52 protein-coding genes (2 of these 52 cut by a window edge) are annotated in these 56,617 nt (G+C 65.1%); 24 read left to right on the forward strand and 28 right to left on the reverse strand.

Annotation, left to right across the window (positions count from 1 at the left end; translation table 11 throughout):
- Positions 1-679: the 5' portion of an alpha/beta hydrolase family protein gene (locus tag M1E07_RS20800; RefSeq protein ID WP_461188484.1), read on the reverse strand. Its footprint begins 677 nt before the window's first position; the window shows 679 of its 1,356 coding nt (coding positions 1-679); it begins with the start codon at positions 677-679; the stop codon falls past the left edge of the window.
- On the opposite strand from M1E07_RS20800, the gene M1E07_RS20805 reads away from it, so the two are divergent.
- Complete coding sequence (locus M1E07_RS20805; RefSeq protein ID WP_461188485.1) at positions 612-755, forward strand: hypothetical protein; 144 nt, start codon at positions 612-614, stop codon at positions 753-755. The two genes, M1E07_RS20800 and M1E07_RS20805, sit on opposite strands and share 68 nt — an antisense overlap.
- Positions 756-820: 65 nt before the next feature.
- Here M1E07_RS20805 and M1E07_RS20810 read toward each other — a convergent pair whose 3' ends face one another.
- Positions 821-1,294 carry a MarR family winged helix-turn-helix transcriptional regulator gene (locus M1E07_RS20810; RefSeq protein WP_461188486.1) on the reverse strand — a complete coding sequence of 158 codons (474 nt, stop codon included), beginning with the start codon at positions 1,292-1,294 and terminating at the stop codon, positions 821-823.
- 139 nt (positions 1,295-1,433) lie between these two features.
- Here M1E07_RS20810 and M1E07_RS20815 point away from each other — a divergent pair, with 139 nt between their 5' ends.
- From M1E07_RS20815 to M1E07_RS20845, 7 genes are all read left to right on the forward strand, one after another.
- Positions 1,434-2,372 carry an SDR family NAD(P)-dependent oxidoreductase gene (locus M1E07_RS20815; protein WP_461188487.1) on the forward strand — a complete coding sequence of 313 codons (939 nt, stop codon included), beginning with the start codon at positions 1,434-1,436 and terminating at the stop codon, positions 2,370-2,372.
- A gap of 20 nt (positions 2,373-2,392) precedes the next feature.
- Positions 2,393-3,277, forward strand: a complete 885-nt coding sequence (locus M1E07_RS20820; protein WP_461188488.1) for an amidohydrolase family protein — start codon at positions 2,393-2,395, stop codon at positions 3,275-3,277.
- Position 3,278: 1 nt separating this feature from the next.
- Entirely contained in the window at positions 3,279-4,520 is a 1,242-nt protein-coding gene (locus M1E07_RS20825; protein ID WP_461188489.1) for an acyl-CoA dehydrogenase family protein, read from the forward strand.
- 36 nt (positions 4,521-4,556) lie between these two features.
- Entirely contained in the window at positions 4,557-5,012 is a 456-nt protein-coding gene (locus M1E07_RS20830; protein ID WP_461188490.1) for a MaoC family dehydratase, read from the forward strand.
- Between the two features lie 126 nt (positions 5,013-5,138).
- Positions 5,139-6,464: an MFS transporter gene (locus M1E07_RS20835; RefSeq protein ID WP_461188491.1), complete on the forward strand. Its 1,326-nt coding sequence runs from the start codon at positions 5,139-5,141 to the stop codon at positions 6,462-6,464.
- Positions 6,465-6,474: 10 nt separating this feature from the next.
- Positions 6,475-8,019 carry an o-succinylbenzoate--CoA ligase gene (menE, locus tag M1E07_RS20840; protein ID WP_461188492.1) on the forward strand — a complete coding sequence of 515 codons (1,545 nt, stop codon included), beginning with the start codon at positions 6,475-6,477 and terminating at the stop codon, positions 8,017-8,019.
- Between the two features lie 178 nt (positions 8,020-8,197).
- Entirely contained in the window at positions 8,198-9,421 is a 1,224-nt protein-coding gene (locus M1E07_RS20845) for an MFS transporter (protein ID WP_461188493.1), read from the forward strand.
- A 43-nt stretch (positions 9,422-9,464) separates the two neighbouring features.
- Here M1E07_RS20845 and M1E07_RS20850 read toward each other — a convergent pair whose 3' ends face one another.
- Genes M1E07_RS20850 through M1E07_RS20900 form a run of 11 tightly spaced genes read right to left on the reverse strand, consistent with a single transcriptional unit; the run spans position 9,465 to position 21,119 of the window.
- Positions 9,465-10,460, reverse strand: coding sequence for a 3-hydroxyacyl-CoA dehydrogenase family protein (locus tag M1E07_RS20850; RefSeq protein ID WP_461188494.1), 996 nt, complete (start codon positions 10,458-10,460; stop codon positions 9,465-9,467).
- Positions 10,461-10,462: 2 nt separating this feature from the next.
- The gene (locus M1E07_RS20855) at positions 10,463-10,957 is read right to left on the reverse strand and encodes a ribose-5-phosphate isomerase (RefSeq protein WP_461188495.1); all 495 of its coding nucleotides are present in this window, start codon (positions 10,955-10,957) and stop codon (positions 10,463-10,465) included.
- Complete coding sequence (locus tag M1E07_RS20860) at positions 10,954-12,729, reverse strand: dihydroxyacetone kinase family protein (protein ID WP_461188496.1); 1,776 nt, start codon at positions 12,727-12,729, stop codon at positions 10,954-10,956. The genes M1E07_RS20855 and M1E07_RS20860 overlap by 4 nt, the downstream gene beginning before the upstream one ends.
- 53 nt (positions 12,730-12,782) lie before the next feature.
- Positions 12,783-13,784, reverse strand: a complete 1,002-nt coding sequence (locus M1E07_RS20865; protein ID WP_461188497.1) for a sugar phosphate isomerase/epimerase family protein — start codon at positions 13,782-13,784, stop codon at positions 12,783-12,785.
- A gap of 60 nt (positions 13,785-13,844) precedes the next feature.
- A complete protein-coding gene (locus M1E07_RS20870) occupies positions 13,845-14,957 on the reverse strand; it encodes a Gfo/Idh/MocA family protein (protein WP_461188498.1) in 1,113 nt (370 codons plus the stop codon).
- Positions 14,942-15,640: a ThuA domain-containing protein gene (locus M1E07_RS20875; RefSeq protein ID WP_461188499.1), complete on the reverse strand. Its 699-nt coding sequence runs from the start codon at positions 15,638-15,640 to the stop codon at positions 14,942-14,944. The genes M1E07_RS20870 and M1E07_RS20875 overlap by 16 nt, the downstream gene beginning before the upstream one ends.
- 51 nt (positions 15,641-15,691) lie before the next feature.
- Entirely contained in the window at positions 15,692-16,699 is a 1,008-nt protein-coding gene (locus tag M1E07_RS20880; protein ID WP_461188500.1) for a sugar phosphate isomerase/epimerase family protein, read from the reverse strand.
- 28 nt (positions 16,700-16,727) lie between these two features.
- Positions 16,728-17,921 (reverse strand): Gfo/Idh/MocA family protein, encoded by a 1,194-nt coding sequence (locus M1E07_RS20885; RefSeq protein ID WP_461188501.1) that lies wholly within the window; start codon positions 17,919-17,921, stop codon positions 16,728-16,730.
- 27 nt (positions 17,922-17,948) lie between these two features.
- Entirely contained in the window at positions 17,949-18,854 is a 906-nt protein-coding gene (locus M1E07_RS20890) for a carbohydrate ABC transporter permease (protein WP_461188502.1), read from the reverse strand.
- Position 18,855: 1 nt separating this feature from the next.
- Positions 18,856-19,794, reverse strand: a complete 939-nt coding sequence (locus M1E07_RS20895; protein WP_461188503.1) for a carbohydrate ABC transporter permease — start codon at positions 19,792-19,794, stop codon at positions 18,856-18,858.
- Positions 19,791-21,119 (reverse strand): extracellular solute-binding protein, encoded by a 1,329-nt coding sequence (locus tag M1E07_RS20900; protein ID WP_461188504.1) that lies wholly within the window; start codon positions 21,117-21,119, stop codon positions 19,791-19,793. The genes M1E07_RS20895 and M1E07_RS20900 overlap by 4 nt, the downstream gene beginning before the upstream one ends.
- Positions 21,120-21,352: 233 nt before the next feature.
- On the opposite strand from M1E07_RS20900, the gene M1E07_RS20905 reads away from it, so the two are divergent.
- Positions 21,353-22,408: a LacI family DNA-binding transcriptional regulator gene (locus M1E07_RS20905; protein WP_461188505.1), complete on the forward strand. Its 1,056-nt coding sequence runs from the start codon at positions 21,353-21,355 to the stop codon at positions 22,406-22,408.
- Between the two features lie 33 nt (positions 22,409-22,441).
- Here the strand turns inward: M1E07_RS20905 and M1E07_RS20910 are convergent, their stop codons facing one another.
- Genes M1E07_RS20910 through M1E07_RS20930 form a run of 5 tightly spaced genes read right to left on the reverse strand, consistent with a single transcriptional unit; the run spans position 22,442 to position 28,202 of the window.
- Positions 22,442-22,696: a hypothetical protein gene (locus M1E07_RS20910; protein ID WP_461188506.1), complete on the reverse strand. Its 255-nt coding sequence runs from the start codon at positions 22,694-22,696 to the stop codon at positions 22,442-22,444.
- A 60-nt stretch (positions 22,697-22,756) separates the two neighbouring features.
- Positions 22,757-25,120 (reverse strand): beta-xylosidase/alpha-l-arabinosidase, encoded by a 2,364-nt coding sequence (locus M1E07_RS20915; RefSeq protein ID WP_461188507.1) that lies wholly within the window; start codon positions 25,118-25,120, stop codon positions 22,757-22,759.
- Positions 25,121-25,122: 2 nt separating this feature from the next.
- Positions 25,123-25,941 (reverse strand): carbohydrate ABC transporter permease, encoded by an 819-nt coding sequence (locus M1E07_RS20920; protein WP_461188508.1) that lies wholly within the window; start codon positions 25,939-25,941, stop codon positions 25,123-25,125.
- A complete protein-coding gene (locus M1E07_RS20925) occupies positions 25,942-26,895 on the reverse strand; it encodes a carbohydrate ABC transporter permease (RefSeq protein ID WP_461188509.1) in 954 nt (317 codons plus the stop codon). It lies immediately after the preceding gene.
- An 8-nt stretch (positions 26,896-26,903) separates the two neighbouring features.
- Positions 26,904-28,202, reverse strand: a complete 1,299-nt coding sequence (locus tag M1E07_RS20930; protein ID WP_461188510.1) for an extracellular solute-binding protein — start codon at positions 28,200-28,202, stop codon at positions 26,904-26,906.
- Between the two features lie 140 nt (positions 28,203-28,342).
- Between M1E07_RS20930 and M1E07_RS20935 the strand changes: the two genes are divergently transcribed.
- Together M1E07_RS20935 and M1E07_RS20940 are read left to right on the forward strand one after the other, a co-directional pair.
- A complete protein-coding gene (locus M1E07_RS20935) occupies positions 28,343-29,365 on the forward strand; it encodes a LacI family DNA-binding transcriptional regulator (RefSeq protein ID WP_461188511.1) in 1,023 nt (340 codons plus the stop codon).
- Positions 29,366-29,395: 30 nt separating this feature from the next.
- Positions 29,396-30,304: an aldose-1-epimerase gene (locus M1E07_RS20940; protein ID WP_461188512.1), complete on the forward strand. Its 909-nt coding sequence runs from the start codon at positions 29,396-29,398 to the stop codon at positions 30,302-30,304.
- A 70-nt stretch (positions 30,305-30,374) separates the two neighbouring features.
- On the opposite strand, the gene M1E07_RS20945 is transcribed toward M1E07_RS20940, so the two are convergent.
- The gene (locus tag M1E07_RS20945) at positions 30,375-31,541 is read right to left on the reverse strand and encodes an endo-1,4-beta-xylanase (protein WP_461188513.1); all 1,167 of its coding nucleotides are present in this window, start codon (positions 31,539-31,541) and stop codon (positions 30,375-30,377) included.
- Between the two features lie 187 nt (positions 31,542-31,728).
- Between M1E07_RS20945 and M1E07_RS20950 the strand changes: the two genes are divergently transcribed.
- From M1E07_RS20950 to M1E07_RS20980, 7 genes are all read left to right on the forward strand, one after another.
- Positions 31,729-32,754, forward strand: coding sequence for a LacI family DNA-binding transcriptional regulator (locus M1E07_RS20950; protein WP_461188514.1), 1,026 nt, complete (start codon positions 31,729-31,731; stop codon positions 32,752-32,754).
- 116 nt (positions 32,755-32,870) lie between these two features.
- A complete protein-coding gene (locus tag M1E07_RS20955) occupies positions 32,871-33,602 on the forward strand; it encodes a polysaccharide deacetylase family protein (RefSeq protein ID WP_461188515.1) in 732 nt (243 codons plus the stop codon).
- 123 nt (positions 33,603-33,725) lie between these two features.
- The gene (xylA, locus tag M1E07_RS20960) at positions 33,726-34,913 is read left to right on the forward strand and encodes a xylose isomerase (protein ID WP_461188516.1); all 1,188 of its coding nucleotides are present in this window, start codon (positions 33,726-33,728) and stop codon (positions 34,911-34,913) included.
- Positions 34,914-35,129: 216 nt separating this feature from the next.
- Entirely contained in the window at positions 35,130-36,047 is a 918-nt protein-coding gene (locus M1E07_RS20965) for an alpha/beta hydrolase fold domain-containing protein (protein WP_461188517.1), read from the forward strand.
- 54 nt (positions 36,048-36,101) lie between these two features.
- Positions 36,102-36,974, forward strand: a complete 873-nt coding sequence (locus M1E07_RS20970) for a fumarylacetoacetate hydrolase family protein (protein ID WP_461188518.1) — start codon at positions 36,102-36,104, stop codon at positions 36,972-36,974.
- On the forward strand, positions 36,974-38,719 hold the full coding sequence (locus tag M1E07_RS20975; protein WP_461188519.1) for an FAD-dependent monooxygenase: 1,746 nt from the start codon (positions 36,974-36,976) through the stop codon (positions 38,717-38,719). Before M1E07_RS20970 ends, M1E07_RS20975 begins: the two co-directional genes overlap by 1 nt.
- The gene (locus M1E07_RS20980) at positions 38,697-39,938 is read left to right on the forward strand and encodes a DUF3500 domain-containing protein (protein ID WP_461188520.1); all 1,242 of its coding nucleotides are present in this window, start codon (positions 38,697-38,699) and stop codon (positions 39,936-39,938) included. The genes M1E07_RS20975 and M1E07_RS20980 overlap by 23 nt, the downstream gene beginning before the upstream one ends.
- Before the next feature lie 86 nt (positions 39,939-40,024).
- On the opposite strand, the gene M1E07_RS20985 is transcribed toward M1E07_RS20980, so the two are convergent.
- Complete coding sequence (locus M1E07_RS20985) at positions 40,025-41,095, reverse strand: quercetin 2,3-dioxygenase (RefSeq protein ID WP_461188521.1); 1,071 nt, start codon at positions 41,093-41,095, stop codon at positions 40,025-40,027.
- A gap of 419 nt (positions 41,096-41,514) precedes the next feature.
- Between M1E07_RS20985 and M1E07_RS20990 the strand changes: the two genes are divergently transcribed.
- Positions 41,515-42,798, forward strand: a complete 1,284-nt coding sequence (locus M1E07_RS20990) for a M20 family metallo-hydrolase (RefSeq protein WP_461188522.1) — start codon at positions 41,515-41,517, stop codon at positions 42,796-42,798.
- Between the two features lie 59 nt (positions 42,799-42,857).
- Here M1E07_RS20990 and M1E07_RS20995 read toward each other — a convergent pair whose 3' ends face one another.
- The 3 genes from M1E07_RS20995 to M1E07_RS21005 are packed head-to-tail and all read right to left on the reverse strand — an operon-like array spanning position 42,858 to position 47,163.
- Entirely contained in the window at positions 42,858-44,132 is a 1,275-nt protein-coding gene (locus tag M1E07_RS20995; protein WP_461188523.1) for an ArgE/DapE family deacylase, read from the reverse strand.
- 8 nt (positions 44,133-44,140) lie between these two features.
- Positions 44,141-45,466, reverse strand: a complete 1,326-nt coding sequence (locus M1E07_RS21000; RefSeq protein ID WP_461188524.1) for an MFS transporter — start codon at positions 45,464-45,466, stop codon at positions 44,141-44,143.
- Between the two features lie 2 nt (positions 45,467-45,468).
- Complete coding sequence (locus M1E07_RS21005; RefSeq protein ID WP_461188525.1) at positions 45,469-47,163, reverse strand: amidohydrolase; 1,695 nt, start codon at positions 47,161-47,163, stop codon at positions 45,469-45,471.
- Positions 47,164-47,287: 124 nt separating this feature from the next.
- Between M1E07_RS21005 and M1E07_RS21010 the strand changes: the two genes are divergently transcribed.
- The gene (locus M1E07_RS21010; protein WP_461188526.1) at positions 47,288-48,487 is read left to right on the forward strand and encodes a PucR family transcriptional regulator; all 1,200 of its coding nucleotides are present in this window, start codon (positions 47,288-47,290) and stop codon (positions 48,485-48,487) included.
- A 106-nt stretch (positions 48,488-48,593) separates the two neighbouring features.
- Here the strand turns inward: M1E07_RS21010 and M1E07_RS21015 are convergent, their stop codons facing one another.
- Genes M1E07_RS21015 through M1E07_RS21030 form a run of 4 tightly spaced genes read right to left on the reverse strand, consistent with a single transcriptional unit; the run spans position 48,594 to position 52,349 of the window.
- On the reverse strand, positions 48,594-49,700 hold the full coding sequence (locus tag M1E07_RS21015; RefSeq protein ID WP_461188527.1) for a GTP pyrophosphokinase: 1,107 nt from the start codon (positions 49,698-49,700) through the stop codon (positions 48,594-48,596).
- 49 nt (positions 49,701-49,749) lie between these two features.
- Positions 49,750-50,793 carry a LacI family DNA-binding transcriptional regulator gene (locus M1E07_RS21020; RefSeq protein ID WP_461188528.1) on the reverse strand — a complete coding sequence of 348 codons (1,044 nt, stop codon included), beginning with the start codon at positions 50,791-50,793 and terminating at the stop codon, positions 49,750-49,752.
- Positions 50,794-50,824: 31 nt separating this feature from the next.
- Positions 50,825-51,718 (reverse strand): EamA family transporter, encoded by an 894-nt coding sequence (locus M1E07_RS21025; protein WP_461188529.1) that lies wholly within the window; start codon positions 51,716-51,718, stop codon positions 50,825-50,827.
- 1 nt (position 51,719) lies between these two features.
- Positions 51,720-52,349, reverse strand: coding sequence for a helix-turn-helix domain-containing protein (locus M1E07_RS21030; protein ID WP_461188530.1), 630 nt, complete (start codon positions 52,347-52,349; stop codon positions 51,720-51,722).
- A 110-nt stretch (positions 52,350-52,459) separates the two neighbouring features.
- Here M1E07_RS21030 and M1E07_RS21035 point away from each other — a divergent pair, with 110 nt between their 5' ends.
- From M1E07_RS21035 to M1E07_RS21050, 4 genes are all read left to right on the forward strand, one after another.
- The gene (locus M1E07_RS21035) at positions 52,460-52,675 is read left to right on the forward strand and encodes a hypothetical protein (RefSeq protein WP_461188531.1); all 216 of its coding nucleotides are present in this window, start codon (positions 52,460-52,462) and stop codon (positions 52,673-52,675) included.
- A gap of 174 nt (positions 52,676-52,849) precedes the next feature.
- Positions 52,850-53,929, forward strand: a complete 1,080-nt coding sequence (gene uriH, locus M1E07_RS21040; RefSeq protein ID WP_461190457.1) for a uridine-preferring nucleoside hydrolase UriH — start codon at positions 52,850-52,852, stop codon at positions 53,927-53,929.
- Entirely contained in the window at positions 53,930-55,357 is a 1,428-nt protein-coding gene (gene uriT / locus M1E07_RS21045; RefSeq protein WP_461188532.1) for a uridine transporter UriT, read from the forward strand.
- On the forward strand, positions 55,354-56,319 hold the full coding sequence (locus M1E07_RS21050) for a ribokinase (RefSeq protein ID WP_461188533.1): 966 nt from the start codon (positions 55,354-55,356) through the stop codon (positions 56,317-56,319). The genes uriT and M1E07_RS21050 overlap by 4 nt, the downstream gene beginning before the upstream one ends.
- A gap of 90 nt (positions 56,320-56,409) precedes the next feature.
- Here the strand turns inward: M1E07_RS21050 and M1E07_RS21055 are convergent, their stop codons facing one another.
- Positions 56,410-56,617: the 3' end of a succinic semialdehyde dehydrogenase gene (locus M1E07_RS21055; protein ID WP_461188534.1), read on the reverse strand. 1,367 nt of this gene lie beyond the right edge of the window; 208 of the gene's 1,575 nt are visible here — the last part of the coding sequence; its start codon lies off the right edge, out of view; it ends in the stop codon at positions 56,410-56,412.

The raw sequence follows: 56,617 nt of genomic DNA on the forward strand, positions 1-56,617 counted from the left end.
GGGCAGCCACGAGCGCGATCCTGGCCCGGCCTTCATCCGACGCAGTCGCCTGCTGCAGGGCCGCCTTCAGGCTGGCAATGGTTGCTGCGGACTGTTCCGGGGTGGTGAAGCCGGTGAGGCGGATGTCCTGTCCGGGGAAGAGCAGTTCAGCGGCAGCATAGGCTGCGTCGAGCTGGTAGTTGTTCAGCGAAACACCGCCGCCCACGAGGCCGCAGGTGCTGACGGCACCGTCGATGCCGGATCCTGGGATTTCGGCCATCATGCTGGTCACGAGGCCTCCCATGGAGCGGCCGACGGCGATGACTCGCCCGGGCTCGCCGAAGCGTGCTTCAAAAGCTGCGAGGGTGTCGAGCTGGTCCTGCGCTGCCGTGCTGAAGGCCCAGCCGGTGGTGGCGTAGGACGATGAAGCGACGGCGTACCCGCGGCGGATCAGCTCGCTGGCGGTGGGGGCAAACCCGTTGTCCCAGGCCGGATTGGCCGGTCCGGGGCGGAAGCCGTGCGCGAAGAGCACCAGCTTCCCGTTCCAGTTCGCAGGCACTTCAGCCCGCCACGCGGCTCCGTTCTGAAGGGTTCCCTCTGCGGTGACCGGCAGGGCGCTTTGGGCTGGGGCATTGACTGAAGGGCCGGTCGCCGCGGGGGCGGCTGCGGCGCCAGGGGATATGGCGGCTGCCGCAAGCACGGCAGTAAGGGCCGATGTTGAAACAATGGTGCGGCAGCGTCGACGCAGGGTACGGGTCATTCGGAAACCTCACTAAAATCGTTGAAGAAGACAACTAATAATTATCTTAACGATTCAAGGTGTCAACGTTTTTTCGATCGCTTACGCCTTTGCCCCCGCACCCCACAAGGCCTTCCGCAGCAGCTCCCGAAGCTGGTCCGCCTCGGCCTCGTTGAGTGTGGAGAGCTGCTCCTGCTCGCAGGCATCCAGGGCGGCACGTGCCTTGGCGTGCATCTTTCCGCCTTCCTTGGTGGAGGTGATGATCTTGGCGCGCCTGTCCTGCTTGCCCTGCGTGCGCTCCACAAGCCCGCGCCGTTCGAGGTCGTCCACGAGGCTGACCACCTGGCTCGGGTCGAGGCTGAGGAAATCAGCCAGTTCCCGCTGGGTGGGCTCCAGCCCGCTGCAGGCAAGGGTCAATACCGAGAAGGAGCGCTCCCGCAGCCCGAAGTCCGCCAGCGCCCGGTTGTTCAGCAGTGAGCCCGCTGCGTGCAGCTTCGCCAGCAGCAGGCCGATGTCATTGCCGATCCGGGATGCTGCCAACCGCGGCGTCTCGACTTCAGTCCTCTGCGTAGCCATGCGAACTCCAGTAGTAGTAAAAAAAGATCATTGACAATTTCAACGATCTACCTTTTCATTGATCAGGACAAGGATCTCACGAGGCAGTGGGATCGCACTTACCGGCTTCGGCCGGACACTGCATGCGAAGGAGCACGCCATGAGCTTGAACGGCAAGGTTGCGATCGTCACCGGAAGCGGGCAGGGCCTGGGCCTGGCCTACGCAAGGGAACTCGCCCGCCAGGGTGCCGCCGTCGTGATTAATGACGTCAATGCCCGGACGGCAGCACAGGCTGTGGCCCAGATCGAGGCCGGCGGCGGCCGGGCCGCCGCCGTGGTTGTCCCCGTCGGAACCACGGACGCCGCCAAGGCGCTGGTTGCGGGAGCCGTGGAGAACTTCGGCCGCCTGGACATCCTGGTGACCAACGCCGGCATCCTGCGGGACAAGAGCCTGCTGAAGATGACGGACGAGGACTTCGATCTGGTGATCAACGTCCACCTGAAGGGAACCTTCACCTGCGTCCGCGAGGCCTTCGCCTACTTCAAGGAAAACAGCATCCCGGGCCGCATCATCACCATCGGTTCGCCCACCGGCCAGCGCGGCAACTTCGGCCAGACCAACTACGCCGCAGCCAAGGCCGGCATCGTGGGCATGGTGCGGACCTGGGCCTTGGAAATGAAGAAGGCCGGCGTGACCGTCAATACGGTCGTCCCGGTCGCGGCCACGGCCATGACCAAAACGGTGCCGTACTTCCAGAAGGCCGTAGAGGCGGAGGAGCGCGGCGAGACCATGCCGTCCTTCTTCCGCCACGACCTCGGCTTTGGAACGGCCGACGACGTCGCCGGGCTGATTGCGTTCCTTGCCTCCGACGAAGCTTCCAACATCACCGGGCAGGCCATCGGCGCCGGCGGCGACCGCCTCCAGGTGTGGACCCACCCGACGGCGGCCACCACCGAATACCGCGACGGCGGCTGGACCTACGGGGCACTGCGCGCCCAAGCCGGCGAGCTTTTCAGCCCGGACACGCTCCAGGGCTACGGCGAGGAATTCCTGCCGCTGCCCGCCGAACTGCAGCCCGAACCGGCCCCCGCCCGCTAAGACCCGCGAAGGAATCCGACATGCGCTACGAACTGGGCATTGACGCCTCCAAGCTGGACGCGATCGACATGCACGTCCACCTCGAAGTGGACAGTTGCGGGCACGGCTCCCTGCCCGAGGCACTTACAGAGGCGTCCGCGAAGTACTTCAGGGCCGAGGACCGCACCCCGTCGCTGGACCGGATCGCCGAGGTGTACCGCGAACTGAACATGGCGGCCGTCGTCTTCACGGTCGACGCGCGGACCCAGCTCAAGCACGAACCCAACAGCATCCCCGAGTTGATCGCAGGAGCTGCAAGGAACAACGATGTGCTGATCCCGTTCGGCAGCGTTGATCCCCGCATGGGGGAGGATGCCATCGCCGGAGCCAAACACCAGGCTGTTGAACTCGGCGCGCGCGGCTTCAAGTTCCACCCGTCCCTGCAGGGCTTCGACCCGTCCAACGAGCGGTTCTACCCGCTCTGGGAAACACTTCAGGAACTCGGGCTGCCCGCCATCTTCCACACCGGCCAGAACGGCATGGGTGCCGGGCTGCCCGGCGGGTTCGGCATCAAGCTGGCGTACTCCAACCCGCTGCTGCTGGACGCGGTGGCCGCGGACTTCCCCGGGCTGCAGATCATTATGGCCCACCCCTCCGTGCCGTGGCAGGATGAGGCGAACTCGATTGCCACGCACAAGGCGAACGTGTTCATCGACCTCTCCGGGTGGTCGCCCAAGTACTTCCCGGAGTCGCTCGTGAAGGCCTCCGGCTCCTATCTGCAGGACAAGGTGCTGTTCGGCACGGACTTCCCGCTGATCACCCCGCAGAAATGGCTGGGCGCCTTCGCCGACCTGCCCTTTGCGGATGAGGTCCGCCCGAAGATCCTCAAGGGCAACGCCGTCCGGCTGCTCGGTTTGGCGAACTGAGATGAACACGACGACGGCGGAACTTGCCGCGGGTGCCCAGCCCACGGACGGCGGGACCAGACTCTACCGGCTTTCCGACTTCTACGACGCGGAGGCCCTCCTCACCCACGGCGAGCGGCAGGTCCTGGCCAGGCTCCGGGACTTCCTGGACCGGGACGCCAAACCGCTCCTGGCCGAGTACTGGGAACGGGGCGAGTTTCCCGAGCAGCTGGCGAAGCCCCTGATGGACCTTGACCTCATGGAACCCGCCGAACTCACGGCGTGCGGCCCCGCGCGCGGGATCTACCAGGGCTTCCGGATCTTCGAGCTCGCCCGCACGGACGCCTCCCTGGCTACCTGGTACACCGCCCAGGCGGGACTGTTCCGCACGGCCATCCGCGTGGGTTCCTCCGGGGAGCAGCAACGTCAATGGATGCCGAAAGTCATCGACTTCTCGCTCAAAGGCGTCTTCGCGTTGACGGAGCCGGAGTCAGGTTCGGACATCGCCGGCGGCCTGTCCACCACTGCCCGTTTCGAAGCGGACGAGGACGGCGGCACGTGGGTCCTTGACGGGGCCAAGCGCTGGATTGGTGGGGCCTCAACCGCGGACGTGCTGGCCGTGTTCGCCCGGGACACCGCCGACGGCCAGGTCAAGGGCTTCCTCGTGGACCGGAAGGCTGCCGGGGTCAGCCTGGAGAAGATCCACGGCAAGACGTCGCTGCGGATGATGCAGAACGCCCACATCACCCTCGAGGGCGTCCGCGTCCCGGAGTCTGCGCGGCTTAACAACGTGAACTCATTCAAGGACGTCGCCGCCATGCTCCGGGCCATGCGCTCGGACGTCGCCTGGATCGCCACGGGAATCCAGGCCGGTGCCTTCGAGGCAGCACTTGCTTATGTGAACGGACGCCAGCAGTTCGGCCGCCCGCTGGGTTCGTTCCAGCTGGTGCAGGAGAAGCTGGCCCGCATGCTCGGGAACGTCACCTCTTCACTGGCGCTCGTTGTCCGGCTGACCGAACAGCAGGCCCGCGGCATCTACCGGGACCAGGACTCGGCCCTGGCCAAGATGCAGACCAGCCTGCTCATGCGCGAAACCGTAGCGCTGGCCCGCGAAGTGGCCGGCGGCAACGGCATCACCCTCGCCACCGACGTCGCGCGCTTCCACGCCGACGCGGAGGCCGTCTATTCCTACGAGGGCACGCACGACATCAACGCCCTCATCATCGGCCGCGCCCTTACGGGCGAAAGCGCCTTCACCCACTGACCCATCAATTCGTAAGCACAACCACAGGAGGCAAAGATGCCCAATCTCGTCGTCGACTTCGACAAACTGCTCACCATGACCGGTACCGACCTCGGCACCACCGATTACCGGGAGATCACCCAGGACCAGATCAACCTGTTCGCCGACGCCACCGACGACCAGCAGTGGATCCACACCGATCCGGAACGTGCCAAGGACGGCCCGTTCGGCGCTCCCATCGCGCACGGCTTCCTCACCCTGTCCCTCATCATCCCGTTCTGGGGTGAGCTGTTCGACGTGGACGGTGTCACCACCAAGGTGAACTATGGCCTGGACAAGGTCCGCTTCACCTCGCCCGTCAAGGTGGGCTCCAAAGTCCGCATGCAGGCGGGCATCGCCGAGGTCACCGAGGTCAAGGGCGGTGCCCAGATCAAGGTCAACGCCACCATCGAGATCGAAGGCCAGGAACGTCCCGCCGTCGTGGCCGAATTCCTGGCGCGCTTCTACCAGTAAAAGGCTTCCACAAGCAGCCGGTTCTCCAAGGACCACCCCTCAGCCCCCAGGCGGTTCCCGCACCGTGAACCGCCTGTGCAGGCAACCCCGAAACACCCCACCTTCCCTCCTTCCCAAGGAACAGCCATGTCAGGACAAACAACGCTCGCACCCGCGGGCACGGCCGCAAAGCGCAAAGAGGCGCGCACGGTCATCATGTCCAGCTATCTGGGCAGCACCATCGAGTTCTACGACTTCCTGCTCTATGCCACGGCAGCCGCCGTGGCCTTCCCGAAGGTCTTCTTCACCGGTGCCGACGAATGGGTGGGTGTTGTAGCCGCCTATGCCACGTTTGCGGCCGGCTATGTGGCGAGGCCCCTGGGCGGCGTGATCTTCGGCCACTTCGGTGACCGGGTGGGGCGCAAGGGCATGCTGATCATTTCCATGGCGATGATGGGCATCGCCTCCACCCTGATCGGACTGATCCCCGGCGCCAGCGTGATTGGCCCCTGGGGTGCGGTCATCCTGGTGTTCCTGCGCGTCTGCCAGGGAATCGCCGTCGGCGGTGAATGGGGCGGAGCAGCACTGATGGCGCTCGAACACTCCGATCCCAAGCGGCGCGGCTTCGCGGCCTCCTTCGTCAACGCCGGCGCCCCCACCGGTGCTGTGCTCGGAACCGTGGTCATGGGGCTCTTCTCGGCGCTGCCGCAGGACGCCTTCCTAGCCTGGGGATGGCGAGTGCCGTTCCTGCTGTCCTTCGTGCTCCTGATCGTGGGCATGTTCGTCCGGCTGCGGGTGGCTGAAAGCCCGATCTTCGCCGAGGCGGTGGCAAAGGAAGGCGCCCAGGGCGTCAAGCGCAAAATCCCGCTGCTGGAGGTGCTGCGCCGGCCCAAGGCACTGATCATGATCATGTTCGCCGGTGCTGCCGGCTTCGGCCTCCAGGTGGTGCTGCCCACTTTCTCCGTCACGTACGCTGTGTCCAAAGGCGCGCCCCAGCAGGGCGTCCTGTACGCATTCGCCGGTGCATCCGCCATCTCGATTCTGTTCGTCCTGCTTGGCGGCCGGCTGTCCGACCGGTTTGGACGCCGTCCGGTGATGATCGCCGGACTGGCACTCTTCATCGCCTATTTGTTCCCCATGTTCGGAATGCTCAGCTCCGGCAACATTGGCCTGATCTTCCTGGCCTTCACGGTGGCCCTTATCCTGCACTCATCCCTCTACGGGCCGCTTGCCGCGTTTGTGTCCGAGCAGTTCGGCACCACCAACCGGTACACCGGTGCCGCCGTCGGATACCAGCTGGCCACCCTGATCGGCGCCGGATTCACCCCGGGCATCGTCGCCGGGCTGTACAAGGATTCCGGCCAAAGCATCGTCCCCGTGGTGGTGTTCCTGTCCGCCATGGCTTTGGTCTCGATTGTTTTCATCCTGCTGACGCGGGAATCTAAGAACAACGACCTCACTACGGTCCGTTAGGAGAACCATCATGGACAACAACGGAGTTGGATCCTGGCTGCACCGCCGCCGCGCCAAGTCAGGGCCGAAGGCCGCACTCATCTCCGGGGCGGACACCGTGAGCTACGCCGAACTCGCAAACCGTACCGACCGCCTGGCCAATGCCCTTCGCAACAGGGGAGTCGCCAAGGGGGACAGGGTGGCCTACCTCGGCGAAAACCACCCTTCCTTTGTGGAGACCTTCTTCGCCTGCGGGCTGCTCGGCGCCATCTTTGTCCCCTTGAACACCCGGCTCGCGGCCCCGGAGCTGCAGTTCCAGCTGCAGGACTCCGGGGCGCGGCTCCTCATCAATGCCGGTGCCCTCGACGCGCTGGCTGCCTCCTCCGTTGAAGAGACTGCGGTGACGCACCGCCTGGTGGTGGCGCCCGACGGCGGCACACCGGCGTCCGCTGGTACGTCACCAGCCGCCGTCGCGCCCTATGACGCGGCGCTTCAAGCGGCAGCCGCAGCTCCCTTGGATTTACCGGTGGGCCTGGACGACGCTGCGATGATCCTCTACACCTCGGGCACCACGGGCAAGCCCAAGGGGGCCCTGCTGACGCACGGGAACATCACCTGGAACTGCATTAACACCGTGGTGGACATGGACCTGAGCCGGAACGACGTGGCGCTCATGATCTCGCCGCTGTTCCACGTGGCCTCGCTGGACATGGGCCTCCTGCCGATGCTGCTCAAGGGTGCCACCGTGGTGCTGGAAGCCAAGTTCGACGCCGGCCGGGTTCTTGAGCTGATCGAGCAGCATAGCGTCACCACGCTCAACGGCGTTCCCACCACGTTCCAGATGCTGTGCGACCACCCGGCCTGGCCGGCGGCGGACCTCAGCTCCCTGGACAAGCTCACCTGCGGCGGTTCGGCGGTTCCCCGCCGGGTGCTGGACGCCTACGAGGCGCGCGGCGTCGGCTTCACCAGCTGCTACGGCATGACCGAAACCGCGCCGGGCGCCACCATGCTGCCCGTGGAAAGGTCCAAGGACAAGGCGGGCTCGGCAGGCCTGCCCCACTTCTTCACTGACGTCCGCATCGCGGACCCCCTCGGCGGCCTTGCCGCCGGGGGCGAGGTGGGCGAAATCCAGATCTCCGGCCCCAACGTGATCAGCGGATACTGGAACCGTCCGGAAGCCACTGCGGCAAGCTACGCGGACTCCGCCTGGTTCCGCTCCGGCGACATGGGCTACCGGGACGATGAAGGCTTTATGTTTGTCTCGGACCGGCTCAAGGACATGATCATTTCCGGTGGGGAGAACATCTACCCGGCGGAAGTCGAAGCTGCCATCGCGGAACTGGAGGCGGTGCAAAGCGTCGCCGTCATCGGCGTCAGCGATGACACCTGGGGCGAGGTTCCACGCGCCGTGGTCACCCTGCGCGATGGTGCCACACTCAGCCAGGAGCAGCTCCGGAGCTACCTGGATGGGCGGCTGGCGCGCTACAAGATCCCGAAGTCCGTGGTGTTTGTCGATGAGATGCCCCGCACGGCGAGCGGCAAAATCCGCAAGGTGGAGCTCCGCAACCAAGTGTGAGGCGTCGGGCGCCGCTGGCGGCGGAACATCCCCTGTTCTGTTCGACTAACGAACTTTTGTACGATTAATGAACATCTATGTATCCTTGTTAGCTGAATGGCATGCCGTAGGTCACTTGTACTTGTGACACAACCCTCAGGGGTTGCTCCTATTTCCTGTCCCTAATCAATGAGGATTCATGACAACTTCTCCCTCCGCCTCCCCGTCCCGATGGCCAGTGTGGCTCTGCTGGCTGGCAATGGTCCTGGACGGCTTTGACCTGGTGGTGCTTGGCACCGTCATTCCAACACTGATCAAAACCGGCGAGCTCGGCTTTGACGCGGTGGGTGCCACTTTCGTGGCCACCATTTCCCTCGTCGGCGTGGGTTTGGGGGCACTCTTCATCGCCCCGCTGTCCGACCGCTTCGGGCGCCGCAAGCTGCTGGTTGCCTGCGTGCTGTGGTTCTCGATTTTCACCCTCGCGGTGGTCTGGGCTCCCAACGTGGCAGTGTTCGGCGTTTTCCGGCTCCTGGCCGGCGTTGGGCTTGGGGCATGCCTGCCGGCCGCCCTTGCCTACATGAATGACTACGCGCCGGCAGGGTCCGCCGGTAAGTCCACCACCCGAACGATGACCGGGTACCACGTCGGCGCGGTAGCTACCGCTTTCCTGGCATTGATGGTGATTCCCGATTGGCGCACCATGTTCGTAGTAGGAGGCGTTGCGGGACTGGTCCTCCTGCCGTTCCTGTGGTTCAAACTGCCGGAGACCTTGCCGGCGGCAGCATCGCAGCCCACCCGGACGGAGGAGCGGACCGGGTTCCGGGACCTGGTGCAGAAGCCCTACCCACTGGTCGCCGCGGCGATCGCCGGGGCGTCGTTCATGGGGCTGCTGCTGGTATACGGCTTGAACACCTGGCTTCCGCAGCTCATGGCGTCCGCCGGTTATCCCGTCAGCGCAGGACTTTCCCTGCTCCTGGTCCTGAACCTTGGCGCAGTTGCCGGCCTCATCATCGCCGGCATCCTGGCGGACAAGCACGGGACCAAACCCATCGTCCTGCTGTGGTTTGGCCTTTCGGCAGTGTTCCTTGCCCTCTTGAGCATCAAGGTGGACAACCCCATCCTGCTCAACGCCCTGGTCTTTGTCACCGGAGTGTTCGTCTTCAGCTCGCAGGTGCTCGTATACGCCTGGGTCAGCCAGTTGTTCCCGGCCCGCCTGCGCGCCACGGCCCTCGGATTCGCCGCAGGCGTCGGCCGTGTTGGCGCCATTACCGGACCCGCCGTGACAGGCGGACTGGTGGCGGCCGGGATCGCCTACCCCTGGGGGTTCTACGTCTTCGCTGCAGCCGGCGCCCTCGCCGTGGTAGCCCTGCTGGCGGTCCCTCACGCCATTGCCGCCACACGGACGGATGTCACCGCACCGTAGGCCCGGACCAGTTTTCCGCTGACGGCCCTGCCGTGGAGGTCATTCAGTCAATAGGCGCCGGGCCGAGGTCATCAAGCAGTTTCTGCATGGCTACGTACGCCTTGTTGCGGTAGGTGATCAGCTCGGGGATGCGCTCGGCCGGGACGTTGAGGAACCCTGCTCCGCTCTTGGTGCCGAGCTTTCCGGCCTCCACCAGGTCAGTGAGGATTTTCGGCGTGGCAAACCGCTCCGGGAAATCCTCCTGCAGCGAGTTGTAGCAAAAGTTGTACACGTCCAGCCCGGCCATGTCCGCAATGGCGAACGGGCCGAAGAACGGCAGCCGGAAGCCGAAGGTGGTGCGGACCAGGGTGTCGACGTCGTCCGCCGTCGCGATGCCCTGCTCCACCAGCTGCGCGGCCTCGTGGAACAGTGCGTACTGCAGGCGGTTCAGGACGAAGCCGGTGACGTCCTTGACGACGGCGGTCTGTTTGCCGGCTGCGTGGACCAGCTCGCGGACAGCCCCCACGGTGGCGGCAGATGTGCCGGCATGCGGGATGATCTCCACCCCTGGAATGAACGGCGACGGGTTTGAGAAGTGCACACCGAGGAACCGCTCCGGGTTGCTGACCGGCCCTGACAGTTCGGCAATGGAGATGGTGGAGGTGTTGGAGCCGATGATGGCGTCCGGCCGGGTCGCGGTGCTGATGCGTGCCAGCGTCTGGTGCTTGATGGCAATGACTTCGGGGACCGCTTCCTCGATGAAGTCCGCGTCCGCAACGGCTTCCTCGATGTCCTTCGCGGCCCAGAGGTTCTGCTTTAGGATCTCCGTGGAACCGGCGGGAAACAGTCCGTCGGCCACGTACTGTTCAGACTCCGCCAAGAGGCGGTCGTAATTGCTCTGGGCCACCTCCGCAGACACGTCGGAGAGTGCTACGTAGGCACCGCCGAGGGCCAGGACCTGCGCGATCCCGCCGCCCATGTAGCCGGAGCCGACGATGGCAATCTTCCTGGGGCCGGGGGCACCACTAGAGGTAGCTGGGTTGTCTGGTTTTTCCGTCATGATCAGACTGCTTTCGTTGATTGGGGTTCATAGGCGCAGATGGCATCCACCTTGGCGGCGGAGGCTGAGGTCTCGTCGAAGCGGTAGCCAAGCCAGTCGCCCACCAGTTTCTTGGCCAGTTCCAAGCCGATGACGCGCTGGCCCATGGTGAGTACCTGCGCGTTGTTGCTCAGCACGGATCGTTCAACCGAGTAGCCGTCGTGGGCGGTGACGGCACGGATGCCCGGGACCTTGTTGGCCGCAATGGCCACGCCCAGCCCCGTGCCGCAGATCAGCAGTGCCCTGTCGGCTTCCCCGTCGGCCACTTTGCGCGCGGCGTGGACGGCGACGTGCGGGTAGGCGGTGGAGTCGTCCGCGCCCACCCCCACATCCAGGACGGAGGCCACCCGGCTGTCCGCTTCGAGCAGGGCCTTCAGCGCTTCCTTGTATTCAACGCCTGCCTCGTCGTTGCCAATGACTATGCGCCATCCTGCTGCTGCGCCCTGGCCCGGGCTCATGCTTCGGCTCCATTTCCGGCCACGGAGGCGGCTGCCAGCCGCGAATCAACAAGGGAAGAATCAGATGGCCCGAGGTACTCGGCCACCCGGCCCGCGATCAGGGCAAAGGAAACCGCGCCGGGATCCGGATGGCCCAGGCTCTTTTCGGCCAGCGGGCGCGCCCGCCCCTTCCGCGGACGGAGGGAAGCAGTGGCGTCAGCTGCTTCCCGCGCGGCAGCCGCACCGGTGGCCAAAGCCCCCGCAACAGGAGCGCCGCCGTTGAACGCCGACTGGAAGGCGCCGCGGAAGGGAAGCAGCGCGTCCACCATGGTCTTGTCCCCGGGTACGGCCTTGCCCAAGGCAGTGATGGCGTCTGTAAAGGCGATCACGACGGCGGGTGCATCGGCACGTCGATACGAGACTTTATTGCCGAGGATCCTTCCGGCGGCCTGCACCGCGGATCCCCACAGCGCCCCGGAGGTCCCGCCAGCGCGTTCGCTCCAGGCTTCCCCGGCCGCGGTAAGCACCCGCTGCACGGAAGCACCGTCAGCCGAGGCGTCCCGGGCTGCTGCCGCTGCAGCCTCCACACCCCGGCGCATGCCGATGCCGTGGTCGCCATCCCCTGCAAACGAGTCCAGCTTGCCCAGTTCCTCAACGTGTTCGACGACGACGTCGTGCACCTGCGCAAGCACGGCGGCTGCCAGCCGGCCCAACTCAGCCGCTGCCGCCGTCGTCTCTTCCGCTTCGGCCGCCACGGCGTCCTCCGCTGCGGCCAGTTCCCGCCGCGCCCGCGGTGCCAGGTTGCCCTTCCGGAACCCGGGGGTGTCGGCCGGGGCCGCCCAGTAACGCTCGAGTTCGTCGTCAAGCCACAAAAGGGTGAGGGAGAGCCCGGACATGTCCAGGCTGGTGACCAGCTCGCCGCACTCCGGTTCCACCACGGTCAGGCCCGCGTCAGTGAGGAGCCTCTCGATCCTCCCGAACAACACGAACAGTTCCTCGTACTTCACCCTGCCCAGGCCGTTGAGGATGGCCACCACACGGCTCCCCGCGTCCTCAGGCCTGTCTGCGAGCAGCCGGGAGACGAGCAGCCGGGCAAGTTCAGGCGCCGTGGGCATGAGGTGATCGGAGATCCCCGGTTCGCCGTGGATGCCCAAACCGAGCGACATCTGGCCGGCCGGCACGTGGAACAGCGGTTCGGCAGCGCCCGGCAGGGTACAGCCCTCGAAGGCCACGCCAAGGGTACGGGTGCAGTAGTTGGCGCGGACAGCGAGCCGTTCGACGGCGTCGAGGTCCAGTCCCGCTTCGGCCGCGGCGCCCGCGATCTTGAAGACCGTCAGGTCACCGGCAATTCCGCGTCGTTTTTCGATCTGGTCCAGCGGGGCGCTCGCGATGTCGTCCGTAACGAGGACGGTCCGGGTGTCGATGGCTTCAGCGTTCAACCTCTGCTGTGCCTCCCCGAAGTGGATCACGTCGCCGGCGTAATTGCCGTAGCTGAGCAGCACGCCGCCGCCGGCGTTAGCCGCCTTCGCCACCCGGTAGACCTGCCCGGCCGATGGCGACGTGAAGATGTTGCCGCACGCGGCGCCTGTTGCCAGGCCGGGCCCCACCAGGCCGGCAAATGCCGGATAGTGGCCGGAACCGCCACCCACTACCAGGGCCACCTGGCCGGCGGGCACTTCGGTGGAGCGGACTACGCCGCCGTCCACCCGGGCAACATAGCGGCGGTTGGCCGCCACCAGGCCGTCCAGTGCCTCCTCCGCAAAGTCTGCGGGGTCGTCGAAGATCTGGGTCATGGTTTCCTCATTGAATCCTTGGTTGGGAAGGCCGTGTTTTAGGCCATAATCAGTTACACGCGGGCGAGCTTCGCCGCCCGCTGTTGCCGCCCCTGGGCCACCTGGCTTTTGCCCATGGCGTAGCCGTCCGTCTTAGGGAGCACATGCCGGCGGAGGTAGTCCTGGTTGCTGGCTGCCACGCTCAGGCCGTCTCCGCCGTAGTGCTCGGTGCAGAGGATGCCCTGGAAGCCGACGGACAGGGCCAGTTTGAAGGCCTCCCGGTAATTGATGAGGCCGCTTTCCATGGGAGCCGGCATGGTTACGTACATGTCCCGGGCCACGTCCTCGTCCCGGAAGTAGTTCTTCATATGCCAGTAGTTGGAGAACGGCAGGGTCTTGGCCACCAGCTCCCGCCAGTCCTCGACGGGCCGGTGGAGCCGGATCAGGTTACCGAGATCCGGGTTGAGGCCCACGTTTGGGAGTCCGATGTCCTGGACGAGGCGAACGGATGAGTCCGCAGTGCCCAGGTACGTGTCCTCATACATCTCGAGCGAGAGCAGGACGCCTGCTTCAGCCGCGTGCCGGCCGAGGTCGCGGAGACGGCTTACCGCCCTGCCCCAAGTCTCCTTGTCATCCGACGGGTCCTTGTGGCCTTCGACCGTCCAGAACCACAGCTGTTTTTGCTGCTCGGGCGTGATGGCCTGGTGGAGGCCGACGGAAACAACCTCGCAGCCCAGTTCCGCGGCCGCGTCAATGGTCCGGTGGCTGTACGCCAGGTTGGCTTCCCAGTTGGCTTCCTCAATGACGCTGCGGCGGATGGCGGAAATTGCCGGGATGCCGATGCCGACGTCCTGCGCAATCTGCTTGAACTCAGCGAGGCGGTCCCGGCTCAGGTCACCGGGGCGAAGCCAGCTGTCGGTCAGGTCGGCGTTCTCGAACCCGGCCTCCTTGACCTCGGTCAGTGCCTCAGCCCAAGCCGGGGAATCACCGTCATTGATATGGGTTCCCTGGGCGCTGGTGCCCGGGAACGGCAGCATGGCCGCGGTGATGGGCCAGTTTTCGGCTGTGTAGGCCATGAATACTCCAGTGTCAGTAGATGGATCTGCCCAAATCAGCAGCTCCCAGGAAGCGGCTTCCTATGCCTGCAGCACGTCCACATCGTTGGTCAGGACGGTTAATTCGACGCTCGCCGGCCGCTCAACCGTGCTGTTGATGCGTACCGTTGAGCCACTGCGGGCTGATTCGAGGACTGACTCCATGACTTCCAGGGCATGGTAGGCCAGGGCTCCGCCCGCCCGGGGCTCGGCGCCATCCGGGGTGGAAGCGAGGTCCGCGATGCCAAAGCCGCGTCCGGAGTCGACGTATCCGGCGGACACGGGGAGGGTTTCCCAGGCGTCAGCGCCCAGGGAGAACAGCCGCACCTCGCCATCAAAGTGGTTGGGGTCCGGCACCACCAGTGATCCGCGTTCACCGTGGATCTCGATGTTCGGTGACTTGGACTTTACGGCGTCGAAGCTCATGAACAGGGTGGAGAGCGCGCCGGAGGCGTGGACCAGGACGCCGGTGACGTGGGAGTCGATTGCAACGGGGACTTTTTCGCCCTGCCGCGGCCCGGAGCCGATGGTCCGTTCATTGCGGGTGTGGCTCGCGGCGCCCACCACCGAGACGACAGGGCCCAGCAGGGTTACCAGGGCGGTCACGTAGTAAGGACCCATGTCCAGGAGGGGGCCGCCGCCGGGCTGATAGTAGAAGTCCGGATTCGGGTGCCAGCGCTCGTGGCCTGGTGTCACCATGGTGGCGGAGGCGGAAATCGGGGCGCCAATCAGCCCGTCATCGATGGCCTTGCGGGCGGTCTGGATGCCGGTGCCAAGTACCGTATCTGGTGCGCAGCCGACGACGACACCTGCCTCACGCGCTGCCTCCAGCACCGCGCGTGCCTCGGCAGTTGTTGCGGCAAGGGGCTTCTCGCCGTAAACACTCTTGCCTGCGGCGATAGCCTTCAGCGCCACCTGGGCGTGTGCGGCCGGAATGGTCAGGTTCAGGACCAGTTCGACGTCGTCCGCTGCGAGGAGTTCGTCAACGGAAACGGCGCGGACGCCCTCGTATTGCTCGGCCACCGCCTGGGCACGTGCCGCATCGAGGTCCGCCACCGCCACCAGTTCGATGTCCTCCAGTTTCCGGAAATTCGTCAGGTACTGCGCGATGATGGCTCCACAGCCGACGATTCCCAGTTTCAACGGCTTGCCCACAGCATGCCCCTTTCGATGATGGTGCGGACGTTGGTGTCCTGGAGGATTTCGACGCGGTGGCCGGGAGTAGCGACGAAGATGCGCCCCTTGCCCCATTGGCGGGTCCAGATGGCCGGGGAGGTCACTTCGCGGTTCCAGGGATCCCACTCCCGGACCTTCTGGGTGGTGGTAGCGAGTACGTCGATGTAGTCGTCAGAAAGGACCCAGTACTGCTCGGTGACAAGGTCGAAGTCCGAAAGGCCCTTCGTGATGGGGTGCTCGGCGGCGGCGGGGAGCATGTTGACGGTGTAGGGCACGTAGTTGTCGGCCTGCTCGCCGGTACGTTCGTCCGGGTGCTTGCCGGGATGGCAGGCGAACTGGCCACCAATAAGGTGCAGGTAGTCGGAGTTGTTCCGGTAGGAATCGGCGATCCCGCCGTGCCAGCCGGCCAGGCCGGTGCCGTTTTCCACGGCCGCGCGCAGCCCGGCGAACTCGTCCTTTTCGATGGTGCTCATGGTCATGCACTGCAGGATCAGGTCCACCCCTGCCATATAGTCCGCGTCGGCGTACACCTTCGGGGATTCCTCGACGCGGACGTCGTAGCCGTTGTCCTGGAGGTAGGGGATGAAGAGCTCCGTGGTCTCGTAGGGCTGGTGGCCGTCCCAGCCGCCCCGGACCACCAGGGCACTTTTGCGTTCTGTCATTTTGGGTTCCTTTGTTTGGCTACCGGCAGGTTAGGGCCAGTGAAAGTCGGGTCAGCGGCTGGCGAAGGCGGCATCGAAGGCGGCTGCCGGCGGGGCGATCCTGGCGAGTTCCTGGACCATGGCCAGGGCCTGCGGGGCGCCGATAAGCCGGTCCATTCCGGCGTCCTCCCATTCAATGCTGGTGGGGCCGTCGTAGCCGATGGCGTTAAGGGTCCGGAAAATCCGGTTCCACTGAACGTCCCCGTGACCGGCGGTGACGAAGTCCCAGCCGCGCCGGGGATCTGCCCAGGCAAGGTGGGAACCCAGGCGTCCATTTCGGCCGTCCAACTGACGGACGGATTCCTTGACGTGGACGTGGAGAATGTGTTCGGCGAAATCCTGCAAAAACATCACCGGGTCCAGGTCCTGCCAGATGAAATGGGACGGGTCGAAGTTCAACCCGAAGCTCTTGCGGTGCCCGATGGCTTCCAGGGTGCGCTTGGCGGTCCAGTAGTCGTAGGCAATTTCGGAGGGGTGGACCTCCAGGGCGAAACGGACCCCCACCTCGTCAAAGATGTCCAGGATGGGGTTCCACCGGTCCGCGAAGTCCTGGTAGCCGGCGTCGATCATTGCCTCCGAGGCGGGTGGGAACATGGCCACGGCCTTCCAGATGGACGAGCCGGTGAACCCCGTGACGGTCTTCACGCCGAGCCGGGCAGCTGCCCGCGCGGTGTCCTTCATCGAATCGGCGGCCCGGCGGCGCACGCCTTCCGGTTCGCCGTTGCCCCAGATTTCCGCCGACAGGATGCCCTGGTGGCGTTCATCAATGGGGTCATCACACACGGCCTGACCGGTGAGGTGGTTGGCGATGGCGAAGACCTGCAGGTTGTTCTTCTCCAGGATGTCCAGCCGGCCCTGGAGGTAGTTGTCGTCCTCCGCCGCGCGGCGCGGGTCAAGGTGGTCGCCCCAGCAGGCGATCTCGAGCCCGTCAAAGCCCCACTCACCCGCGAGCCGGGCTACCTCTTCGAAGGGCAGGTCGGCCCACTGGCCGGTAAAGAGCGTGATTGGTCGTCGTGTCATTGTGGTTCCTTGTCCTGTAGTTACGTTCCTAGACCTTTTGCCACTGGCTGGAGTTGGCGGCACTGGCCTCCACGGCAGCGAGCACCCGCTGGACCTGCAGGGCGTCCGAGAAGGACGGTTCCGGCCGGCGGCCCTCGCCGATCGCCGTCACGAGGTCCACCACCTGGTGGGTGAAGCCGTGCTCGTAGCCCAGGCCGTGGCCGGTGGGCCACCAGTTGCCCACGTAGGGGTGCTCGGGCTCAGTAACGAAAATCCGGCGGAAGCCGGCGTTCGGAGACTCCGCTGCGTCATAAAAGGACAGGACGTTCATGTCCTCGTAGTCAAAGGCGAGGGAGCCTTTGGTGCCGTTCAGCTCCAGGCGCATCGCGTTCTTCCGGCCCAGCGCGTAACGGCTGGCTTCGAAGACGCCGATCGCGCCCGTGGAACCAGCGCCGCCGTCGAATTTTGCGCTAAAGACGGCGGCGTCATCCACGGTGACCGTTCCACGGGGTGCGTCGCTGCTGATGTCACCATGACCGCCCAGCCCCACAAGCTCACCGGCCAGGGGACGTTCCGGTACAAACGTTTCGAGCAGTGCCGAGACTCCGGTGATGTTCTGGCCAGTGACCCACTGGGCGGCGTCGATGCTGTGGGCCCCGATGTCGCCGAGGGAGCCGGACCCGGACTTGCTCTTGTCCAGCCGCCAGGTCATGGGGGCATTTTCATCCGAGAGCCAGTCCTGCAAATACTGGGCACGGACGTGCCGGAGGTCGCCCAGCCTGCCCTCGTCGACGAAACGTTTGGCCAGTGCCAAGGCCGGTGTCCGGCGGTAGCTGAAGCCGCACATCGAGAAGATGCCCTGTTTGGCGGCGGTCTCCGCAGCGAGAGTCATCCTTTCCGCTTCCTCCACGGAGTTCGCCAGGGGCTTTTCGCACAGCACATGCTTGCCGGCCTCCAGTGCCGCGATCGCGATTTCGGCATGGGTGTCACCGGGTGTGCAGATATCGATGAGGTCGATGTCATCGCGCTCGATCAGGCGGCGCCAGTCCGTCTCAACTGATTCCCAGCCAAGCTTGTCTGCCGCGGCCCGAACGCCGTCGGCATTCCGGCCGGCGACAGCGGTAAGCCGCGGCTGCAGCGGCAGGCCAAAGAACCGTGGCGCGGTACGCCAGGCGTGGGAGTGGGCTGCACCCATAAAGGCGTAGCCCACCATGCCGACGCGGAGGGGCTCTGCAGTGGTCATGGGAATGTCCTTTCGTAAAGATCCTGGTTACTTGCTGAAGCCGGCGGTGAGCCCGGCGAGCAATTGGCGCCGGCCGATCACGTAAAGCACCAGGATTGGCAGGGTGCTGAGCACCACCGAAGCGAGAACGGCAGGGATGTTGACGCTGTACTCGCCCTGGAATGTCCACAAAGCCAGGGGGAGGACGCGCAGGCCGGGACTCTGGGTGAGGACCAGCGGAAGCAGGAAGCCGTTCCAGACGTGCAGGCCGTTGTAGATGGCGACGGTCACGATCGCGGGGCGGGTCAGCGGCAGGGCAAGCCGCCACATGGTCTGCCATTCACTGCAGCCGTCCAGCCGCATCGACTCGAACAGCTCGTTCGGGACATCGCGGATGAAGTTGGACAGGATCAGTACTGTCAACGGGATGGCAAAGGCAATGGAGGGAAGCATGAGTGCCAGCAGGCTGTCGTACAGGTTGAGCCGGATGATCATCAAGTAAATGGGGATGATCGTCGCCTGCAACGGGATGGCCAGTCCCATCAAAAACATGCCATTGACCAGCTTCAGGAACCTGCCCTTGCCCCGCACGATGGCAAACGCGGCCATAAAGGAGATCAGAACCGTCGGGATAACTGCCCCGAGCGTGACGATCGTGCTGTTCATGAAGTACTTCGCGAAGTCGGCCTCAAGCACCAGCTGGTAATTTTCCAGGGTGGGTGATGCCGGCAAGGCTAGCGGATTCTGGCCGAAGTAGCCCTCCTGCGTCTTCAGGCTGGTGATGACGACGTAGTAGACCGGGATGATGATGATGGCGAGCCAGATCCAGCCTGCGAGGCCTGCCGGGATATTCAGCCGCCTCATCCGGGAACCAAACCCCCGCTGGACGGTGGTGGAGCTGGTTCGGGAACGCGTGGGAGTTTCCTCCGCGCTGCTTTTCAGGACGGTGCTCACCCTACATACCTTCCAATTGGCTGCCCTGCTTGTCCTTGCCTCCAAGGCGCTGGAGGAACAAGGCAAGAGCAAGGCCGATGAGTACGAGAATGACGGCGATGACGCTTGCCGGGCCCATCAGGTTGGCCCGGAAACCCCGCAGGTACATGTCCAGGGCCAGGATCCGCGTGGAGTTTCCCGGCCCCCCGCCCGTGAGGACGAAGATCAGGTCGAAGTACGTCAGCGATCCGACCACCATCAGGGTGGACGAGGTGATGATGGTGTACTTCAGTTGGGGGAGCGTGATGTGGAAGAACTGCTTGATCGTTCCCGCTCCGTCGATCTCTGCCGCTTCGTAGAGCGACTTGGGGATCTGCCGCACGCCGCCCTGGTAGATGAGCGTATGGAACGGCACGAATTGCCAGGCAATCACGAAGACCACCAAACCCAGGGCAAGGTGCGGGACGCCCAGCCAGTCCTGGGCCAGGAAGGGCAGGCCCAGGCCCGTGGCCAGGCCGAAGTTTGGGTCCAGCAGGGCCTTGAAGGCGATGGCCACTGCTGCCGATGAGAGCAGCAAAGGCAGGAAGTACAGCACCGCCAGGGCGGCACGGTAACGCTGGCTTCCGGCCGTGAAGACTCCCAGGAGGAGGCTGATCGGAGTCTGGACCAGCCAGGAGGCGATCATGATCAGGAAGGTCAGTCCCAAGGCGTTGTACAGCCCGGGGTCCGCCAGCACCGAGAACCAGTTGCTCATGCCCGCTGACCCGATGGCACCGATGCCGTCCCAGCTGGTGAAGCTCAGGATAAGGACACCGGCCAGCGGCACGACGGCGAAAACCAGGAAGAAGAACAAAGCCGGCAGTGTCAGCCATGCCAGGGCAGCATTACGCTGCCCGCTGTGCCCGGCGTCAGTTCTGGCGGGGACGGCAGTCCTGCGGGCGGTGGAGACGGCGTTACTCATTTTCCGAGCGTGCCGTTCATGTTCTCGGCGAACTGCTGCGGCGTGATGGACTTCAGGAACAGCTGGTCGATGTTGTTCAGCAGGGCTTCGGCGGCCGTGGGGCTCAGGGCCTGGTCCCACGACTGCTGGAAGCTCGGGGCGTTCTTGGCCAGGTCGTAGACGAAGTTCAGGAAGTCCTTGTCCGCAGACGTATTGAGCTTGTCCTCGATGCCGTTAACGATGGGAACGGATCCGGAATTGATGTAGGTATCAATGACTGTTTCGGTCAGGATGCCGTCTTTGAAGAACTTCTTCGCCGTTTCTTTTTCCTTGTCGGTGGCCTTGGAGGAGATCGACATGTACTGGGCAGGGTTGCCCACGCCGTTCTTCGGGTCGCCCTTGCCGCCGGCAACGGTGGGGAATTGGACGAAGCCCAGCTTGCCGTCCTGGACGAAGTTCTGGCCACCCTTCTTCATCGCACCGTAGGTCCATGAACCATGCAGCATCATGGCTGCCTTGCCGGTGAACAGCAGTGCCTGGTCTGCATTGGAGTCTGCGGCGATGGAGGAGAAACCCTTGATGAAACCGTCTGCCGAGACGAGCTCCTGGATCTTGGTGCCGGTCTCAATCACGGCGGGATCCAGCCAGGCATCGGGCTTGCCTTCGAAGATGGCGGTAAAGACCGCAGGGCCGCCGATGCGGTCCAGCAGGTATTCAAGCCACATCATGGACGTCCAGCGTGACTGTCCACCGAGGGAGAAGGGTGCCACTCCCATGCCGTTGAAGGTTTTGACCAGAGACATGACGTCGTCCCAGGTCTTGGGCGGCTGGACGCCCGCCTTTTCGAACAGTTCCTTGTTGTAGAACAGGACGATCGGGGCCACGTACTGGTTGGGCACCGCGTAGATCTTCCCGTTCACGGTTGCTGCACCGAAGGAGGCCGGGAAGAACTTGTCCTTCACGTCCGGGTTCTCATCGAACCAGCCGGTCAGGTCGTCTACCTGGTTGGCCTCGGCATAGGTCTTCAGGGTGCCGCCGCCCCAGCCGTAGATGATGGTTGGGGCCTGGCCGGCGCCGATCGCGGTTTTGATCTTGGTTTTGTATGCATCGTTCTGGAAGTAGGTCACTTCGATCTTGTTGTCCTGGTTTGCCGAAGTGAAGGTGTCCACCGCCTTCTGCATGGTGGTCTGGTTCGGTTCCCCGGACAGGTACCACATGCTGGCGCCGCCGCCGGCACTGGAGGTGCCGGGTCCCGACGTCCCACAGGCAGTGGCCGTCATGGCGGCGAAGGGAGTAAGGGCGGCAAGGGCGAGGAAAGAGCGGCGGGAGGTCTGGGGTTGCTTCATTGCTTCTCCATCTGAAATTGCTTCTTTGCAACGGTTAGGGTGTGAGGTCTGCCCGCAGTTTCGAAAGATTTCGAACGCGTGATTTAGGTCACGGTCTAAACTAAAGGCGCCAGCAGCTAGAGGTCAATAGCTCGCTCGAAGTTTTTTACCGGACGATTTTTCCCACCCTTGACCGCCCGCATCCTGCATGGGAACAATGAAACCTACGAAAACTTTCGAAAGGTTGCGAACTTATGGTCGTGAAGATGCCGGAGCGGGCCAAGCCGACACTCGCGTCTGTGGCGCGGCAGGCCGGCGTATCGGCGCCTACGGTCTCGAAGGTGGTCAACGGGCGTGAAGATGTAGCGCCGGAAACGCGGGCACGAATACTGGCTGCCCTGGAGCAGGCGGGGTACCAGTCCCCCCTGCAGCGCCGATCCGCTGCGGAGGCAGGGACCGTCGTTGAGGTGGTCATTGACGTGCTTGACTCCGCCTACATGATTGAGGTTCTCAACGGGGTACTGCAGTTCGCGGCGGGTGCCGATGTTGAGATCATGTTGAGCGTCACGGGTCCGGCACCTTCGAGCCCCCGAGGCCCGGAGCGCCGCGCCCAGCGAATGATGGACGAGGGCAGGGCGGGGATGATTGTGGTGACGTCTGCTTTCAGCGAGGCGCAACTGCATGCGTTCCGGCGCCGCCACATTCCCGTCGTCGTCATCGACCCACTCAATCCGCCCTCAGCCGATGTGGTCAGCGTAGGAGCGACCAACTGGGCCGGCGGCAAGGCCGCGACAGAACACCTTCTCGAGTTGGGGCATCGGCGCATCGCCTACATTGGCGGGATACCGGGGGCTGAATGCAACCAGGCACGGCTGCACGGGTATATGGCTGCTTTGATGGCCCAGGGCGTTCCCGTAGAGCCTCAGTACATTATTTCCGGCGGCAAATTCCGCCGCGAAAGTGGGATCACCGGGCTCAAGGCGCTGCTCCAGCTCGACCAGCGCCCTACGGCCATCTTTGCCGGAAGTGACAGCATCGCCCTGGGTGTTCTCGGCGAAGCAGGCCGTCACGGTATCCGGGTTCCGGAAGACATCAGCCTTATCGGCTTCGACGGAACAAAACAGGGCGAGGAGTCCGTCCCGGCGCTAAGTTCCGTAGCTCAGCCGCTGGAGGAGATGGGGCGGGCAGCGTTGCGGTCGCTCCTGCGCCAGGCACGGGGAGAGGTGCTCGATTCCCACCGTGTGGAACTCGCCACCCAGCTTATCGTCCGGGACTCGACAGCCCCGCTCACCGGCGCTTCCATGGGATGAGATTACGAAGGCCCTCTCCACTTATGGGCTTGTTCAGTTACCTTTCGCGGCTGGAGACGGGGCTTCACCATCAAGGGCTGTGAGCTGTACGGATTCCCACGTCTCCCCATAGGGCACCTGATCGTTCAGTTCGACAGTAAAGCGGCCCGGGCCGCGCCTGGTGACGAGGATGCCCCGCACGGGGTTTTCCTGAGCCAGGGCCCGAAGCTGTTGGATGGAGACGTTCAGCTTGTCATCAGCCTCGGATCTGGTGGTGGCAAGGACGGTCAGGCAGTGCGGCGTTCCCATGGAATTCCTTTCAGGGGTTGCAGGCGGCCGTGCGAAGGGCACGGCCGCCTGCGTCTTATCTCAGTTGCCTGGTTCCACCGTGACATCGCAGTGCAGCCTGCGGGTGTGGTCAACGATGCGTGTTTCACCTGTCAGCTGGAAGTTGGCCCGCAGGCGGATATCCCCGCTGGAAGCCCCGAACCGGAGTTCCAGGTCGCCAGCCTCGACGATCCGTTTGCCATCCCGGCCGGTGAACGACGCGACGTCGGCCGGCACCGTGAAGGAAACCCGCGCCGAAGCTTTCGCCTCAAGCGGCACGCGGGCATACCCCACCAGCTTCTGCACGGGGCGGACCACTGAGGCCACGGGATCGTGGAGGTACAGCTGGACGAGCTCGACGCCGGCACGGTCTCCGGTGTTCGTGACGGTGATGCCGGCCTTCACCGCACCATCCATCGCGACGGTCGAGGGCCCCTCCAGTGCCAGGCCGCTCCATTCAAAGGTGGTGTAGCTGAGGCCGTGGCCGAAGGGGTAGGCGGCGGCAGGATCGATGTTGGAAACACTGCTGGCCTGGGCCAGCGGGGAGGCCAGGTATGACGATGGCTGGGCTCCCGGCCGGGCGGGGATGCTTACGGGCAGCCGGCCGCTGGGGTTGACGCTGCCGCTGAGGATCTTCGCCACGGCCGGCCCGCCTTCCTCGCCGGGGAAAAATGCCTGTACGATTGCGGCGGCCTTTTCGGCAGCGGATCCCACGGCGTAGGGGCGGCCGGTGAGGAGTACCAGCACCACGGGGACGCCGGTTGCAATCAGCCGGTCCAGCAGCTGCTGCTGGACGCCCGGGAGCACCAGGGATTCCACGTCGCAGCCTTCACCGCTGGTTCCCCGGCCGAACAGGCCGGCGCGGTCGCCCATCACGGCGATGACCACGTCGGCGTCGCCGGCGGCAGCAACGGCGTCGTCAAATCCCTCGGTGGATGGGCCGTCGATGGAGCAGCCGGCCGCTACCGTGATGGGGCTGTCCGGGAATTCGGCCCGCAGGGCCTGCGCCACGGTGGGCAGTTCGATGCCAACCGGGACGTCCGGGTGCTGCCCGCCGACGTGTGCCGGGAAGGAGTAGCAGCCGAGGAACGCCCCGGTGTTGTCGGCGTTGGGCCCGACGACGGCGATGCGTCCGGGATTGCGCAGCGGCAAGATCCCGTTGTTGCTGGCCAGGACGATGGACTGTTCGGCAATCCGGGCAGCAAGCTTCCGGTTGGCCTCAGTGTCCAGGGTGATGCTGCCCTCCAGCCCCGCGGTGCTCTGCAAATCGGCGTTCTGCAGCGCAGGGGGAACAGCTGACCAGTCCTCATCCAGCAGGCCCAGTTCGATTTTCTGCACGAGCACCCGATGCAGGGCACGGTCAATGAGGCTGACGGGAACGGTTCCGGCTTCGACTTCGGCGATGAGGTGCTCACCGAAAGCGTGCACGGTGGGAAGTTCGACGTCGACCCCGGCGGCCAGGGCGGCTGCTGCAGCTTCGCCGAGGGACCCTGCAACGCCGTGCAGGTTTTTCAGGAAGGCGATGCCGAAGTAGTCGGCCACTACGGTGCCGCTGAAGCCCCACGTGTCGCGCAGAAGGCCAGTGAGGAGGGAAGCATCGGCGGCGGAAGGGACACCGTCCAGGTCGGTGTAGGCATGCATAACGGAGCGGACGCCGGATTCCCGGACGGCCATCTCGAACGGCGGAAGCAGGACGTCTGCCAATTCCCGGGCGCCAACGGAGACGGGGGCCAGGTTCCGGCCTGCCTTTGAGGCCGAGTAGCCCACAAAGTGCTTGAGTGTGGCAACGATACCGCTGCTTTCCAGGCCCTGAATGTATGCGGTGGCCAGGGTGCCGATCAGGTAAGGGTCCTCACCGATGGTTTCCTCGACACGGCCCCAGCGGGCATCCCGGACGACGTCGAGGACGGGGGCAAGGCCCTGATGCACGCCAACCGAGCGCATGTCGGCGCCAATCTTGGCGCCCATGCTACGGATGAGTTCGGCGTTGAAGGTGGCGCCCCACGCGAGCGGCACGGGGTAGGCGGTGGCCTGCCAGGTGGCGAAGCCGGCCAGGCATTCTTCATGGACCAGGGCCGGGATGCCGAAGCGGTTGGCGGCGGCAATGCGCTGCTGGGTCCGCTGGAGCGACAACGCACCCAGTGCCGGGTCTACGGGGGCGGTGCCGAACGGCCTGGTCAGCTGTCCCAGGCCGTTCGGCAGGATCTCGTCGAGGTCCACTGCCGGGTTCATTTCATTCTGGTGGGGGGCTACTTCCCCGCCCTCCGTTGAAGCACCTACCCAGATGCCGAAGAGCTGCGCGGTTTTCTCCCGAAGCGTCATGGCGGCAATCAGGCTGTCAGCGCGCTCCTGGGGGGTGGATGCGGTGTCGCGCCACGGCGCGCTGTGAGTTTTGGTTTCTGTCATGATTACTTTCCGCCAGCGCCCATGAGGCCCTGGACAAGCGCGCGGCGCGCGAAGAGGTAGGCGAGCAGTACCGGCACCATGGACAGGGTCACGGCCGCCAGAAGTCCGGGGATGTTGACGCCGAACTGCGTCTGGAAGTTGAACAGGCCGAGGGTGACCACACGGGTGGATTCAGACTGCGTCAGGATCAGCGGGAAGAGGAAGCCGTTCCAGGCCTGGAGTGCCGAGAACACGGCGATGGTGGACATGCCGCCTTTGGACAACGGCAGTACCAGACGCAGGAAGGAACGGGCGGGGGAAGCACCGTCCATGGCCATGGCCTCGTAAAGCTCCGGTGTGATGTCGCGCATGGTGCCGCTGAGGATGATGGTGCAGATCGGGAGTGCGAAGGCTGCCGTCGGAAGAATAACGCCGAGCAGGTTGTCGTAGAGGCCCACCGTGTTGATCAGGTAGAACACCGGAACGATGACAGCCTGGGCGGGAATCGCCAGGCCCAGCAGGAACAGGCGGAAGATGGCCGACGCGGCACGGCTCTGGCTGCGCACAATGGCATAGCTGAGCGGGGGCACCAGCAGCAGGACGAGGCCCACCACACCAAGGGTGACGATAACGGTGTTCAGGAAGTACCTGCCGAATCCGCTGCTGATGGCATCCACGTAGTTCTGCAGGGTAAAGCTGGTGGGGAAGGACAGCGGCCCGTTGTCGCCGAACTCGGCACGCGTCTGGAAGGTTGCAGACAGCATGACGTACAACGGAACAGCAACGATGGCCAGCCAGATGAAGGCGCCGATGCCGGCGAGGTAATTCGGACGCGTTTTCATTTAGAGCCCCTCCATGGAACTGCGCATCTTGTCGTACCCGGAAACGCGGACCACAGCGAAGGAGATCGCGGTGGAGATGACCACGAGCACCAGCGCAATCGCGCTGCCGGTGCCGAAATCGAACCTCCGGAAGGCTTCCTGGTACATGTGGAAAGCGGTGATGGTGGTGCCGGTTCCCGGTCCGCCGTTGGTCAGGATGAGGACTGTTTCGAAAGTCGTCAGGCCGCCGACCACCATGAGGATCACGGACGTGACGATGCTGTTCTTCAGCTGCGGCAGCGTGATGCTGAAAAACTGCCTGACGGTGCCGGCGCCGTCGATCGATGCAGCCTGGTACAGGACCGGCGGGATCTGGCGGGCGGCACCCTGGTAGATCAGTGTGTGGAACGGCGTGAACTGCCACATGCCCACGAAGATCAGCACCGCAATGGCACCGGTCTGGGTGCCCAGGACGTTGCCGTCCCCAAACAGCCAGGACATCTGGCCGGGGATACCGAAGTTGGGGTCAAGAAGGGCGCGCCACAGGACGGAAATCGCTGCGGAGGACAACAGCAGCGGAACGAAGTAGATGGCGCTGAGGATGGCGCGGTTTTTCTGATTGCCGGCTGCCCAAACGCCCAGCAGGATGCTCAGCGGAGTCTGGGTCACGATGCCGAGCACAATAAACAGCAGGCTGAGCCAGAGGCTCTGGAGCATAACCGGGTCCTGAAAAAGGGCTTCCCAGTTCTTGAGCCCCACGAATTTAGGATCGCCGAGACCGCTCCACGAAGTGAAGGACAGCACCGCCACCGCAACAAGCGGGACCAGCGCGAAAAGCCCAAAGAAAATGGTGGCAGGAAGGGCCCAGACAAAGCCGGGGCGACTCGAGGAGGAGCCGACCCGACGTGTCGGACGGCCCTTTTCAGGGCCGCCCGTACGTTCCGGGCGCCTGCGGTTTGCAAGCGTCGTCGTCATGATTTTTCCTAAAGGCTCTGCATGGCCTTGATGAAGCCGTCTTCGTCAATCTGTCCACTGAAGAACTGGGAGACGGCGGTGAGGATGGTGACAGTTGCTTCCGGCGGGTATGCCTGGTCCCAGGAGAGCTGGAACGACGGAGCTTCCTTCACCAGGTTGAACTGGTACTTGGCGTATTCAGGGTCTGCCGCCTTGTCGAGGAACTTTTCCGTGTTTGTGGTGGTGGGGAGGTTACCGATGGCTACCTGCTCCTGCACGAACTGATCTGAGTACATGAGCTTCAGGAAGTCGCGGGCGGCTTCCGGGTAGCGCGTGTTTTTGTGGATCGAGTAGAAGTTGTTTGTGTTGCCAACGAGGTTGTTCTCGTCGCCTTTTCCACCGTCGATCTTCGGGAACTCGCTGTAGCCGAGGACGTCCGCGGCGAACTTCGCATCATTGCTCTGCTGGGTGGAGTACTCCCACGACCCCATGAGCTCAAAACCGGCCTTGCCGCTGGCAAGAAGGGCGGGGGAACCGCCGTCGGTGAACTTCACTGAATCGAAGTTGGTGCCGAAGGCCCCTGCGTCAACCAGTTCGCGAAGCATGCCAAGGGCCTTGCGGCTTTCTTCCGATTCCCAGACGCTGGTGTCCCCTTCCAGCGCCTTCTGGAACAGACCCTCGCCTGCAACGCGGTCGTAAAGGTACTCAAACCACATCAGCGTGGGCCACCGGTCGCCGGCACCGAGGGCGATGGGGGTGATGCCCTTGTCCTTGAGGATCTTTACGTCCTCCAGCAGTTCATCCCACGTGGCCGGCGGGTTGCTGATCCCGGCGTCGGCCAGGACCTTGGAGTTGTTGAAAAGCATGACCGGCTGGGTGCCCCGCATAGGAACCCCGTATGCCTTGCCGTCGATAACCGCAGTCTCAAACACAGACGGCAGGAAGGCGTCCTTCAGCTGCGGATCTTCCTTAATGAAGTCGTCCAGTGGAAGCACCAGGTCGGCGTCCACAAAGCTCTTAATGCTGCCGCCGCCCCAGTTGAAGAAGATATCCGGTGCGGTGGGGGTGTCCATGATCGTCTGCAGCTTGGACTGGTACTCGCCACCCGGAATCTTGTCGAGGACAATCTTCACCTCAGAGGTAGCGTTAAAGGCGTCGATCATCTTCTGTTCAACTACGTTGCCTGCGTCGCCGTACATGGCGACGTGAAGTTCATTCTCCGGCCGGCTTGACGCGCCGGACTCGCCGGAGCAGCCTGCCATTGTCAGGCCAAGGGCAAGTGCCGCACCGCCTGCAATAGCGCGGGCGACCCATCCATGGTTGTTCATCTTCGAACGCCTCTCGAAAGTTTCGATACTTTGATCGAAAGTTATTTGACGTTTGCCAGTGTAAGTTGCGTTACACCGAAGGCGCAAGGTGCCAACATTTTTTAGTACCAACGGGCAAAACTCCGGCTAAGCTGGTCCTCATGTCCAGCCCAGTATCGTCCGACGCGCGCGTGACCCTCGCCCAATTGGCGGAGGAAGCCGGCGTATCGCTGTCCACTATTTCGAAGGTTCTCAACGGTCGTTCGGACGTTTCTCGTAAAACTCGTTCGAAAGTTGAGGAGCTCCTCGAGGAGCACGGCTATAAGCGGCGCAAGACCACTGCGTCCAAATCCGCACTCCTGGAACTTGTCTTCCATGAGCTTGAGAGTGCCTGGGCGCTGGAAATCATCAGAGGCGTAGAGAACGTCGCAAAGGCGAACGGCATGAGCGTCATCCTCACCGAGAGCGGCACGAGGCATGCTCCCGGAACGGATTGGATTGAGGGCGTAATGGCACGCCGGCCCGCCGGGGTGGTACTCGTCTTTTCCGATCTGCCGCAAGAGTACCGGCAGCAACTGGACGCCCGCTCCATCCCGTTCGTGATCATCGACCCGGCAGGTGACCCTGCCCCCGATGTGCCTTCGGTGGGATCGGCCAACTGGGCCGGAGGCATGATGGCCACCCGCCACCTCATCGAACTCGGCCATACGCGCATTGCCGCCATCTCCGGTCCGGAGGACATGATGTGCTCCCTGGCCCGGATCGACGGCTACAGCTCCGCCCTAAACACCGCGGGCATCCCCATGGACCGGGCCCTGATCAGATACGGTGACTTCCACGTGGACGGCGGCCGGAAGCATGCCCTTGAGCTGCTGCAAATGGAGCAGCGGCCTACTGCCATCTTCGCCGGCAGTGACCTGCAGGCCCTCGGCGTGCTGGACGCAGCCCGCCAGCTGGGAATTTCCGTCCCCGCCCAGCTGTCCATCGTGGGTTATGACGACCTTCAGGTGGCACGCTGGTCCAGCCCGGCGCTGACCACCGTGCACCAGCCCCTGATAGAAATGGCTGAAGAGGCGGCCCGGATGGTCCTGCGGCTCCGGGAAGGTGAGCGGCCCAACAACCTGCGCCTTGACCTGGCAACATCCCTTGTTGTCCGCCAAAGTACTGCAATCTGCCCCGACTAGTTGCGGGCAGTGTCTTCTGAAAGGAACACCATGTCCATTGCGGGGCCCAACGGAGAGCTGATCATCCTCGAGGCAGGGGACTATAAAGCCACTGTCGCCAGCGTAGGAGCCGGACTCGTAAGCCTGTCATTCCAGGGCCAGGACATTGTGCTGCCCTTTCCGGATGATGAACTGCCGCCCGCCTATGCGGGGAAGGTGCTAACGCCGTGGCCCAACCGGGTGGCCGGGGGCGCCTACACCTTCGCCGGCCAGCGCAATGAGCTGCCGGTAAACGAGGCTTCTACCGGCAGTGCCCTGCATGGGCTGGCGCTCTGGAATGCCTGGCAGGTGGAGCAACGCTCGAACAGTGAAGTGGTACTCACGCATCTGCTGCACGGAGAACCGGGCTACCCGTTCCAGCTCGCGCTCTCAGTGCGCTACGTGCTCGACGCCGGCAGGGGGCTTAAGGTCGAGCTTCACGCCGCCAACTGCGGCACGGCGGCTGCCCCCTATGGCTGCGGCTTCCACCCTTACATCACAGTGGGCGGCGAGATGGTCGACAACTGTGAATTGAGCTTCCGGGCCGGCAAAGTACTCCTGACGGACGAAAAACTCCAGCCCACTGACCTCCTCGACACCGCAGGTACGGACTTTGAATTCTCCGAGGCCCGGATGCTGGCTTCACAGTCCCTCGATCACGCCTTTACAGACCTCCCCGAGGGGAAATGGGACGTGATGCTGCGCAACCCCGCCCTGAAGCTTTCAGCAGTGGTGGAGGCCAGAGGAACCGACGCCCCGTGGCTGCAGCTCTACTCAGGAGAGCTGCGCGGCCGGAAGGGCCTGGCTGTTGAACCCATGACCTGTCCGCCCGATGCCTTTAATTCCGGCCAGGACCTTGCTGTCCTGGAACCCGGCCAGTCACACTCCCTGACGTTCCGGATCCACGCAGTCGAGGGTTAGCGGCAGTATGCAAAAAGCAGCCCGGAACCGTGTGGTTCCGGGCTGCTTGTCTGTATTGCTGCCGGTAGCGCTACTGCTGGTAGGCGGGGTGCTGGCTGGCGCGCTGCTCTCCGCCCGGGTTGGCCTTGAGGAGCGTGGACTGCAGTGCGTAGTACGACGGCTTGCGGGTGTAGTCCTCCCACATCACCGTTGCTTCGCCCTCGCCGCCGAAGAAGACAGGGACCCAGGAGTACTTGTCATTGAAGCCCCAAATGGTGAAGGACTTGCAGTCCTCGACGTTCAGGCAGGCTTCGAGTGCGCGCTGGTAGTAGCTGGCCTGCTTGGCCAGTTGCTCTTCGGTCGGCTTGGTCCCGGCAGCGATGTTCATGCGGACATCGATCTCCGTGACGGCGGTTTCCAGGCCGAGATCGTCGAAGCGCTGAAGGTTCGCCTGCAGGTCGCCGGGGAAGCCGTACTGGGTGCTGAGGTGGCCCTGCACGGCGAAGCCGTCCACCTTGACGCCCTGGGCCAGGAGCTTGGAGATGAGTCCGACGTAGGCCGTGCTCTTGGGGTTGATGCTTTCCACGCCGTAGTCGTTGAAGAAGAGCTTGGCCTTCGGATCGGCTTCGTGGGCCCACCGGAAGGCGTCAGCGATGATCTCCGGACCAAGTTCCCGGATCCAGATGTTGTCCGTGGTCCGGAGGGTTCCGTTGTCGTTGAAAATCTCGTTGGCAACATCCCACTGCTGGATCTTGCCCGCGTACCGGCCAACAACTGTGCTGATGTGGTCCTTCAGGATGGAACGAAGTTCGTCCTTGCTGAAGTTGCCCTGCTCAAGCCAGGCGGGGTTCTGGCTGTGCCAGAACAGCGTGTGGCCGCGGACCACCTGGCCGTTCTGCTGGGCGAACTCGACGATTGCGTCCATCTCGGCGAAGCGGTACTGACCGCGCTGCGGGTGGATGAACTCCCACTTCGCCTGGTTCTCGGGTGAAACGGAGCTGAACTCCGCAGCCAGGACCTCGCGGTACTGCTGGTCCGAAGTGAACGGGTTGGCATAGGGCATCGTCTCGTGATGGCCTCCGCCGGCAATTGCAGTGCCGATCCGGACGTCCTTCGGCGCGGCCCAGCGCAGGGTGTCCTGCTTGGCAAGGCCGGGGGGCTGCGGGTTGTCGTTCCCGGCGGCAACTGCAGGCAGTGCCGTGGGGAGGACAAACGCCGACGCCATAACGGCGGCAGCGACTATTCGTGCAACCTTCATTTAAAGCTCTCCTTTGAGTACGAGCCGATCGGCTTACAATTCCCGACCGGACCACTTCCGGAAACTTCCGGAACTTGGTTGTTGTAGATTAGGAGCGTTTCGGAGAGCACGTCAAGGGTTTTGCTGAAAAAGCCGCCACTGGTGATGCGCAGGACGGCCTATACTTGCAGCGGACCAGGAGGAATGCGTGCCCGAGACCCAGCGCCCGGCAGTCACGATTTCGGCTATTGCGGCCGAAGCGGGGGTATCAGTGCCAACTGTTTCCCGCGTGCTTAACGGCAGGGGCGATGTTTCCGCGCGGACCCGCGAGCGGGTCGAAGCCCTGCTGCGGGACCACGGCTACCAGCGGCGGGGGATCCGTCCGGATGTCCGGTCAGGCCTTATCGACCTCGTTTTCAACGACTTGGACAGCCCCTGGGCGGTGGAGATCATCCGCGGCGTGGAGGAAGCCGCCAACGAAGCGGGAGCGTCCACTGTCGTGTCGGCTATCCACCGCAAGACAAGCCCAACTTCCACCCGGCAGTGGCTGGATAATGTCAGCGCCAGGGCGAGTGACGGGGCCATCCTTGTCACCACGGACCTCGATTCCTTCCTGCGCGCGGAACTGCAGCGCCTGCAAGTCCCTGCGGTCGTAGTTGACCCTGCGGGTGTCCCGGACCTGGACGTCCCGACGATAGGCGCAACGAACTGGACCGGGGCTGTGGGTGCAACGGAGCATCTCACTGGAATTGGCCACCGGCGGATCGGGTTCGTTGCGGGCACACCTGGCCTGTGGTGCAGCAGGGCCCGGCTCGACGGCTACCGCGCCGGCCTTGATGCGGCCGGCGTCCCCTTTGATCCGGAGCTGGTGGTGGAGGGGGACTTCGACTACCAGTCCGGGTTCCGCGCCGGGTGCAGGTTGCTTGAGTTGGCCCAACCGCCGTCTGCCGTCTTCGCCGCAAGTGACCAAATGGCCCTCGGAGTGTATGAGGCGGTGCGAAAAAAGGGACTGCGCGTGCCCGAGGACGTCAGCGTCGTTGGGTTTGACGACCTTCCGGAAGCCCGCTGGGCGTCTCCTCCGCTGACCACTGTCCGGCAGCCGCTGGCCGAGATGGGCAAACTTGCCGCGCGCACCGTGCTTCGGATGCTGCAGGGCGAAGGCGTTGAAAGTCCCCGCGTGGAACTCTCCACCAGGCTTGTGGCCAGGGAGAGCACAGCCCCGCCCCGCAGCTGATCCCTTGTGCTCCAGTCTTCGTTCTGGCGCACCCTTGACGTGGCACTGAGGGCGAGCCTACGCTGAGCGCGTTCCGGAAAGTACCGGAAAATTCCTGCGACTCCAATGAGGTAGCCATGAATCACCCCCTTGACCGTTCGGCAGTATTGCGCAGGGTTGCGCTCCCTCTGGCCGCCACCGTTCTGGCGTTGGGCACAACTGTCCCGGCAGGCCTTGCAGGTGCAGCTCCTGCGCAAGCGGACCAGGCGACTCCCGTGATCGTCGATTCGACCAGGCACGAGGGCAAGTACCTCAGCCTGACGTTCGACGACGGTCCCGATCCCGTCAACACGCCCAAGCTGCTGGCCGTGCTGGAAAAGCACCACGTCAAGGCCACGTTCTGCCTCTGGGGAGACCATGTGAAGCAGCACCCCGGGATTGTCCGCCAGATTGCCGACGCCGGCCACCTGCTGTGCAACCACACGATGCACCACGACAACATGGGCACGTGGGGCGCCGAGGCCATCAGGGCTGATCTTGAAGAAACCAGTGCCGTTATCCGCGAGGCGGTTCCGGAGGCGAAGATCAGTTACTTCCGCGCGCCGTATGGAAGCTGGGGCCAGACCCCGGAGGTTGCGGCTGACATGGGTATGCAACCCCTCGGCTGGGCCACCGTGGTGGGTGACTGGGAGCCGCCGGGAACGGCTGAGTTGGTTCGCCGCCTGAGGGAGGGCATCACGCCAGGAGGAGTAGTGCTCCTGCATGACGGAGGCGGGGACAGGAGCCAGACCGTCGAAGCAGTCGACCAGATTATTCCGGAACTAAAGTCCGAGGGATGGCGCTTCGACCGGCCGGCACGTCGCGGCTGAACCTCAGCGCCTGGTGCCTTCCGTCATCGGATCTGTTGACGCCAGCGTCAACATCCCGATATAGTTCAAGCCATAAACTAATGGGCCGCTTAGGCCTCGCTCTACTGACTGCAAGGACGCATCATGACTCTTTCCCCCACCCCGGCCGACAAGTTCACTTTTGGCCTTTGGACTGTTGGTTGGACCGGCGCTGACCCGTTCGGTGTTGCTACCCGTGCTGCCCTGGATCCGGTGGAGGCTGTGCACCGGCTCGCCGAACTGGGCGCGCACGGCATCACGTTCCATGACAATGACCTGGTCCCGTTTGAGGCCACGGCCTCGGAGCGGGAGCTGATCCTGAAGAACTTCAAGGCAGCCCTGGCCGAGACCGGGCTGAAGGTCCCGATGGTGACTACCAACCTCTTCAGCCACCCGGTGTTCAAGGACGGCGGTTTCACTTCCAACGACCGCTCCATCCGCCGCTTCGCCCTGTCCAAGGTCCTGCGCAGCATCGATTCCGCCGCCGAGTTCGGTGCCGAAACCTTCGTGATGTGGGGCGGGCGTGAGGGCAGCGAATACGACGGTTCCAAGGACCTCGCCGCGGCCCTGGACCGGATGCGCGAAGGCGTGGACACCGCCGCGGCGTACATCAAGGACAAGGGCTACAACCTGCGCATCGCGCTCGAGCCCAAGCCCAACGAACCCCGCGGCGATATCTTCCTGCCCACCGTCGGCCACGCCCTGGCCTTCATCGCCCAGCTCGAGCACGGCGACATCGTGGGACTGAACCCCGAGACCGGCCACGAGCAGATGGCCGGGCTGAACTTCACCCACGGCATCGCCCAGGCCCTGTGGGCCGGGAAGCTGTTCCACATCGACCTCAACGGCCAGCGCGGCATCAAGTACGACCAGGACCTCGTCTTTGGCCACGGCGACCTCACCAGCGCGTTCTTCACCGTTGACCTGCTCGAAAACGGCTTCCCCAACGGCGGCCCCCGCTACGAAGGCCCGCGCCACTTCGACTACAAGCCCTCCCGCACCGACGGGTACGACGGCGTCTGGGAATCAGCCAAAGCCAACATGGCCATGTACCTGCTCCTGAAAGAACGCGCCCTCGCCTTCCGCGCCGACCCCCAGGTCCAGGAAGCCCTCGCCGCCTCCGGCGTCTTCGAACTCGGCGAAACCACCCTCACCGCGGGCGAAACCGCCACCGACCTGCTCAACGACACCACCGCGTTCGAGGACTTCGACGCCGACAAGGCAGCCGAACGCTCCTTCGCCTTCATCCGGCTCAACCAGCTCGCCATCGAACACCTCCTCAACGCACGCTAAGCGGACCTTCCCTTCGCTGCCGGTCCCGCAGCAACTTCAGCACCCGCTTGATCGAGCGGGTGCTGAAGTTGCGTGGGGCAGGACTGGCAAAGCATCCCGAACCCTTTTCCATTCAGTGAAAGACGCGGCGCACCCCGCCCTCCCCATGCCCCAAAGTTGGATCAAGACGTGGTCCGGAACACAGGCCGCGCAGGATAGAAACGGCGCGGTACACACATGGAGTCGACGACGACGGCGGGGCGGATTTTCCAGGGGATCGAGTTCGCCCGACCTGACGGTGCTACCCCGCTGCTGCTCGATTTGTACGTCCCCGGGCAGGTGCCACCACGCATCGGATTCCCGGCGGTGGTCCACTTCCACGGCGGCGGCTGGCGGACGGGCGGGCGGTCCTCGCTGGGGCCTACTGTGGACGGCTTTGGCCTCAGCCCCATCGAACAACTGGTTAGCGCGGGCTTCATCGTTGCTTCTGCTGACTACCGGCTCAGCGCCACGGCAATGTTCCCGGCCCAGCTGCTGGATGCGAAGGCCGCCGTCCGCTGGCTCAGGGCGCACGCGGCCGAATACAACGTTGACCCGGAGCGAATTTATGCCTGGGGCGATTCGGCCGGTGGCCACCTTGCCAGCCTGGTGGGCCTGACGGCGGGAATGGAAGAGTTTCAGGACTCTGCCGCCGAAGCTGCAAACAAGTCCGGCAACGGTCCAACCAGCGATGCCGGCGACAGCGTCGCCGCAGTCGCCGCCTGGTACCCGCCCACCGACCTGAACCGGATGGGCGAACAAGCCCGGCCCGACGCCGTCGCCCGTGCTGACGACCCCGGCTCGCGGGAAGCGCTCCTCATCGGCACCCAGCCAGCGGACGCGCCGGACAAGGCCGCCGCTGCCAGCCCCGTCACGTACGTGCATAAGGACTCCCCGCCCTTCCTCCTGGTTCACGGAACGGCAGACCGTTACGTCCCCGCAGCCCAATCCATCACCTTGGCAGAAGCGCTGGAACGAGCGGGTGCCGCCGTCGAACTCCTCCTGATCGAGGACGCTGACCACATGTGGTCCCTTCCGGACAAAAGCCCTGCCGCCGCGGAGCAGGCCACCGCCGCCACCATCGATTTCTTCCGCCGCCAGGCACAAGAACACTGACCCGGAACCGTCCCGGCACACATACGTGCCCGGGCAGATTTGAAAGGCCTCCACATGCAGTTCATCGGCATCAACCACCACGGCGAACCCTGGGCAGCAGCCCTGCTGGACTCGCACGTGTTCCCGCTCACCCCCGTCGCCGACTTCTGGGCGGACCCGGAGGGCTGGCAAGACAAGTCTGTCTCGCTGGTATCCGGCACATCAGCGTCCGACGCCGGTACCTGGCTGGAACGCGGCAGCGTCACCGAAGTGCCGCTCGTCCCCGCCTCCGCCAGGGTCATCTGCGTTGGCCTGAATTACAAGGCCCACGCAGCCGAGGGCAGCTACAAGGACCAGGACCTTCCGCCGCACCCCACCCTGTTCGGCCGGTGGACGGCGTCCCTGTCCGTGGGCAACGTCCCCGTCCCCGTCCCGGCCGGCGAAGCAGGCCTGGATTGGGAAGGTGAAGTGGCCGCGTACATCGGACGGCGCGTGGAATCTGCGGACGAGGCAACGGCGGCAGAAGCGGTCTTCGGCTACTCCACCTTCAACGACATCACCTCCCGCACTGCCCAGAAGCTCACCTCACAGTGGACACTCGGCAAGAACGGCGACTTCAGTGGCCCGCTCGGCCCGCTGGTAAGCCGTGACGAGGTGGGCGACCTCCGGGACGGCCTGCAGGTCCGCACCCGCGTCAACGGCGTGGAGGCGCAGAACGGCAACACGCGGGACATGATCTTCTCCGTCCCGGCCATCATTTCGCTGATCAGCGAGACCTTCACCCTGCACCCGGGGGATGTCATCGCCACCGGAACCCCCGAGGGTGTTGGCTATGCCCGCACTCCGCAGTGGCTGCTCCAGCCGGGCGATACCGTGGAAGTGGAAATCGACAAGCTCGGCATCCTGACCACCCCCGTCGGCGACGTCTCGCTCCGGAGCCGTGCCTGATGGCTACCCTGCGGCATGCGGCCCCCGAGGATATTCCGGACGAGGCGCAGGTCCTGATTTCCGGCGGCGGCCCCAGCGGCCTGTTCCTCTCCCTGGACCTGGCCGCCCACGGCATCCCCAGCACTGTCATCGAACCCCGGGAAACGGTGGACCACACCCGCCCGCGGGCCAAGACCACCAACGCCCGCACCATGACGCACCTGCGCCGGCTGGGACTGGCGGACGCGCTCCGGGCGGCGTCACCCCTCCCGGTGGACTACGCGCAGGACGTCATCTTCTGCACCGGCCTGACAGGGCCTGCCGCGCATGAACTGCGCCGCTTCAGGAACGCCTTCCAGCTGGTCCCCGGCCGGTACGGTCCCCAGCCAGAATGTGGTCAGCAGGTACCTCAGCCCGTCCTGGAGGAAGTGCTCCGCTCCGCCGTGGCGGACAACCCGCTGATCACCTTCGTGACGGGCTGGAGCGTGGGCGAGGTCCGCCCTTCACGGGAGGCCAACGGGGCGAACGCAACCTCCGTCGTCGTTATCGCTGACACCTCCGGCGGCACCCGGACCATCACGGCGGACTTTGTGATCGGGGCCGACGGCGGATCCTCCGCCGTTCGCCGCAGCCTCGGCATCCGCCTTGAGGGCGGGTCCGCGGCGCTGTCCAACATCAGCATCCTCTTCCGCTCCGAAGGTCTTGCCTCAGCGGTGGCCCTTGACCCTGCCGTCCAGTACTGGGTGGTGGGCTCTGACACCGCGGGCATGGTGGGGCCGATGGACCTTCAGGACACGTGGTGGGCGATCGTGCAGGGGGTGGATCCTGAGGCGTCGGTCAGCGCCGACGATGCGGCCGCGATGGTGCGCGCTCTGGTGGGAACGGACGTGGACATCGACGTTCTGGCAACGGACCCCTGGACGGCCCGCATGCTGCTGGCCCCCGAGTACAGCCGCGGCAGCACTTTCCTGGTGGGCGACGCCGCCCACCTCAACCCGCCATGGGGCGGCCACGGCTTCAACACCTGCATCGGCGATGCCGCCAACCTGGCCTGGAAGCTCGCCGCCGCGATCACCGGCTGGGGCGGTCCTGCGCTCCTGGCCAGCTACGGGGAGGAACGCCGGCCGGTGGCTGCCCGCACCATCCGGGACGCCGCCGCCAACGGCAAGGCCCTGGCCTACCACTTCGCGGACCCGGACCTGGCCGAAGCCGGCCCCGCAGGGGATGCAGCGCGGCACGCAGCGCAGGAAGCGCTCGCGGTGAAGCAAACCGAGTTCGACTCCCTGGGCCTGGTGCTCGGATACGCTTACGGCGACTCGCCCCTGGTGGTGCCGGACGGCTCACCCGTCCCCGCCGAGGACCCCATCCGCTACGTTCCCTCGGCCAGCCCCGGAGCACTGCTTCCGCACGCCTGGCTGGCGGACTCCACCCCGGTATACAGCCGGCTGGGCCAAGGCTTCACGCTGCTGGCCGACGCCGGTGCGCTGGGCGGGGTGCCGGCGGCTTCCGTATTTGCGGAGGTGCTCGAGGCGGGTGCCCGGCAGGGCGTGCCGGTGACCCTTGCCGCCGTCGGGCCTCTCGACGACGGGATCTCACCCTCCGAGCTATGGGGAGCGGACGCGGTGCTGGTCCGCCCGGACCAGCACGTGGCGTGGCGGGGGAGCTCCGCCGAGGCCGCTGCAGCAGCACTTTCCGTCGCCGCCGGATGGGCGGCGACCCCCTTCAACGAAACCAGGAGCGCCCGTGTCGACGCCGTCATTCCGTGACTTCCTCTTCACCCCTGACCACCCGAGGGTGGCGGAAATCCGTGGCCTGAACGCCCGGGAGTACGCCGAGGCGGCCAAGACTGATTCCTTCGCCGGTCCGATGATCGAGGGCTGGAAGAAGCTGTATCCGCAGCAGTTCAAAGGCATCACGAACGACGGCGCCCTCCGCCCCGGGCTGTATCCGCTGGCTCCGGAGCGGGCGGGGGAGGAAGCGCCCACGCCAGAGATGGTGGCCGCGGCCCGAAAGCTTTTGGGCGCCGTGACCCTGGAGCAGGCGTCCCGCCTGAGCTACGCCGTAGATGCCCCTGAGTGGCAGAGCTGGGCGAATCCGGAGTTCATGCAGCACGACACGGGCCTGCGCCTGGACGAGCTGGATGCACCTGTGCGCGATGCTGTGTTCGCCGTGGTGGAAGCGTCACTCAGTCCTGCCGGTTTTGAGCTGGTCCGGAACCTCATGCGGATCAACGGTTTCCTGGGCGACCTGGTGGAGCTGCCGCTGCTGATGAACGAGTTCAGCTACAACTTCGCCCTGTACGGGGATCCGTCGGAGACCGAGCCGTGGGGGTGGCAGATCTTCGGCCACCATGCCGCGCTGAACTGTTTGGTGGCCGGAACTCAACTGGTGATCTCACCGGTGTTTATGGGTGCCGAGCCTGACGTGATCGACGCCGGCCCATACAAGGGCGTGAAGGTGTTCAAGGAGCGCATCGCCCTGGCCCGGGAATTGATGGGTGCGCTGCCGGCGGAGCTGCGGGCGGGATCCACCGTGTATGACTCCATGGTGGATCCCGCCATGCCTGAGGGCAGGATGCATCCGGGCGACGAACGGCACCTGGGCGGTTGCTTCCAGGACAACCGGGTGATCCCGTACGAGGGCATCCTGGTGGCGGACATGCCGCAACGGGCGAGGGAAGTCCTCGACGCCCTGGTGGAGGACTTCATCGGTTACCTTCCGGACGGGCCGCGCGCCGCCCGCCGTCGGGAAATCCAGGAGCACTACGGCGAGACCTTCTTCAGCTGGATCGGCGGCTGGGAGGGGCAGGAAGCCTTCTACTTCCGGCTGCAGAGCCCTGTGGTGGTGCTGGAGCTGGACCATCACACCGGGGTTTTCCTCAGCAATGAAGAGCCTGCACCGTTCCACATGCACACCGTGGTGCGCACGCCCAACGGCAACGACTACGGCCGCGAACTGGTCAGGCAGGCGCTCGCCGGCGGCTAGGATCAACGCTGGCGACTGGACGCTACAAGACGAATGGCCCGGACTTCCTTTCGGAAGCCCGGGCCATTGTTTTGCCCTGCGAAGCGCTAGGAGATTTCGAGTGCCGTGCGACGCTGGGGCGGCGGGCCCACCACTGTCAGGTCCATCTCCGCCTGTGCGCGGCCAAAGCCCTCCATGTCCATGTACGGCTCGCCGCCTTCGGTGTACATGTAGTCCTCGGTGGGCTTGTTGAAGTACTCGAAGAAGCCGTTGAAGACCGACGGCGTGAGGAAGCCCAGCATCTGGGTGTTGTGCGAGTCCAGGGCGAAGGAGTGGATGGTCCCGGCGGGGGCATGGACAAAGTCGCCCTTGGTCAGCAGCATTTCCCGCCCGTTGGCGTAGAGCCACATCCGGCCTTCGGTGACCAGGAAGTTCTCGGTGTGCTGCTCGTGGAAGTGCAGCGGGATATAGGGGGTCTTGGCTCCCTTGGTGTGCACCGCGAAGTAGTTTGAGCCGGTGTTGGCGGGCCGGGACAGGTAGGTGAACATGGTCTGGTAGCTGGCCAGGCGCTCGCCTTCGTGCGCGCTGAGGAAGTAGGGGCTCTGCGTGGGCGGCAGGCCGGCGTCGTGCTTGAACGTGGGGGTGACCCGCTCGACCTCGGGGAAGGTGATGCCGAACTCGGCGCCAACCTCCGCCTGCTCCTGCAGGCTGGCACTGTGGCCGGCCCGGACCGGCGGGACATGGGAGTCGATGGGGCTGCCGACGCGTTCGTAGTAGGCCTCCGCGCCACCGGGCGTCATCCAGTTCAGGAAGCGGGTGTAGTGGCTGGCCATGCGGTAGGCGTGGGGTGTGTTGGGCGGAATCACCACGGAGTCGCCGGGGGTGAGGATGCGGCTTTCGCCGGGGAGCCAGACGTGCAGGATGCCGTCGAAAACGTAGAGGGTCTTGTGCTCCACCTTGTGGCTGACGAATGGCGATTCCGTACCCATGCCGCCAGAGATGTAGGCGGCGCTGAAGATGCCGCCGGTGTCTGCCGCGCGGGCGATGACGGTGACCAGCTGGCCGTTGATCTCGTAGCGTGCACCTTCGCCTGACGCCATGTAGTAGGGGACAGCTTCGCCGGGCAGGGTGTTTGCCACCGGCAGCTGCTGGTTCATTTCCTCCACGCTGAGGGACATGGTTCCTTCTTTCCAGTCGTCCGGCTGAGCCGGAATGTGACCTCCATCATGACGTGCTGCTGCAACGGGCAGGAGCCGGAATTTCAATGAGTGAAAGCCCGGTGTCCTGCTCCGTCCATTGCTGCGATGCTGGCAGTCAGTCCCTAACGCACCATCAGGAGGCCTTTGCCGGCACTGGCCAGCCGGCCGCCGTCGGGTGCCTGACTGGCCGCTGGCCCGATTCCCGCGACCGCGCGAGGGACGTGGTGCAAGTGAATAGGTTCGCAGCTACAGGGGACGTTGCCCAAGCTGTCGCCCGGCCCCGATGGGCAGAATCACAATTTACGCAACCGAATTGGTTGTCCGAAGCCAGTGCTTGCATCACGCTGTCCTGACACGATGGTGTAATCCATTGATTAAGCCCAAAAGGACAAGCAATCATGAGCAACGGTGCTGTGCCGGAACCCGATCCCACTAAATTCTCAGGAGCGGACGCGGTGTTCCTGCAGGACTTCGCCACCCTGTGCACTTTTGGTGCCACGGCCGGCGGGGGAGTGGAGCGGCAGGCGGGGTCATCCGCCGACGGGGAACAGCGCGCCTGGCTGGCCCGCCTCCTGCGGGACAAGGGTTTCGACGTATCCTTCGACCAGGTGGGCAACCAGTTCGGCCTGTTGGAACTGAATCCCGGCGCACCGAACGTACTGGTTGGCTCCCATCTTGATTCCCAGCCAACTGCCGGACGTTACGACGGCGCCTACGGGGTCCTCGCCGCCGCCCACGCAGCCTTCCGCCTCGCGGAGGAGTGGCGTGCCGGCGGGACAACGCCGCGGTACAACCTGGCCGTTGTGAACTGGTTCAACGAGGAAGGGTCCCGCTTCAAACCGTCGATGATGGGCAGCTCCGTCTACACCGGAAAGATGGCGCCCGAGCACGTCCTCGCCATCACGGACCGTGCAGGCATCACCGTGCGGGAGGCGCTGGAAGCCACCGCCGCACTCGGCCAGGGCGCCGGGCCCAAGGCCGCTTACGCTGCCGAAATCCACATCCAGCAGGGCCGCAGCATGGAACGCGACGGCATCACCATCGGCGTCGTCGACTCCAACTGGGCCGCCAACAAGTACGAGTTCGAGGTCCGCGGCGAGCAGGCGCACACTGGCTCCACCGTCATCGCCGACCGGCACGACGCCCTCCTTGGCGCGTCGATGCTGGTGGTGGCCGCGAGGGAGATCGCAGATCATTTTCCCGGCGGCACCGTCCACACCTCGGTAGGGCAGCTTGACGTCTATCCCAACTCGCCCGTCGTCGTGCCCTCGCTTGCTACCTTGCTCCTTGACCTCAGATCCGCTGACGAGGAACTCCTCGCCGAAGCTGACCGGATTCTTCACGATCGGATTGACCAGATCGAACAGGCGGCGCGGGTGGAGATCAGGAAGACCGGGTCCCACTGCTGGCCCGTCACTCCTTATCAGCCCGAAGGGGTGGCCCTCGCCGAGAAAACAGCGGCGAACCGCGGATTCACTTATACGCGGGTCAAGACAGTCGCCGGGCATGACTCCACGAACCTGAAGGACATTGTGCCCACGGTGATGCTGTTCGTTCCGTCCGTGGAAGGCATCTCCCACAACGAGCACGAGTACACCACGGACCAGGACATTGTCAGCGGGCTGCACGTGCTCACCGACGTCGTCCGCAGCCTGTGCCTGGGAGAGCTTGACCCCCGCTAGGGACCGCACGCGAAAGGCGCCTGGCCATTGGCCGGGCGCCTTCCGCGTACCGAAAGGGGCTAAGCTGCCTCGGTTACCCCGCACCAGTCGGCGATGAACAGGGCGATGGTCTTGGTCACCTGGCGCACCGACTCGATGCTTACCCGCTCATCGAACCCGTGGATTGCCTCGGACACCGGCCCGTAGACCAGCGTCGGGATCCCCGCGTACAGGGTGAAGACCCTGCCATCCAGGTAGCCGGGCGTCGTAAAGCTTTGCAACGCCGAACCAAACACCTCCTGGTGCGCAGAGGCCAGCACCGTCTCCGCATCCGAGCCCTCCTCCAGGACGTAGCCCTCCGAGAAAAAGCCCGTACGCTCCGCTGATACCGCTACCGATTCCCCGGCCCCGGCGGCGGCCCGGAGGCACTCCTGGATTTCGTCCCAGGCGTCAGCGGCCGGGATTCCCGGATACAGGGCCGCGCGCACATCGAACTCGCACCAGGACGGCACACTCGAGGGCCAGTCGCCGCCGGAGATCATGCCGATGTTGACGTTGATGGGATGCTCAACGTCCTTAAAGTACCGGTGGCTGTCCTTCTCGGCGTTCCATCTCGCCTCCAGCTCCCGCAGCGCGCCCATCACGGTGTAGGCGGCGTCGATGGCGTTGAAGCCGGACGCCATTTCCCGCACATGGGTCGGCTTGCCGGAAACACGCACCCGGAACCAGATCACGCCCACGTTGGCCCGCACCAGCATGTTTTCTTCCGGCTCCGGAATGATGACGGCATCCGCCGTGTACCCGCGCTGTAACGCAGCCAGGGATCCGTTGCCGGTGCACTCCTCCTCCACGACGGACTGGAAATGGATGGTGGACGCCGGCGCCAGCCCGGCAGCACGGATAGCGTCGAACGCGAAGAGGTTGGCGGCGAGGCCGGCCTTCATGTCACCGGCCCCGCGTCCGTACATCCAGCCGTCTTTGACGGCGGCATCCCAGGGGCTGCGTTCCCACGTCTCCTCCGGGCCGGTGGGGACAACGTCAATGTGCCCGTTCAGGATGAGCGACCGGCCCTTTTTCTCCGGGGGAGTATAGGTGCCCACCACGTTGGTGAGGTCCTCGAAGGCAACCGTGCTGGGACCGTAGCCCACGTGCGTTGCCAGGGCTTCGCCGTCGAGCGTCCAGCGGTCCATGGCAAACCCGCGGGTCTCCAGCTCGGCGAACATCAGGTCCTGCGCGCCGGCCTCGGCGGCCCTCAGCGAGGGATGCCGGATCAGCTCTGCCGTGAACTCAAGCTGGCGGTAAAAGGCTGCATCCACGGCGTCGGTAATCCGGCGCGCAGTTTCCGGGTTGAGCATTCTGTTCCTTACCGTACGATCGCTTTGTCCTTGACGCGGAGGCGCTCGCCGAAGAAGCCGCCCGCAGCGGTAATCAGCGACACCACGATCAGAAGCAAGGAGGCGGTCCAGGACGCTCCGCCGGAGACGCCGAGCAGGGCGACGGCGATCAGGGGCAGGAATCCGCTCAAGGCACCGGCCAGGTTGTAGCCCAGGGAAACGCCGCTGTAGCGCAGGTTCGGCGGGAACAGTTCGGTCAGCAGGGCCCCGGTGACCGAGTACGCCACCGAAAGCAGGGCGATGCCGGCAGTGACGGCGAGGATGATCGCCGCCGGGTTGCGTGTGTCGATCAACCAGAAGAGCGGGAACGCTGCGGCAGCGGTCACCAGGCCGCCGAGGAACGTCATTTTGCCGGGTCCCACCTTCTCGCTGATCCGGCCTATAACCAGGATGACTCCGATCTGTACGACGGCGGCAATCAGCGTTGCGTTGACCATCAGTCCGCGGTCCAGGCCGAGGGTGGTGGTGCCGTAGCTGATGACGAAGGTGGTCATGACGTAGAACCCGCCGACCCCCAGGAAGGCTGCAGCGATGGCGACAATCAGCCGGCCCCAGGCCTGGCGGAACACATCAATCGCGGGAATCTTGGCGCGTTCCTCCAGCTTGACCAGCTCATTGAAGATGGGCGATTCCTCAACTTTCAACCGGATGTACAGCGCGATCAGCAGCAGCGGGAATGCTGCCAGGAACGGCAGGCGCCAGCCCCAGGAATCAAAGACGTCCGGCGGCATCAGCAGCACCAGGGCGAAAGCACCGGAGGACATCAGCGTGCCCACCGGGGAACCGACCTGCACCAGCGCAGCGTACCGGCCGCGCTTTTCGATGGGCGCGTGTTCTACCGCGATGGTCATCGCGCCGCCCCACTCGCCGCCCACCGCCAGGCCCTGCATCAGGCGCAGGATGGCAAGCATGATGGGTGCAGCGAGGCCGATGGTGCCGAAATCGGGCAGGACGCCGATGAGGCCGGTGGCCAACCCGATCATCACGATGGTGATCAGCAGCGCGGGCCGGCGGCCCACCCGGTCACCGATGTAGCCGAACAGGACGGCGCCAAGCGGCCGGGCAGCGAAGCCGACGCCGAACGTGGCGAACGCTGCAAGGGTCGCGGCCGTCGGGTCCAGCGACGTGAAGAACAGCCGGTTGAACACAATGGCTGCGGCGGTGCCGAAGAGGAAGTAGTCGTACCATTCAAGTGCAGTGCCAACGAAGGCCGCGCGGGCAATCATGCCTGCATCGGCGCCGCTGACAGCGGGTACGGCCGCTTCTTCTCCCTGGCTTGTCTCCCGTGGTTTCATGATCAGTCTTTCTGCCTCTCGAGGTGGGACGGGGATTGGACGGTGGCGGGCTGGAGGCTGGTCTCCAGTTCATCGAGGTAGTCCTGCCCGAAGACGCAGCTGCCGCCAAGCACGGTTGCCAGCACGGCGATCCGGCCGATTTCTTCGGCGGCCACGTCCGCCGGGTGGGCGGAGAGGAAAACAAAGTCGGCAAGTTTGCCGGATTCCAGCGTGCCACGCTGGTCCTCCTCGCCCGCCGTCCAGGCGGCGTCCACCGTGTACGCCCGCAAGGCGGTCCCGGCGTCGACGCGTTCCTGGGGGCTCACCGTTGTTCCGCCGGCGGACCGGCGGGTCACCATCGACTGCATGCCGAGCAGGGGCGCGCCGGATGCCACCGGGCGGTCTGAACTGCCCGGAACGCGTACCCCGAGCTCGAGGAAGGACTTGTGGCGGTACAGCCAAGGCACCCGCTCGGGACCGACGGCGGCCGCCATGGTATCGCCCACCTCAAACAGGAAGTGCGGCTGCGGAACCGGCGTGATTCCGAGGGATGCGAACCGGGAAAGCTGGTCCGGCCGCACCATGCCGGCGTGCTCGATGCGGTGCCGCGCTTCGGCCCGTGGCAGCTTTTGCTGGGCGGCAGCGAAGGCATCCAGGGCGACGTCGACGGCGGAGTCCCCAATGGCGTGCGCGGCGACGTTCCAGCCCGAACTGTGGGCGTCCACGATCCGCCGGGTCAGCTCCTCGAGGGACAGTTGGAAGCTGCCGGTGCCGTGGCCATGATCGCAAAACGGTTCGGTCACGGCGGCAGTGCGGCCGATCAGGGAGCCGTCAATGAAGATTTTCATGGCACCGAGCCGCACCTGATCGTCGCCGAACCCGGAGGCGATGCCGAGGTCCAGGCCGAAGGAGATCCCGTCTGCCGGATGGGACTGCAGCGGATGCAGGGCATCGCTGGCAGCCATCAGCTGGACCCGGGTTTTCAGGAGGCCCCGGCGTCGGGCTTCGAGGTAGGCGGCGAGTTCCACGGGGCTGCGGCCAATCCAGCCGGAACCGATGCCTGCCTCCACCACGTGCGTCAGGCCTTCGGAGGCGTAGACCTCGCTCGCCGCGCCGATGGCGTCCGCCAAATCCGTCACGGCATAGGGGACCACCAGCGCGGTAACCAGCTTCTGGGCCTGCTCCTCAAGCAATCCTGTGGGTCCATCGGAATCCCGGACAACGGTTCCGCCTTCCGGGACGGCGGCCGAACCGTCCAGGATGCCTGTGCGTTTAAGCACCTCCGTGTTGACGGTGCACATGTGTCCGGAGCGGTGCTTGAGCCACACGGGCCGGCCCGGCGCGGATTGGTCGAGATTGTCGCGGTGCGGATGGCCGCCCATCACGGTGTCGTCGTAGCCGGATCCCACTACCCACGCGCCGTCGGGGAGGTCGGGCGCAAACCGGGAAACGGCGTCGTACACCTCATCCAAGGTTCGGCAGCCTGACAAGTCCAGCTCGGCCAGGGACTGCCCAAACCACGCCATGTGATTGTGCGAATCACCAAAGCCGGGCACGACGACGGCGCGGCCGCAGTCGAGGGTGCTCTGCGCAGGGAGCTGAAGGATGTCTTCGTCAAACCCGACAATGCGCCCGTTCAGCACTCCCATTGCGCTCGCCGTGGGGGCGGCCTTAGCCATGGTGAAAATACTGGCGTTGACAAGTTTCAGATCAAGCATGGACTTGGGACGTCTTTCCGGACTAGAGGGCGCAGCCGCACAGAACCGGCTCCTTCAATGGTGGTCCCAATCACACGGTTAAACAATGGATGATCACAGTGCCCTCCGGTCCTAGAATGGGCATATGCCCAGCGAAGCGTCCGCCGACGCCGTTCATGCGTCTCATGCGCCGGCCGCCCGATCGGTGGTGTCGGACGTCGTGGCCGACTGCCTGGACGACATCGACCGGATCGCACGGGAGTACCTGCGCGAGGTGCGGGAGATCGACGATTACGCGGGCTCCCTGGTAGTGGATACGGATCTGGAAGAGACAGCAGTCGCCTCAATGGAACTGTTGCTGCGGCTGGTGGGTGACCTGCCGATACCCGACCGGTTGACCGGGATTTCCGAAGCGCTCGGCCACCGCCGCGCCCAGCAGGGCCTGCCGCTGGAGTCACTCCTGCGCGCGGTGCGCATGGACTTCCGGGTCCTCTGGACCGCAATGCTGGAGAAGGTTCCCGCCGAGTTCCTGCCGAGTTTCACCAAGGACGCGGTACGCGTCTGGGAAGCGGTCGAATTCCATACCATCCGTGTGCACGCGGGCTACCTCAACGAACTCGCCACCATGGCCCAGGAAAAGGAGACGCGGCGAGCGTTCCATCTGTCGAGGCTCCTCAACTCGGACGGAAAGGATCCGCAGTTGCTGGGCCAGGCCGCCCGTGCGCTCGGAGTGAAGCCGGAAAGCACCTTCACCGTTGCCGTCGCGGCCGGACATGCGCAGGAGGCATTCCGGGCCGGAGTGCTGCGCGCCGGCGTCGAACATTTCCTGCACGAGCGCGACGGGGCGCTGGTACTCATTGCGGAAGATGTTCCCGCCCGTGCCGAACGCGGACCGGAGGGGACACGTCCCTGGCTGGCCACGCTCGACTGCTTTGTGGCCCCTCCCGCCCAGTCGTTGGCCGACGTGCCCCGGATGCTGCGGGTTGCCTTGGAGTCATTGCCGGCGTTGACGCCCGACCGGCCAGGCCGGCACACGGTGCGTGATGCGTGGGGGCCCGTTGCCGCAACCCGGCTGGGAGAGTACGGAACCGTTTTAGCGGACACCGTGCTGGGGCCGCTTGCAACAATTTCTGATCATGAAAGGGACCGGCTCATCGAGACGGTGCAGGCATACCTTCGCTCCGGGTCGGTGTCTGAAACTGCCGGCGAGCTGTACTGCCACCGGAACACGGTCCTGAACCGTCTTGCACGATTCGGGCAGCTCACCGGTTTCGATCCCGCCAATCCGCAGGACGCCGCAGCGGTAATTGCCGCCCTTCACATCCACTTCATGCCCGGGGAGTAGATCCGCCGACCGCTGCATTCGTCCAGCTGGACGTACACCCGTCACTGCTGCAGGAGCGGCTCCTTTCCAGCGCGGCTTCCCAGTTGGCGGAACCAGCGCACACTCCCTACTTCTTCGTCAGCCGGTACCGCTCAATTTCTTTGAGCCGCCGCAGGAGGCTGTCGCGCCTGGGGTGGGGAACGGCGTCGGGGGCTTCGGCGGTGAGGTCGATGTGTTTGGTGCCGTACTGCCACAGCAGCAGGTCATCGAGCAGCCGGTCGGGCCCGGGGGAGTAGCGGTGGTCCAAAGCTTTGCGGACTTCAGTGATGCGGTTGGCGCTCAGCAAACCAGCCAGTTGCATGGTCTGGTTGAGGCCGTGCGCGGCCAGAAGCTCGGCCGCCCAGCCCCAATCGTCGTCCACCTTGCGGTCCACATGCGGGAGCAGCGTGCGCCACACGTCCCGGATGCGGTTGGGTGTTAACGGCGCTGCGCCCTCGCCGTCCATATCCCAAAAACTGCGCACTTCCTCGTAACGTTCGTGCAGGTCCGCAAAGGCCGTTTCCACTGTTTCCAGCATGGCGGCGGTGGCCGTAAACTGCCGGTCGAAGTGGGGTGACCAGGCTCGCGGGTCCTCGGCCTTGAACCGGATATCGTGCTCGATCTCGCTCCACGCGTGCGCAAAAATCGTGCGGATCTGGCATTCAAAAAAGTAGCTGCCGTTGGGCTGGGCGTCCGGGTTGAAGACCTGCTGGTACTCCTTGACGGCCTCGTTCTGGATGGTCCGCAGGATCAGGTGCCGGCTGGAATACCCGTAGGTGCCGGATTCGATGGAGCCGATGTCCTTTTCCCGGTCACCACGGCAGTCGAACAGCTGCCGCTGGCGCTTGATGATATTGGCAACCGCCGCGTTCTCGGCCGGCAGCCTGGTAATGACACGGATGCCCACCATGTCATTCAAGGTCCGGAACGGGTCCGGGAACTTCAGGACCGGCGGTGCGCCGGGCTCCAGCGGCTCCTCGATCCGGGAGATCTTTTCCTTGAACGATTCCACGGTCTTAGTGCGGCCGGTAACGAACAGCGGAGTGACCTCGCTGTCCTTCAGCATGTCCCGCATCAGCAGCAGGACATCACGGGTGACCAGTTTCAGGGCGGGCCGGACGCGCTCGTAGATCTCCACGTTGTGCTTCACAGATTCGCGGAGGCTCGCGTCCAAACTGTCCCAGTTACTCGGCATGATCCCAGCTTACGGCCGGGCATGACAGAACGGCGGCGACCCGGACACTTCAGCGTTCCGCCGCAACTGTGGAGCCGCGCACCACGAGTGAACTCTCCAGTGTGACCCCGGTCTGCTCCAGCACCTTCCCCTCCATCAGGCGGCGAAGCTGCTCTCCGGCCTTCAGGCCCAGGGGAGTGGCGGGCAGATGCACGCTGGTAAGGCCCGGGTTGCTCGTAGCCGAATAGGGCAGGTCATCGAAGCCGGCCACCGCCAGCTCCTCCGGTATCCGCACCCCGGCCACCCGCGCCTCCTGCAGCACACCGTAGGCGTGCGTATCGGTACCGCAGACGACGGCAGTCACCCCCTCGCGCTGCCACGTCGGCCAGGCGGAGGCGAAGGCGGCCGCCGCCGCGCCGACGTCGATGGTGGTGCCGATGATGCGGTCCGCGCCGACGGTGACGCCGCGGGCAGAGGCCTCGTCCAGGAAAGCCTTCCGGCGGAGGGCGAACGTTTCCGTGCCGGTGACGCTGTCCACGTACGCCACCTGCCGGTGCCCGGTGTCCGCGAGGTGAGCAGCCAATTCCCGGGCCCCGCTGGCCACGTCAAGGTTTACCGACGGTGCATACGCTTCCATGCCCGGCGCGTCCAGTAGAACGAGCGGCGACGGCGACGCGAGCTCTTCGAGGAAGCCGGCGTTGGGTGCGTCCACCAGTAGCCCCGCCGGACGCAGCGACATGAGCCGCCGGACGTCGTCGGCCTCGGGAAACTCGCCCGCCTCGGTGACGGACAGCAGAAGCTGGTACTGCGGGCCGAGGGACTCCCGCACCCCGGCGATCACCTTGGCAAAAAAAGGGTTGGAGATGTCAGGCGCCACCAGGATCACGATCGAGCTGACACCCTTGGCCAGCGAACTGCCGATGCCGTCCACCACGTAGCCAAGCTCGACGATGGCCGCCCGGACCTTCGAAATGTTCTCCTCGGAGACGCGGCCGGCCGTCTTGCCGTTGGCCACCAGCGAGACCGTGGCCGTAGAGACGCCGGCCCGCGCGGCAACCATGGCGGCGGTGATCCGCCGGATGCGCGCAGGCTGCAACTGTTCCGCGGATTCCATACCTCGATCGTAGTAGGCGGAACTGTGCTGCTCAGCCTACGAAGTCGAGATCCGCGGGGCCGGCTGCGTGCTCTTTGGCTGGCGGGCGGCGGCCACCGCGCTGCGCCGCGGCACCGGCGAAGACCACCAGCAGGATGCCGACCACCTGGATGGCCGAGGGCTGCTGGTGCAGGATGACCAGGCCGAGGAGGACGCCGACGGCGGGTTCGAGGGCCATCAGCGTTCCGAATGCGGTGGGCGTCATCCTGCGCAGGGCGAGCATTTCCAGGGCGAACGGCAGCACGGGCAGCAGGATGGCCAGCCCCGCCGCTGCGGCGAGGATGTCAAGGCTGAGGTGGCCGGCGGCCTGGGGGATTCCGACGACGGCGGCCGCCACCGCGGCGATAGGCACCGTGAGGGTGAGCGCGCCGATGCCGCTGAACCTGTCGCCGATCCGTTGCGTGAGCAGGATGTACACACCCCATCCAATGGCTGCCAGCGCGGCCCACGCAACGCCCGTCGGGTTGAAGTCGCCCCGCCAGGGTTGAGTCAGCAGGACGACGCCTACCAGCGCCAGGGCGGGCCAGGCAAGAGCTGCCCGGTTGTGGCTGCGTACGGCGGCCACGGTCAAAGGACCCAGGAACTCGATTGCCACGGCGGTGCCGAGCGGTATGTGCTCAACCGCGGCGAGGAATCCCACCGTCATCACGCCCGTGGTGATCCCGAGGCCAAGCAGCGGCAAGACATCGGGCCGGCGGATAGAGCGAAGCGGCGGGCGGCCAATGGCCAGGAGGATGAGCGCTCCCATGCTGAGGCGCAACCATGCAGTACCGGCCGGGCCCACGGCTTCGATCATGTTCACGGACAGGGCCGAGCCCAGCTGGACCGACAGGATCGCTGTGACAGCCAGCCCCCACGGCGGGACCGGAACGTTTCGCTTGAGCATCTCAGTTTCCTTCGCTGGATAGTGGGGACGCAGGGGGTTCCTCCGGGCGGTGTCCCGAGCCCACACCCGGCTCGAAGACGGCCAGCGAGAACCGTGCGGGTTCAATGCCGGTATTGGCGTAGGAATGGTCCACATCTCCCGGGAACGAGACGGCGTCACCTGCTTCGAGGACAAAGGCCTCGTCGCCGACCACTACCGTGACAGACCCTACGCGGACCTGAAGCAGTTCCTTGGTGCCGGGTGCGTGGGCCTCGCTTTCATGCCGGTCTCCTGCCCCAAAGGTCCAGTCCCAGAGCTCAACCACGTCCGGTGATTCGGTTCCTGCCACCAGCACACCCCGTCCCCCGGAGGCAGAACTCCAGAGGGCCGCACCGTCACCGCTCCGGGTGACCGTTATGGGTTTGGGGCGGGGAGAGTCCACCAATGCCGGCAGGCCGATGCCGAGGGCATCGCTGATTCGAAGCAACGTGCCAACGCTGGGATTCGTGGCGCCCTGCTCTACGTTGACCACCATGCGGCGGCTGACTCCCGTGGCTTCTGCCAGCTGGTCGAGGGTCCAGCCACGCGCCTGCCGCTCCTGCCGAATACGGCCGCCGATCGCCGTGGCAAGGGCAGAGGTGCTTTTATCCATAAGTGCATCATACTGCACTTCTAGTGCACTTGCCGATACTGTAGCGGGATGCCCCGAAGAGGAGCAGCGCACCCCTTCCTGAAGAGTCCGCCAAGTGGGACGATGCACCTATGAGCGATACAAGCGGAGGAGCCACGCACGACCTCGGCCCGCACCAGCATGCACACACTGCGCCCAGCACCCAGCAGATGAGGACCGTCGGACAGCGCCGGCGGGACGCGGAGGAGAAGTTGGAACACCACCTCCAGGAAGCCCGCCACAAGAACGAACACCACGGCGCTGCGGCTGAAACCGAGGCCGGGAGCGCCGGCATCACCAAGGGCTAGCGTCTGGTTCCAACTTGAACTCCAGCTGCCAGCAGCCGTTACGGCTGCTGGCATTAAGCGCTTGACATGCGGCTACGTCAAGCGTTTGACGTGACGTTGGTAACGGTGGCAGGATCTCTCCTGAACGCTTTCGCTCCCCGCCCTCGCGCGGGCCCCAATGACGTGGAGATCATCGTGGAACCCACCGCCCAGTCCCTCAAAACGGACTCCCCAAGCCGCAGGAAGATCATTTTCGACTGCGACCCCGGGCATGACGACGCCGTGGCGTTGCTGCTCGCGCACGGCAACCCGGACATCGACCTGCTGGCCGTCACCACGGTGGTGGGAAACCAGACACTGGAGAAGGTCACCCGCAACGCCCTGGCCGTGGGCACCATCGCCGGCATCACCGGCGTTCCCTTCGCCGCCGGCTGCGGCCGCCCCCTGGTCCGCAGCATCGAAACCGCCCCGGACATCCACGGGGACAGCGGCATGGACGGCCCGGAGCTGCCGCCGTCCGCCATTGAACTGGACCCCCGGCACGCGGTGGACCTCATCATCGACACCGTCATGGCCCACGAACCCGGCACTGTCACCCTGGTGCCCACCGCCGGCCTCACCAACATCGCCCTGGCCGCGCGCAAGGAACCGCGCATCGTGGAACGCGTGAAGGAAGTTGTCCTCATGGGCGGCGGCTACCATGTGGGCAACTGGAGCGCCGTGTCCGAGTTCAACATCATCATCGACCCCGAGGCCGCGCACATTGTCTTCAACGAAAAGTGGCCGGTGGTGATGGTGGGCCTGGACCTGACGCACCAGGCGCTCGCCACCCCGGACGTGGTGGAGGCGATCGCCGCGATCGGCACCAAGCCGGCGAAGTTCGTCACCGAGCTGATGGACTTCTTCGCCCACACCTACAAGGACGCCCAGGGCTTCGACTTCCCGCCGGTCCACGATCCCTGCGCCGTTGCCTATGTCATCGATCCCAGCATCGTCAGCACCCGGAAGGTGCCGGTGGACATCGAACTGCAGGGCACCCTGACCCTCGGCATGACGGTGGCGGATTTTCGTGCCCCGGCCCCGGCCGACTGCCACACCAGCGTGGCCGTGGACCTGGACCACGAACGGTTCTGGAACCTCGTCACCGACGCCCTGGTCCGGATCGGAGAGCCGTACGACGGCGACGGCAGCGCAGGCGGGGTCCGCGCCGATGGTGACGCAGCCGACGTCGTCCGCCAGGAACGTACCCACCTCACCATGGGAGGGGTCAAGTAAATGGCTGCCACCCTCACCGAAACGAAGACCAGCCGGGGCAACGTCACCGCCCTGATGGTCGCCCTGCTGGCAGCCTGCGTGGCCTTCCAGCTCAACGCCTCCATGCTCAGCCCTGCCCTGGTGACTATGGGCGAGGAACTCAAAACAGACCAGGCCGTGATCGGCCTGTCGCAGACCTGGTTCTTCACCGCGGCCGCCCTGTTCTCCCTGTTCCTGCCCCGGCTGAGCGACATCATCGGCCGCAAGAAGATCCTGGTGGGAATGATGCTGCTGATGGCCGCCGGTTCGGTCATCGCCGCCCTCGCACCGGACGTCACCTGGCTTTTTGTGGGCCGCATCATCCAGGGCGTCAGCGGGCCCACCGTTCCGCTCTGCCTGATCATGCTGCGTTCCGCGGTCAGCAATCCGCGCAAGTACGGCACCCTCATGGGCCTCATCACGGCCGTCAACGGCGGCGTGGCCGGCGTCGACTCCTTTGTGGGCGGCTACTTCGCCGAGCACTTCGGCTTCCGCAGCATCTTTTGGCTCATGGTGGTGCTGGCACTCGTTGCCACGGCACTGATCACCTTCCTGGCGGGCGAAAGCAAGCCGGCCGCCGGGACCCGGATGGACTGGCTGGGCGTGTTCTTCATTGTCGTTGCCGTGGGTGCGCTGCTTACCGCCCTGAACGAAGGGGCCAAGCTGGTGGGCGCCTTCTCGTCCGGCACCCTGATGCTGAGCCTTGCACTGGTGCTGGTGTCCGCCGTCGCGTTCTACCTGTTCTGGCGGACTGAGAAACGGGCCAACCAGCCCATGGTGGAAACGCAGCACCTGCGCCAGCGCTCCACCTGGGCGCCCCTGCTGACCACCACCCTCACCATGACCGGCATCTTCGCCGTCATCAATGGCATCGTTCCCGCCTACGTCCAGGCGGCCGAGCCCGGCTTCGGCATTGGGCCCACCGAAATGTCGCTGATCATCCTCACCCCGTACGCCCTGCTGGGCTGGATCGTGGGACCGCTGAGCGGGAAACTCGCTCCCGTGCTGGGTTACACGAAGGTGCTGCGGATCGGCCTCCTGGGCAGCATCGCGGCGCTGGCCATCATCGCGTTCTTCGGTTTGGGCAGCCTGCCCCTGATGATTGCCGGCACGGTCTTGCTGGGCATCATGTACGCCGGTACGGTCAACATCATGCTCAACGGACTCGGCGTTGTCCTCTCGCCCGCGGGGAACCCCGGCTTCCTGCCCGGCATGAACGCCGGTGCCTTCAACCTCGGCGCAGGCCTGAGCTTCCTGATCCTGCCCGCCGTGCTGGTGGCGACGTCGGCGCTGGGCGATGCGAAGGCGTCCTACCTCACCGTTGTGGTCGTGGGCCTGGCCCTCACCGTGGCAGCCTTCGTTGCCTCGCTGCTGATCCCCAAGCCGGTCGAGGCTGAGGTGAGCGAATGAATCCCACACCTGACCGCCCGGGCCGCATCGCCGTCGTGGGTTCCCTGAACGCCGATCTCACCATCTACTGCGAGCGGTTCCCGCTCCCCGGCGAGACGGTGCACGGCAACGGGTTCGCCGTGAACCCGGGCGGCAAGAGCGCCAACCAGGCCGTCGCCGCAAGCCGGCTGGGCGGGCACGTCAGCCTTGTCGGCGCGGTGGGGGAGGACCCCAACGGCGGCATGCTGCTCACCTCCGCCGCGGGGGCCGGGGTGGACGTGGGGCATGTCCGGACTTCTCCGGAACCTACAGGTGTTGCCGTGATCGCGGTGGATGCCGGCGGTGAGAACAACATCATCATTTCGGCCGGTGCCAACGGCACATTGTCACCGGCGGACGTGGCGGACGCCGCGGACGTCCTTGCCGATGCCGCCGTGGTGAGCCTCTGCCTGGAGGTCGCTCTGGAAACTGTGCTGGCTGCTGCTGAGGCAGGGCACGACGCCGGCGCAACAGTTCTGCTGAACCTCTCGCCTTACGGCGAGGTTCCGGAGGCACTGACTGCCCGCACTGATGTCCTCTTGGTCAACGCACACGAGGCAGCGCTGTTCCTGGGCGACCTTGCCGCCGTTCCCGTCCCCGATGCGCCGGCTTCCGAGTGGAACAGGGTGCGGATGCGGTTTGCGGAGCGGGGGATCCGGCAGGTCCTGGTGACGCTCGGTTCGCAGGGGTCGATGGTGCTTGATTCGCTGGCTCCGGAGGGCCGGCAAGTAACCCGAATTGCTCCCACAACGGTCCGCGCTGTTGACACCACCGGGGCAGGAGATGCCTTCACCGGTGCCGTTGCAGTCCGGTTGGCCGCCGGTGATGCGCTCGCCGATGCGGCCGCCTTTGCCTCCGTGGCTGCTGCCCTGGCCACCACCCGCAAGGGGACCCAGGCTGCCTATCCGGAGGCGCATGACGTGGCCCGCCTTTTGGGAGCCTGAGAAGAAGCGTCACGTTGCGCCGTCGTGCTTTATGCCGGCGCCCCCGAACTTCGGTGGGCGCCCGGCGGCGGCTGTTGCTTTCCCTGGCCATCAGCGGAACCGCCCCACGAGCTTGAGGGCGCCCTTGACGAGCCGCGTGTACCGCTCGTTGGATACCCCCGGAGGAGGACCGACCGGGATCAGCCGCTGCACCGCGACTGTTTGGGCATCGGTGTATTTCAGGATGCCCTCCCTGCCGTGACGCCGTCCCACGCCGGAATCCTTCATCCCGCCCATCGGCGCATCGTGGGAGGCCCAC

The organism is Arthrobacter sp. Z4-13 (assembly GCF_054792705.1).

Bases quoted from the DNA above. Each gene is read 5' to 3' on its own strand.
- M1E07_RS20810 (WP_461188486.1), bottom strand. From the start codon at position 1,294: ATGGCTACGCAGAGGACTGAAGTCGAGACGCCGCGGTTGGCAGCATCC.
- M1E07_RS20815 (WP_461188487.1), top strand. From the start codon at position 1,434: ATGAGCTTGAACGGCAAGGTTGCGATCGTCACCGGAAGCGGGCAGGGC.
- M1E07_RS20820 (WP_461188488.1), top strand. From the start codon at position 2,393: ATGCGCTACGAACTGGGCATTGACGCCTCCAAGCTGGACGCGATCGAC.
- M1E07_RS20825 (WP_461188489.1), top strand. From the start codon at position 3,279: ATGAACACGACGACGGCGGAACTTGCCGCGGGTGCCCAGCCCACGGAC.
- M1E07_RS20830 (WP_461188490.1), top strand. From the start codon at position 4,557: ATGCCCAATCTCGTCGTCGACTTCGACAAACTGCTCACCATGACCGGT.
- M1E07_RS20835 (WP_461188491.1), top strand. From the start codon at position 5,139: ATGTCAGGACAAACAACGCTCGCACCCGCGGGCACGGCCGCAAAGCGC.
- menE (WP_461188492.1), top strand. From the start codon at position 6,475: ATGGACAACAACGGAGTTGGATCCTGGCTGCACCGCCGCCGCGCCAAG.
- M1E07_RS20845 (WP_461188493.1), top strand. From the start codon at position 8,198: ATGACAACTTCTCCCTCCGCCTCCCCGTCCCGATGGCCAGTGTGGCTC.
- M1E07_RS20850 (WP_461188494.1), bottom strand. From the start codon at position 10,460: ATGACGGAAAAACCAGACAACCCAGCTACCTCTAGTGGTGCCCCCGGC.
- M1E07_RS20855 (WP_461188495.1), bottom strand. From the start codon at position 10,957: ATGAGCCCGGGCCAGGGCGCAGCAGCAGGATGGCGCATAGTCATTGGC.
- M1E07_RS20860 (WP_461188496.1), bottom strand. From the start codon at position 12,729: ATGACCCAGATCTTCGACGACCCCGCAGACTTTGCGGAGGAGGCACTG.
- M1E07_RS20865 (WP_461188497.1), bottom strand. From the start codon at position 13,784: ATGGCCTACACAGCCGAAAACTGGCCCATCACCGCGGCCATGCTGCCG.
- M1E07_RS20875 (WP_461188499.1), bottom strand. From the start codon at position 15,640: ATGACAGAACGCAAAAGTGCCCTGGTGGTCCGGGGCGGCTGGGACGGC.
- M1E07_RS20880 (WP_461188500.1), bottom strand. From the start codon at position 16,699: ATGACACGACGACCAATCACGCTCTTTACCGGCCAGTGGGCCGACCTG.
- M1E07_RS20885 (WP_461188501.1), bottom strand. From the start codon at position 17,921: ATGACCACTGCAGAGCCCCTCCGCGTCGGCATGGTGGGCTACGCCTTT.
- M1E07_RS20895 (WP_461188503.1), bottom strand. From the start codon at position 19,794: ATGAGTAACGCCGTCTCCACCGCCCGCAGGACTGCCGTCCCCGCCAGA.
- M1E07_RS20900 (WP_461188504.1), bottom strand. From the start codon at position 21,119: ATGAAGCAACCCCAGACCTCCCGCCGCTCTTTCCTCGCCCTTGCCGCC.
- M1E07_RS20905 (WP_461188505.1), top strand. From the start codon at position 21,353: ATGGTCGTGAAGATGCCGGAGCGGGCCAAGCCGACACTCGCGTCTGTG.
- M1E07_RS20910 (WP_461188506.1), bottom strand. From the start codon at position 22,696: ATGGGAACGCCGCACTGCCTGACCGTCCTTGCCACCACCAGATCCGAG.
- M1E07_RS20915 (WP_461188507.1), bottom strand. From the start codon at position 25,120: ATGACAGAAACCAAAACTCACAGCGCGCCGTGGCGCGACACCGCATCC.
- M1E07_RS20920 (WP_461188508.1), bottom strand. From the start codon at position 25,941: ATGAAAACGCGTCCGAATTACCTCGCCGGCATCGGCGCCTTCATCTGG.
- M1E07_RS20925 (WP_461188509.1), bottom strand. From the start codon at position 26,895: ATGACGACGACGCTTGCAAACCGCAGGCGCCCGGAACGTACGGGCGGC.
- M1E07_RS20930 (WP_461188510.1), bottom strand. From the start codon at position 28,202: ATGAACAACCATGGATGGGTCGCCCGCGCTATTGCAGGCGGTGCGGCA.
- M1E07_RS20935 (WP_461188511.1), top strand. From the start codon at position 28,343: ATGTCCAGCCCAGTATCGTCCGACGCGCGCGTGACCCTCGCCCAATTG.
- M1E07_RS20940 (WP_461188512.1), top strand. From the start codon at position 29,396: ATGTCCATTGCGGGGCCCAACGGAGAGCTGATCATCCTCGAGGCAGGG.
- M1E07_RS20945 (WP_461188513.1), bottom strand. From the start codon at position 31,541: ATGAAGGTTGCACGAATAGTCGCTGCCGCCGTTATGGCGTCGGCGTTT.
- M1E07_RS20955 (WP_461188515.1), top strand. From the start codon at position 32,871: ATGAATCACCCCCTTGACCGTTCGGCAGTATTGCGCAGGGTTGCGCTC.
- xylA (WP_461188516.1), top strand. From the start codon at position 33,726: ATGACTCTTTCCCCCACCCCGGCCGACAAGTTCACTTTTGGCCTTTGG.
- M1E07_RS20965 (WP_461188517.1), top strand. From the start codon at position 35,130: ATGGAGTCGACGACGACGGCGGGGCGGATTTTCCAGGGGATCGAGTTC.
- M1E07_RS20970 (WP_461188518.1), top strand. From the start codon at position 36,102: ATGCAGTTCATCGGCATCAACCACCACGGCGAACCCTGGGCAGCAGCC.
- M1E07_RS20975 (WP_461188519.1), top strand. From the start codon at position 36,974: ATGGCTACCCTGCGGCATGCGGCCCCCGAGGATATTCCGGACGAGGCG.
- M1E07_RS20985 (WP_461188521.1), bottom strand. From the start codon at position 41,095: ATGTCCCTCAGCGTGGAGGAAATGAACCAGCAGCTGCCGGTGGCAAAC.
- M1E07_RS20990 (WP_461188522.1), top strand. From the start codon at position 41,515: ATGAGCAACGGTGCTGTGCCGGAACCCGATCCCACTAAATTCTCAGGA.
- M1E07_RS20995 (WP_461188523.1), bottom strand. From the start codon at position 44,132: ATGCTCAACCCGGAAACTGCGCGCCGGATTACCGACGCCGTGGATGCA.
- M1E07_RS21000 (WP_461188524.1), bottom strand. From the start codon at position 45,466: ATGAAACCACGGGAGACAAGCCAGGGAGAAGAAGCGGCCGTACCCGCT.
- M1E07_RS21005 (WP_461188525.1), bottom strand. From the start codon at position 47,163: ATGCTTGATCTGAAACTTGTCAACGCCAGTATTTTCACCATGGCTAAG.
- M1E07_RS21010 (WP_461188526.1), top strand. From the start codon at position 47,288: ATGCCCAGCGAAGCGTCCGCCGACGCCGTTCATGCGTCTCATGCGCCG.
- M1E07_RS21015 (WP_461188527.1), bottom strand. From the start codon at position 49,700: ATGCCGAGTAACTGGGACAGTTTGGACGCGAGCCTCCGCGAATCTGTG.
- M1E07_RS21020 (WP_461188528.1), bottom strand. From the start codon at position 50,793: ATGGAATCCGCGGAACAGTTGCAGCCTGCGCGCATCCGGCGGATCACC.
- M1E07_RS21025 (WP_461188529.1), bottom strand. From the start codon at position 51,718: ATGCTCAAGCGAAACGTTCCGGTCCCGCCGTGGGGGCTGGCTGTCACA.
- M1E07_RS21030 (WP_461188530.1), bottom strand. From the start codon at position 52,349: ATGGATAAAAGCACCTCTGCCCTTGCCACGGCGATCGGCGGCCGTATT.
- M1E07_RS21035 (WP_461188531.1), top strand. From the start codon at position 52,460: ATGAGCGATACAAGCGGAGGAGCCACGCACGACCTCGGCCCGCACCAG.
- uriT (WP_461188532.1), top strand. From the start codon at position 53,930: ATGGCTGCCACCCTCACCGAAACGAAGACCAGCCGGGGCAACGTCACC.
- M1E07_RS21050 (WP_461188533.1), top strand. From the start codon at position 55,354: ATGAATCCCACACCTGACCGCCCGGGCCGCATCGCCGTCGTGGGTTCC.